At 74.2% G+C, this 54341-nt stretch carries 56 protein-coding genes (2 of these 56 cut by a window edge); 25 read left to right on the forward strand and 31 right to left on the reverse strand.

Features of this window, described 5'->3' with window-relative positions:
* Together IEZ05_RS17945 and IEZ05_RS17950 are read right to left on the reverse strand one after the other, a co-directional pair.
* Positions 1 to 645: the 5' portion of an undecaprenyl-diphosphate phosphatase gene (locus IEZ05_RS17945; RefSeq protein WP_189231144.1), read on the reverse strand. It extends 231 nt beyond the left edge of the window; only the first 645 of its 876 coding nucleotides appear in the window; the start codon lies at positions 643 to 645; its stop codon lies beyond the left edge, outside the window.
* Positions 646 to 826: 181 nt separating this feature from the next.
* Positions 827 to 1606 (reverse strand): TVP38/TMEM64 family protein, encoded by a 780-nt coding sequence (locus IEZ05_RS17950; protein WP_189231145.1) that lies wholly within the window; start codon positions 1604 to 1606, stop codon positions 827 to 829.
* A gap of 49 nt (positions 1607 to 1655) precedes the next feature.
* On the opposite strand from IEZ05_RS17950, the gene IEZ05_RS17955 reads away from it, so the two are divergent.
* From IEZ05_RS17955 to IEZ05_RS17965, 3 genes are all read left to right on the forward strand, one after another.
* Positions 1656 to 2378 carry a DNA alkylation repair protein gene (locus tag IEZ05_RS17955; protein ID WP_189231146.1) on the forward strand — a complete coding sequence of 241 codons (723 nt, stop codon included), beginning with the start codon at positions 1656 to 1658 and terminating at the stop codon, positions 2376 to 2378.
* Positions 2379 to 2658: 280 nt separating this feature from the next.
* Positions 2659 to 3828 carry an elongation factor Tu gene (gene tuf / locus IEZ05_RS17960; RefSeq protein ID WP_189231147.1) on the forward strand — a complete coding sequence of 390 codons (1170 nt, stop codon included), beginning with the start codon at positions 2659 to 2661 and terminating at the stop codon, positions 3826 to 3828.
* A 161-nt stretch (positions 3829 to 3989) separates the two neighbouring features.
* Entirely contained in the window at positions 3990 to 4835 is an 846-nt protein-coding gene (locus IEZ05_RS17965; RefSeq protein WP_189231436.1) for a spermidine synthase, read from the forward strand.
* A gap of 28 nt (positions 4836 to 4863) precedes the next feature.
* Here IEZ05_RS17965 and IEZ05_RS17970 read toward each other — a convergent pair whose 3' ends face one another.
* Positions 4864 to 5898: a hypothetical protein gene (locus IEZ05_RS17970; protein ID WP_189231148.1), complete on the reverse strand. Its 1035-nt coding sequence runs from the start codon at positions 5896 to 5898 to the stop codon at positions 4864 to 4866.
* A gap of 88 nt (positions 5899 to 5986) precedes the next feature.
* Positions 5987 to 6940 carry a hypothetical protein gene (locus tag IEZ05_RS17975; RefSeq protein ID WP_189231149.1) on the reverse strand — a complete coding sequence of 318 codons (954 nt, stop codon included), beginning with the start codon at positions 6938 to 6940 and terminating at the stop codon, positions 5987 to 5989.
* Between the two features lie 91 nt (positions 6941 to 7031).
* Between IEZ05_RS17975 and IEZ05_RS17980 the strand changes: the two genes are divergently transcribed.
* A complete protein-coding gene (locus tag IEZ05_RS17980; protein WP_189231437.1) occupies positions 7032 to 7469 on the forward strand; it encodes a DUF4442 domain-containing protein in 438 nt (145 codons plus the stop codon).
* 141 nt (positions 7470 to 7610) lie between these two features.
* Positions 7611 to 8249 (forward strand): DedA family protein, encoded by a 639-nt coding sequence (locus IEZ05_RS17985; protein WP_189231150.1) that lies wholly within the window; start codon positions 7611 to 7613, stop codon positions 8247 to 8249.
* A 21-nt stretch (positions 8250 to 8270) separates the two neighbouring features.
* Here the strand turns inward: IEZ05_RS17985 and IEZ05_RS17990 are convergent, their stop codons facing one another.
* On the reverse strand, positions 8271 to 8798 hold the full coding sequence (locus IEZ05_RS17990) for a gamma carbonic anhydrase family protein (RefSeq protein WP_189231438.1): 528 nt from the start codon (positions 8796 to 8798) through the stop codon (positions 8271 to 8273).
* Positions 8799 to 8905: 107 nt separating this feature from the next.
* Between IEZ05_RS17990 and IEZ05_RS17995 the strand changes: the two genes are divergently transcribed.
* Positions 8906 to 9703 carry an acyltransferase gene (locus IEZ05_RS17995; protein ID WP_189231151.1) on the forward strand — a complete coding sequence of 266 codons (798 nt, stop codon included), beginning with the start codon at positions 8906 to 8908 and terminating at the stop codon, positions 9701 to 9703.
* A 220-nt stretch (positions 9704 to 9923) separates the two neighbouring features.
* Here IEZ05_RS17995 and IEZ05_RS18000 read toward each other — a convergent pair whose 3' ends face one another.
* Positions 9924 to 10781: a DMT family transporter gene (locus IEZ05_RS18000; RefSeq protein ID WP_189231152.1), complete on the reverse strand. Its 858-nt coding sequence runs from the start codon at positions 10779 to 10781 to the stop codon at positions 9924 to 9926.
* A 97-nt stretch (positions 10782 to 10878) separates the two neighbouring features.
* Here IEZ05_RS18000 and IEZ05_RS18005 point away from each other — a divergent pair, with 97 nt between their 5' ends.
* Together IEZ05_RS18005 and IEZ05_RS18010 are read left to right on the forward strand one after the other, a co-directional pair.
* Positions 10879 to 11451 carry a helix-turn-helix domain-containing protein gene (locus tag IEZ05_RS18005; protein ID WP_189231153.1) on the forward strand — a complete coding sequence of 191 codons (573 nt, stop codon included), beginning with the start codon at positions 10879 to 10881 and terminating at the stop codon, positions 11449 to 11451.
* Between the two features lie 43 nt (positions 11452 to 11494).
* Positions 11495 to 12052 (forward strand): YbaK/EbsC family protein, encoded by a 558-nt coding sequence (locus IEZ05_RS18010; protein ID WP_189231154.1) that lies wholly within the window; start codon positions 11495 to 11497, stop codon positions 12050 to 12052.
* A gap of 13 nt (positions 12053 to 12065) precedes the next feature.
* Here IEZ05_RS18010 and IEZ05_RS18015 read toward each other — a convergent pair whose 3' ends face one another.
* Complete coding sequence (locus IEZ05_RS18015) at positions 12066 to 13094, reverse strand: cation diffusion facilitator family transporter (protein WP_189231155.1); 1029 nt, start codon at positions 13092 to 13094, stop codon at positions 12066 to 12068.
* A gap of 71 nt (positions 13095 to 13165) precedes the next feature.
* On the opposite strand from IEZ05_RS18015, the gene IEZ05_RS18020 reads away from it, so the two are divergent.
* Entirely contained in the window at positions 13166 to 13525 is a 360-nt protein-coding gene (locus IEZ05_RS18020) for an ArsR/SmtB family transcription factor (protein WP_189231156.1), read from the forward strand.
* Between the two features lie 9 nt (positions 13526 to 13534).
* On the opposite strand, the gene IEZ05_RS18025 is transcribed toward IEZ05_RS18020, so the two are convergent.
* Both IEZ05_RS18025 and IEZ05_RS18030 read right to left on the reverse strand, forming a co-directional pair.
* Complete coding sequence (locus IEZ05_RS18025) at positions 13535 to 14758, reverse strand: 4-hydroxybenzoate 3-monooxygenase (RefSeq protein WP_189231157.1); 1224 nt, start codon at positions 14756 to 14758, stop codon at positions 13535 to 13537.
* A gap of 59 nt (positions 14759 to 14817) precedes the next feature.
* Positions 14818 to 15225, reverse strand: coding sequence for a CoA-binding protein (locus IEZ05_RS18030; protein ID WP_189231439.1), 408 nt, complete (start codon positions 15223 to 15225; stop codon positions 14818 to 14820).
* A 128-nt stretch (positions 15226 to 15353) separates the two neighbouring features.
* Between IEZ05_RS18030 and IEZ05_RS18035 the strand changes: the two genes are divergently transcribed.
* The 4 genes from IEZ05_RS18035 (at position 15354) to IEZ05_RS18050 (ending at position 21124) form a co-directional block, all read left to right on the forward strand.
* Positions 15354 to 16079, forward strand: coding sequence for a hypothetical protein (locus tag IEZ05_RS18035; protein WP_189231158.1), 726 nt, complete (start codon positions 15354 to 15356; stop codon positions 16077 to 16079).
* 53 nt (positions 16080 to 16132) lie between these two features.
* Positions 16133 to 16759 carry a YigZ family protein gene (locus IEZ05_RS18040; RefSeq protein ID WP_189231159.1) on the forward strand — a complete coding sequence of 209 codons (627 nt, stop codon included), beginning with the start codon at positions 16133 to 16135 and terminating at the stop codon, positions 16757 to 16759.
* Between the two features lie 211 nt (positions 16760 to 16970).
* Positions 16971 to 18134 carry an exonuclease SbcCD subunit D gene (locus IEZ05_RS18045; RefSeq protein ID WP_189231160.1) on the forward strand — a complete coding sequence of 388 codons (1164 nt, stop codon included), beginning with the start codon at positions 16971 to 16973 and terminating at the stop codon, positions 18132 to 18134.
* The gene (locus IEZ05_RS18050; RefSeq protein WP_189231161.1) at positions 18131 to 21124 is read left to right on the forward strand and encodes an AAA family ATPase; all 2994 of its coding nucleotides are present in this window, start codon (positions 18131 to 18133) and stop codon (positions 21122 to 21124) included. The genes IEZ05_RS18045 and IEZ05_RS18050 overlap by 4 nt, the downstream gene beginning before the upstream one ends.
* A 7-nt stretch (positions 21125 to 21131) precedes the next feature.
* Here the strand turns inward: IEZ05_RS18050 and IEZ05_RS18055 are convergent, their stop codons facing one another.
* The gene (locus IEZ05_RS18055) at positions 21132 to 21578 is read right to left on the reverse strand and encodes an Lrp/AsnC family transcriptional regulator (protein ID WP_189231162.1); all 447 of its coding nucleotides are present in this window, start codon (positions 21576 to 21578) and stop codon (positions 21132 to 21134) included.
* Between the two features lie 122 nt (positions 21579 to 21700).
* On the opposite strand from IEZ05_RS18055, the gene IEZ05_RS18060 reads away from it, so the two are divergent.
* Genes IEZ05_RS18060 through IEZ05_RS18070 form a run of 3 tightly spaced genes read left to right on the forward strand, consistent with a single transcriptional unit; the run spans position 21701 to position 23619 of the window.
* Positions 21701 to 22180 carry a rhodanese-like domain-containing protein gene (locus IEZ05_RS18060; RefSeq protein ID WP_189231163.1) on the forward strand — a complete coding sequence of 160 codons (480 nt, stop codon included), beginning with the start codon at positions 21701 to 21703 and terminating at the stop codon, positions 22178 to 22180.
* Positions 22181 to 22201: 21 nt separating this feature from the next.
* On the forward strand, positions 22202 to 22720 hold the full coding sequence (locus IEZ05_RS18065) for an immunity 21 family protein (protein ID WP_189231164.1): 519 nt from the start codon (positions 22202 to 22204) through the stop codon (positions 22718 to 22720).
* Positions 22721 to 22773: 53 nt separating this feature from the next.
* Positions 22774 to 23619, forward strand: coding sequence for an SDR family oxidoreductase (locus tag IEZ05_RS18070; protein WP_189231165.1), 846 nt, complete (start codon positions 22774 to 22776; stop codon positions 23617 to 23619).
* 7 nt (positions 23620 to 23626) lie between these two features.
* Here IEZ05_RS18070 and IEZ05_RS18075 read toward each other — a convergent pair whose 3' ends face one another.
* Positions 23627 to 25315: a DUF885 domain-containing protein gene (locus IEZ05_RS18075; protein WP_189231166.1), complete on the reverse strand. Its 1689-nt coding sequence runs from the start codon at positions 25313 to 25315 to the stop codon at positions 23627 to 23629.
* Positions 25316 to 25392: 77 nt separating this feature from the next.
* The gene (locus tag IEZ05_RS18080) at positions 25393 to 25884 is read right to left on the reverse strand and encodes an Lrp/AsnC family transcriptional regulator (protein WP_189231167.1); all 492 of its coding nucleotides are present in this window, start codon (positions 25882 to 25884) and stop codon (positions 25393 to 25395) included.
* A 60-nt stretch (positions 25885 to 25944) separates the two neighbouring features.
* Here IEZ05_RS18080 and IEZ05_RS18085 point away from each other — a divergent pair, with 60 nt between their 5' ends.
* Positions 25945 to 27165, forward strand: a complete 1221-nt coding sequence (locus IEZ05_RS18085; protein ID WP_189231168.1) for a trans-sulfuration enzyme family protein — start codon at positions 25945 to 25947, stop codon at positions 27163 to 27165.
* A gap of 45 nt (positions 27166 to 27210) precedes the next feature.
* On the opposite strand, the gene IEZ05_RS18090 is transcribed toward IEZ05_RS18085, so the two are convergent.
* The 4 genes from IEZ05_RS18090 to IEZ05_RS18105 form a co-directional block, all read right to left on the reverse strand.
* On the reverse strand, positions 27211 to 28554 hold the full coding sequence (locus IEZ05_RS18090; protein ID WP_189231169.1) for a GNAT family N-acetyltransferase: 1344 nt from the start codon (positions 28552 to 28554) through the stop codon (positions 27211 to 27213).
* 207 nt (positions 28555 to 28761) lie between these two features.
* On the reverse strand, positions 28762 to 30348 hold the full coding sequence (locus IEZ05_RS18095; RefSeq protein ID WP_189231170.1) for an alkaline phosphatase D family protein: 1587 nt from the start codon (positions 30346 to 30348) through the stop codon (positions 28762 to 28764).
* Between the two features lie 125 nt (positions 30349 to 30473).
* Positions 30474 to 31931 (reverse strand): MocR-like pyridoxine biosynthesis transcription factor PdxR, encoded by a 1458-nt coding sequence (pdxR, locus tag IEZ05_RS18100; RefSeq protein ID WP_189231171.1) that lies wholly within the window; start codon positions 31929 to 31931, stop codon positions 30474 to 30476.
* 120 nt (positions 31932 to 32051) lie between these two features.
* Positions 32052 to 32930 (reverse strand): alpha/beta fold hydrolase, encoded by an 879-nt coding sequence (locus IEZ05_RS18105; RefSeq protein WP_189231172.1) that lies wholly within the window; start codon positions 32928 to 32930, stop codon positions 32052 to 32054.
* Positions 32931 to 33109: 179 nt separating this feature from the next.
* On the opposite strand from IEZ05_RS18105, the gene IEZ05_RS18110 reads away from it, so the two are divergent.
* On the forward strand, positions 33110 to 33994 hold the full coding sequence (locus IEZ05_RS18110; RefSeq protein WP_189231173.1) for an RNA polymerase sigma-70 factor: 885 nt from the start codon (positions 33110 to 33112) through the stop codon (positions 33992 to 33994).
* Positions 33995 to 34248: 254 nt separating this feature from the next.
* Positions 34249 to 35010 carry a GntR family transcriptional regulator gene (locus IEZ05_RS18115; protein WP_189231174.1) on the forward strand — a complete coding sequence of 254 codons (762 nt, stop codon included), beginning with the start codon at positions 34249 to 34251 and terminating at the stop codon, positions 35008 to 35010.
* Positions 35011 to 35593: 583 nt separating this feature from the next.
* Here the strand turns inward: IEZ05_RS18115 and IEZ05_RS18120 are convergent.
* From IEZ05_RS18120 to IEZ05_RS18130, 3 genes are all read right to left on the reverse strand, one after another.
* Complete coding sequence (locus tag IEZ05_RS18120; RefSeq protein ID WP_189231175.1) at positions 35594 to 36748, reverse strand: ROK family transcriptional regulator; 1155 nt, start codon at positions 36746 to 36748, stop codon at positions 35594 to 35596.
* Positions 36749 to 36849: 101 nt separating this feature from the next.
* Positions 36850 to 37512, reverse strand: a complete 663-nt coding sequence (locus IEZ05_RS18125) for a response regulator transcription factor (RefSeq protein WP_189231176.1) — start codon at positions 37510 to 37512, stop codon at positions 36850 to 36852.
* 14 nt (positions 37513 to 37526) lie between these two features.
* Entirely contained in the window at positions 37527 to 38684 is a 1158-nt protein-coding gene (locus tag IEZ05_RS18130; protein WP_189231177.1) for a sensor histidine kinase, read from the reverse strand.
* A gap of 107 nt (positions 38685 to 38791) precedes the next feature.
* Here IEZ05_RS18130 and IEZ05_RS18135 point away from each other — a divergent pair, with 107 nt between their 5' ends.
* The 3 genes from IEZ05_RS18135 to IEZ05_RS18145 are packed head-to-tail and all read left to right on the forward strand — an operon-like array spanning position 38792 to position 40964.
* The gene (locus IEZ05_RS18135; protein WP_189231178.1) at positions 38792 to 39739 is read left to right on the forward strand and encodes an ABC transporter ATP-binding protein; all 948 of its coding nucleotides are present in this window, start codon (positions 38792 to 38794) and stop codon (positions 39737 to 39739) included.
* Between the two features lie 2 nt (positions 39740 to 39741).
* On the forward strand, positions 39742 to 40467 hold the full coding sequence (locus IEZ05_RS18140) for an ABC transporter permease (protein WP_189231179.1): 726 nt from the start codon (positions 39742 to 39744) through the stop codon (positions 40465 to 40467).
* A gap of 56 nt (positions 40468 to 40523) precedes the next feature.
* A complete protein-coding gene (locus IEZ05_RS18145; protein ID WP_189231180.1) occupies positions 40524 to 40964 on the forward strand; it encodes a hypothetical protein in 441 nt (146 codons plus the stop codon).
* A gap of 7 nt (positions 40965 to 40971) precedes the next feature.
* Here the strand turns inward: IEZ05_RS18145 and mug are convergent, their stop codons facing one another.
* The 7 genes from mug to IEZ05_RS18180 all read right to left on the reverse strand — a co-directional run bounded on the left by mug (position 40972) and on the right by IEZ05_RS18180 (position 47736).
* Positions 40972 to 41523 carry a G/U mismatch-specific DNA glycosylase gene (gene mug, locus IEZ05_RS18150; RefSeq protein ID WP_189231440.1) on the reverse strand — a complete coding sequence of 184 codons (552 nt, stop codon included), beginning with the start codon at positions 41521 to 41523 and terminating at the stop codon, positions 40972 to 40974.
* Complete coding sequence (gene purB / locus IEZ05_RS18155; RefSeq protein WP_189231181.1) at positions 41520 to 42962, reverse strand: adenylosuccinate lyase; 1443 nt, start codon at positions 42960 to 42962, stop codon at positions 41520 to 41522. The genes mug and purB overlap by 4 nt, the downstream gene beginning before the upstream one ends.
* A gap of 88 nt (positions 42963 to 43050) precedes the next feature.
* Positions 43051 to 43830, reverse strand: coding sequence for an SGNH/GDSL hydrolase family protein (locus IEZ05_RS18160; protein WP_189231182.1), 780 nt, complete (start codon positions 43828 to 43830; stop codon positions 43051 to 43053).
* A 64-nt stretch (positions 43831 to 43894) separates the two neighbouring features.
* Positions 43895 to 44908 carry a hemolysin family protein gene (locus IEZ05_RS18165; RefSeq protein ID WP_189231183.1) on the reverse strand — a complete coding sequence of 338 codons (1014 nt, stop codon included), beginning with the start codon at positions 44906 to 44908 and terminating at the stop codon, positions 43895 to 43897.
* Positions 44905 to 46254 (reverse strand): hemolysin family protein, encoded by a 1350-nt coding sequence (locus tag IEZ05_RS18170; RefSeq protein WP_189231184.1) that lies wholly within the window; start codon positions 46252 to 46254, stop codon positions 44905 to 44907. The genes IEZ05_RS18165 and IEZ05_RS18170 overlap by 4 nt, the downstream gene beginning before the upstream one ends.
* A 94-nt stretch (positions 46255 to 46348) precedes the next feature.
* Positions 46349 to 46774, reverse strand: a complete 426-nt coding sequence (locus IEZ05_RS18175) for a GNAT family N-acetyltransferase (RefSeq protein WP_189231185.1) — start codon at positions 46772 to 46774, stop codon at positions 46349 to 46351.
* Between the two features lie 68 nt (positions 46775 to 46842).
* Complete coding sequence (locus tag IEZ05_RS18180) at positions 46843 to 47736, reverse strand: LLM class F420-dependent oxidoreductase (RefSeq protein ID WP_189231186.1); 894 nt, start codon at positions 47734 to 47736, stop codon at positions 46843 to 46845.
* A gap of 132 nt (positions 47737 to 47868) precedes the next feature.
* Between IEZ05_RS18180 and IEZ05_RS18185 the strand changes: the two genes are divergently transcribed.
* Together IEZ05_RS18185 and IEZ05_RS18190 are read left to right on the forward strand one after the other, a co-directional pair.
* Positions 47869 to 48096 (forward strand): toxin-antitoxin system HicB family antitoxin, encoded by a 228-nt coding sequence (locus IEZ05_RS18185; protein ID WP_189231187.1) that lies wholly within the window; start codon positions 47869 to 47871, stop codon positions 48094 to 48096.
* A 4-nt stretch (positions 48097 to 48100) separates the two neighbouring features.
* Positions 48101 to 48475, forward strand: coding sequence for a fic family toxin-antitoxin system, toxin component (locus IEZ05_RS18190; RefSeq protein ID WP_189231188.1), 375 nt, complete (start codon positions 48101 to 48103; stop codon positions 48473 to 48475).
* A gap of 16 nt (positions 48476 to 48491) precedes the next feature.
* On the opposite strand, the gene IEZ05_RS18195 is transcribed toward IEZ05_RS18190, so the two are convergent.
* The 4 genes from IEZ05_RS18195 to bioB form a co-directional block, all read right to left on the reverse strand.
* On the reverse strand, positions 48492 to 49184 hold the full coding sequence (locus tag IEZ05_RS18195; protein WP_189231189.1) for a class I SAM-dependent methyltransferase: 693 nt from the start codon (positions 49182 to 49184) through the stop codon (positions 48492 to 48494).
* 472 nt (positions 49185 to 49656) lie between these two features.
* Entirely contained in the window at positions 49657 to 50373 is a 717-nt protein-coding gene (gene bioD / locus IEZ05_RS18200; RefSeq protein ID WP_189231190.1) for a dethiobiotin synthase, read from the reverse strand.
* Between the two features lies 1 nt (position 50374).
* Positions 50375 to 51661, reverse strand: coding sequence for an adenosylmethionine--8-amino-7-oxononanoate transaminase (locus IEZ05_RS18205; RefSeq protein WP_189231191.1), 1287 nt, complete (start codon positions 51659 to 51661; stop codon positions 50375 to 50377).
* A complete protein-coding gene (bioB, locus tag IEZ05_RS18210) occupies positions 51654 to 52835 on the reverse strand; it encodes a biotin synthase BioB (protein ID WP_189231192.1) in 1182 nt (393 codons plus the stop codon). Before bioB ends, IEZ05_RS18205 begins: the two co-directional genes overlap by 8 nt.
* 151 nt (positions 52836 to 52986) lie before the next feature.
* Between bioB and IEZ05_RS18215 the strand changes: the two genes are divergently transcribed.
* Positions 52987 to 54114: an 8-amino-7-oxononanoate synthase gene (locus IEZ05_RS18215; RefSeq protein WP_189231193.1), complete on the forward strand. Its 1128-nt coding sequence runs from the start codon at positions 52987 to 52989 to the stop codon at positions 54112 to 54114.
* Between the two features lie 42 nt (positions 54115 to 54156).
* Here the strand turns inward: IEZ05_RS18215 and IEZ05_RS18220 are convergent, their stop codons facing one another.
* Positions 54157 to 54341, reverse strand: partial view of a DUF397 domain-containing protein gene (locus IEZ05_RS18220; protein ID WP_189231194.1) — the 3' portion only. It continues 55 nt past the right edge of the window; only the last 185 of its 240 coding nucleotides appear in the window; its start codon lies beyond the right edge, outside the window — the gene reads right to left on this strand; the stop codon is at positions 54157 to 54159.

Here is a 54341-nt window from a genome sequence, read left to right on the forward strand (position 1 = left end):
CAGGCCGGAGGCGAGCACCGCGGGGATCGCGAGCAGGAACGAGTACCGGGCCGCGGCCTCGCGCCGGTAGCCCATGAAGAGGCCGCCGCTGATGGTCGCGCCGGAGCGGGAGACGCCGGGGATGAGGGCCATGGCCTGGCAGAGCCCGTAGACCAGGCCGTCCCGGACGCCCAGGTCCTCCAGCTCCTTGCGCCGCTTCGGCGCTCGGTGCCGGCCGCCCTTCTCGTCGCGTGCCGCCAGCCGGTCCGCGATGCCGATGATCACGCCGACGACGATCAGCATGGTCGCGGTGATGCGCAGATCGCGGAACGGCCCCTCGATCTGGTCCTTCAGCGTCAGGCCGAGCACGCCGATCGGGATCGAGCCGATGATCACCAGCCAGCCCATGCGGGCGTCCGGGTCGCGGCGCATCTCCTTGTTCGTGAGCGAGCGGGTCCACGCCGAGATGATCCGCCCGATGTCCTTGCGGAAGTAGATGAGGACGGCGGCCTCCGTGCCGATCTGGGTGATCGCCGTGAAGGCCGCACCCGGGTCGTGCCAGCCGGAGAACGCCGCGGTCAGGCGCAGGTGCGCGCTGGAGGACACGGGGAGGAACTCGGTCAGCCCCTGGACGAGTCCGAGGATGAGGGATTCAAACCAAGACATGAAGTTACGGAGTCCAAGTGCCGATCGAGGAACGGTCGATGGACACACCGAGCCACCGTCCGCGGTGATCAGGATCAGGCGTGTCGAGGGGCAGCGTAGCGCCCCGAAATGAAGGCCGGACGACAGGGGCCCGGGGCCAGGGCGGGGCCCGGCCGGACCCCGTACCCCCGGGCGGGCTCGGTCAGCGCCCGCGCAGCTGGTGACGCTTGCGCCAGGCCACCACCGCGCCCGCCAGCCCCGGCAGGGCGATGCAGGCCAGGGCGATCAGGAAGGCCGGTGAGGTCGGTGTCGAGGCGCGGGCCCCGGCGACGGCGTAGGCGGCGGTGTTCGGGATCGACCCGAGGCCCGTCGCCAGCAGGAACGGCAGCAGGCCCATGCGGGAGACGGCCGCGCAGTAGTTGGCGGCGGCGAACGGCACCCCCGGGAACAGCCGTGCCGCCAGCATCGAGCGGAAGCCGTGCCGGCTGAGCTGCCCGTCCGCCGCCTTCAGCCACTTGCCCCGCAGCAGCGGACGCAGCGCCTCCTGGCCGAGCACCCGGCCCAGGCAGAAGGCGACCCCGGCGCCCAGGACCGTTCCCGCCAGGGCGGAGGCGAGGCCGAGCTGCGAGCCGAACAGGGCACCCGCGGCCAGGTTCAGCAGCGGGCGCGGTACGAAGGCGACGGTGCACAGTCCGTACGCCACCGCGTAGGCGAGCGCCGCGGCGGCGCCCCCGAGCTGTGGCGGCCAGCCGTTCGTCAGCAACTGCTGCGGCTGGAACAGCACCACCGCCGTCCCGGCCGACGCGAGCAGGGCGACGAGCAGGGAGAAACGGGACCACGGCGAGAGCAGAACTCTCGTCACGCGGGCGGTGAGACCGGTCGGTGCGACGGGCCCGGCGGCCGTGGCGACGGAGAGCTCCGTCGCCGCGGCCCGGGGAGAGGCCGTGATGGTGCCCCCAGAGCGGGTGGTGGCATCGAGCATCCGGTGACACTAACCGACATATGTGTGTGATCGCCGTAGGGTGCGTCTCATGAGCGTCACAGACACGGGAATTCCGGACGTGCCGCACAGCCCGCTCGCCGACACCGTGATGGAGCGGCTGACCGTCGTGTACGCCGCCGCGGCCGATCCCGGGCGGGCCGTGGCGATGCGGACGTACATGAAGGACGTGGCCCCCTTCCTGGGCCTGACCACGCCTGTTCGCCGTGACCTGTCCCGAACGGTCCTGGCAGGGCTGCCCCGTCCCGGCGAGGCGGACTGCACCGCGATCGCGCTGCGCTGCTGGCGGTTGCCCGAGCGCGAGTACCACTACTTCGCCGTCGATCTCCTGCGCCGTCATGTGACGTATTGCTCCTCCGGTTTCCTGCCGGTGGTCCGGCATCTGCTCACCACCGTCCCCTGGTGGGACACCGTCGACCTGCTCGCCGCACATGTCGTCGGAGGGCTGGTCGCGGCCGACCGCGGCCTCACGGCCGCCATGGACGCCTGGATCGCGGACGACGACCTCTGGCTGGTCCGTACCGCCCTGCTCCACCAACTGCGCTACCGGGAACGCACCGACACCGACCGCCTCTTCGGCTACTGCCTGCGCCGGTCCGGCCACCCCGACTTCTTCGTCCGCAAGGCCATCGGCTGGTGCCTGCGCGAGTACGCGAAGACCGACCCCGACGCCGTGCGCGCCTTCGTGGCCGCGCACGGGCAGGACCTCGCCCCGCTGTCCGTGCGGGAGGCGCTGCGGAACATCGGTCCGTAGCACCGGGGGTGACAGGCACGCCGATCGAACTCCCGTGCCATAAAAAAGCATTCGACGTGGGACAAAGCGTCGGCGATGATCGGCGTCATGTTCCGGTACGCCTTCCACCTCGCAGCATCCGCGGTCGCGGATGCCCCGAAGGCTGCCGTCCCCTTCTTCCCGGCCGCCGCCGACGGCGCCCGAAGCTGACCCTCCCCGGATCGTCCGGCGGACCCCGCAGGGGGAGGGTCGGCCGGCCCCAGGGGTCCCCACCACCGCCACGAGGCTTCGAGGTACCGCCATGTCCAAGACGGCGTACGTCCGCACCAAACCGCATCTGAACATCGGCACGATGGGCCATGTCGACCACGGCAAGACCACCCTGACCGCCGCCATCACCAAGGTCCTCGCCGAGCGCGGCGGCGGCACCTTCGTGCCGTTCGACCGCATCGACCGCGCCCCGGAGGAGGCGGCGCGCGGCATCACCATCAACATCGCGCACGTCGAGTACGAGACGGACACCCGGCACTACGCGCACGTCGACATGCCGGGCCACGCCGACTACGTCAAGAACATGGTCACCGGCGCCGCCCAGCTCGACGGGGCGATCCTCGTCGTCTCCGCGCTGGACGGGATCATGCCGCAGACCGCCGAACACGTGCTGCTCGCCCGGCAGGTGGGCGTCGACCACATCGTGGTCGCCCTCAACAAGGCCGACGCGGGTGACGAGGAGCTGACCGACCTGGTCGAGCTGGAGGTCCGCGAACTGCTCACCGCGCACGGCTACGGCGGTGACGCCGTGCCCGTCGTACGGGTCTCGGGGCTGAAGGCCCTGGAGGGCGACCCGCGCTGGACGGCCTCGGTCGAGGCGCTGCTCGACGCGGTGGACACCTATGTGCCCATGCCCGAGCGGTACCTGGACGCGCCGTTCCTGCTGTCCGTGGAGAACGTGCTCACCATCACGGGCCGCGGCACGGTCGTCACCGGCGCCGTCGAGCGGGGCACCGTCCGCGTCGGCGACCGGGTCGAAGTACTCGGGGCGTCCGTCGAGACGGTCGTGACCGGCCTGGAGACCTTCGGCAAGCCGATGGAGGAGGCGCAGGCCGGGGACAACGTGGCGCTGCTGCTGCGCGGTGTCGCCCGCGACACGGTGCGCCGCGGCCACGTGGTCGCCGCGCCCGGCAGTGTCGTGCCCGCCCGGCGCTTCTCGGCGCGGGTGTACGTGCTGTCGGCGCGCGAGGGCGGGCGCTCGACGCCGCTCACCACCGGGTACCGGCCGCAGTTCTACATCCGCACCGCGGACGTGGTCGGCGACGTGGACCTCGGGGAGACCGCTGTCGCCCGGCCCGGGGACACCGTCACGATGACGGTGGAGCTGGGGCGGGACGTGCCGTTGGAGACCGGCCTCGGGTTCGCCGTCCGCGAAGGCGGGCGGACGGTGGGGGCGGGCACGGTGACGGCTGTCGGGTGAGCCGCCGTGCCCCCGGCCGCGGCCGGGGGCACGGCCGTGAGTGGGGGTGCGGGGAGCCGTCGTGGCTGGTCGCGCCCGCGCGGCGGAGCCGTACCTCGACGCGGCCCCGCGCCCCCGGCGGCACCGCCCGGCCGCACAATGGAGGGGTGAACCACGAGGGAGTGCACGAAGCCGTACCCGTCAGCCGCGTCACCGACCACGGCACCGTGAAGCTGATGCCTGACGTCGACCGGCGGCGGGCCTGGCTGCTCACCGTCGACGGGGCGCCGCAGTCGTACGTCGACCTGGACGAGCCGGCGCACCTGGAGTTCGAGTACGCGCGGCGGCTCGGCCACGCCCTGGACACCGTGGCGGAGCCGGGCCGTCCGCTGGACGTGCTGCACCTCGGTGGGGGCGCGTTCACCCTGCCCCGGTACGTCGCCGCGACCCGGCCCGGCTCGCGGCAGCACGTCGTGGAGGCCGACCTCGGCCTGCTGGAACTGGTCGCCGAGCACCTGCCGCTGCCGGGCGGCGCCGGCATCACCGCCCACGGCGCGGACGCCCGCGCCTGGCTGGAGGCGGCGCCCGCGGACTCGGTCGACGTCGTCGTCGCCGACGTCTTCGGCGGCTCCCGCGTACCCGCGCACCTGACGACCCTCGCCTGGGCCCGCGAGGCCGAGCGGGTCCTGCGGGGCGACGGCGTCTACCTGGCCAACCTCGCCGACGCGGCGCCGTTCGCGTTCCTGCGCACGCAACTCGCGGCCTTCGCCGCGCTCTTCGAGGAGCTGGCGCTCGTCGCCGAACCGGGGGTGCTGCGCGGACGCCGCTTCGGCAACGCCGTACTCGTCGCCGCGCACCGGCCCCTCGACACGGCGGCGCTGGCGCGGCGCACCGCCGCCGACGCCTTCCCGGCCCGCGTCGAACACGGGCCCGCCCTGCGGGACTTCATCGGCGACGCGCGGCCGGTGCGGGACGAGGACGCCGTGCCGTCGCCCGAGCCTCCGGCCGGGGCGTTCGGCATCGGCTGAGCGGCGGGCACGGCACGCCGAGCGGGGCTCAGGCCTCCGTCGGCGGGTCCTCGGTCAGGCGCACGGTGCTCAGGATCTTCTGGATCGTCGCCTCGGGGATCTCGTCCTTGACGCCCTTGGCGCCGTAGAGGTTCCAGGTGACGAAGTCGCCGGCGCCGTTCTTGAACGCGAAGGTGATCGCCTTGCCCTCGCTGTCGCACTTCCCCTTCTGCGGGGTGCCCTCCGAGTGGGCCGTGGCGACGCTGCCCTTGATACCGGAGGCCGTGGTGTAGTCCTTCGGCTTGTCGTACTTGACGCTCTTCCTGTCCGGCTCCGTGTAGCCGCCGTAGATCCACCACGGCACCCGGGTCTCGGCCGCCATGGCGGCGTCCTTGGCGCCGTCCTCGCCGCGGGTACCGGCGGTGGCGAGGGCGGTGCTCTCCTTGCGTCCGTCCTTGTTCGAGTCCTCGGTGCACCACTCGGACTTGAGGTAGGCCGGGGCGGTGACGGTGGTGCGGTCCGTCTTCCCGTCCTCCTCCCACTCGAAGCCGACGCTCGTGTCGGTGCTGTCGATCTCCCAGTCGGCCGGCACGTCGAACATGGTGCCGAAGCGCGGGTTGGCGACGACCTTCCAGCCCTCGACGGTCGGCTTCAGCTCGCCGCCGCCGCGCGGGTCGTCCCCGCCACCGGACGCGCTCGGATCGGCCGTCGGGGACGCGGACTTGTCCGCGGACGCGCTCGCGGTCGGCTTCTTGTCCTTGCCGTCGTCCGCCGTGTCGTCCTTGTCACCGCCCAGCACCAGGAATCCGGTCACGCCGGCGGCCACCACCACGGCGAGCGCGGCGACGATCGCGACCAGCTTCGTCCGGTTCCCGCCACCGCCACCACCGCCGCCGACGACGGTCGGCGGCTCCGGCCTGCCGGGAGGCTGGTTGGCGCCCCACTGCGGCTGCTGCCCGTACGGACCGGGCTGCTGCTGGTAGCCGGGCTGCTGGTACGGATTCGGCTGCTGGTACCCCGGCTGCTGGTACGGGTTGTTCTGCGGATTCTGCTCGCCCCCGGGCGGCTGCTGTCCTGGCCACATGTGCAGTCACCCTAGTGCGGCGCCGGACACGATTCGGTCACTGCCCCTTGTCAGGGACGTACCGAAGCCGGCGCCGGGCCGCGATTCCTCAGGAGTCCGAGGGCGTGAACTCCCGGACAGTGCCCGCGATCTTCCGCACGGTGGCGTCCGCCACCTCGTCACCGACCCGCGCGGGACCGACGAACGACCAGGACACGAGGTCGCCGTCGGCCGCCTTGAAGGCGAACGTCGTGGCCTTGCCGTCCACGTCGCACTTGCCCCTCTTCGCCACCCCGGCCGACCGGGAGGTGGCGAGGCTGCCGGTGATGCCGGAGGTGGTGGTGAAGGAGACCACCGGCTCCGTCGTGATCTTCTTCCGGTCGGGCTGGGCGAACGCCCCGTACACCCACTCCGCCGAGTCGGACCGGGCGATCTCCTCGGTGCTCCGCGCACCGTTGTTGCCCCGGGTGCCGGCGGAGGCGAGGGGTGTGTGGTCCACCGAGCCGTCCTTGTCGTCGTCCGAGGCGCACCACTCCTCCTCCAGCACGGCAGGGGCCCTCATGGCGATCAGCGGTGTGTCGTCGGGATCCTCGTCGTCCGTGACGAAGCTGACCCAGTCGGCCGACTGTCGCTCCCAGGAGGCCGGTACGTCGAAGGCGACACCGAGCTCCGGGTTCACCACGGTGTTCCAGCCGGGGACGGCCGGCCGCGGGGCGCCGTCCGCGTTCCGTGGGTCGCCCGAGGGCGAGGGAGGGGACGCGGACGCCGACGACGCGACCGGGTCCGGCTCGGCCCGGTCGTCCTCGCCGCCGCCCAGGAGGACGGCCCCGGTCACGGCGGCGGCCACCACGACGGCCGTGGCGGCGACGACCGCCACCACCTTCGTGCGGCGTCCGCCCGGCCCGCCGCCGGGCGGCGGGCCCGCCGTGACCGTGGGGGCGTTCCACGGAGCGGGCGGCTGCTGTCCGGGGTGCGCGGCGTGCTGCTGGTAGCCCGGCTGCCGGTACGGGTTCGGCTGCCCGGAGTGCGGACCCCCGGCGGATGACTGCTCTCCTGGCCACATGGGCGGCAAGCATACGGCGGTCACCGAAAGCGTCCGGCCCTGGCCCTGGAATGCTACTCGTGGGTAACCTGCTGCCATGAGCGCAGATCAGATGTCGATCGGCGAGTTGCTCGCCGCCACGGTGCCGATGGTCAGGACCCTGAACCTCGAGTACCTGGAGACCACCCCCGAGAAGGCGGTCCTGGCCCTGCCGGACCAGAGCGAGTACCGCAACCACGTCGGCGGGCCGCACGCCGGAGCCATGTTCACGCTGGGCGAGTCGGCCAGTGGGGCGATCGTCCTGGCCGCCTTCGGCGACCAGCTCTCCCGCGCCGTGCCGCTGCCGGTCACCGCCGAGATCGCGTTCAAGAAGATCGCCCTGGGCCCGGTCACCGCCACCGCGACCCTCGGCCGGCCGATCAGCGAGGTCGTCGCGGAACTGGACGAGGGCAAGCGCCCCGAGTTTCCGGTGAGCGTCGCCATCCGGCGCGAGGACGGGGCGGTGACCGGGGAGATGACGGTGGTGTGGACCCTGCGGCCCAACGGCTGAGCCGGGGGCCGGCGGCCGGGGCCGGGACGGGAACGGCCGCGCGGACCGGTAGGCTTCCCGGGTGCGCCTCCGTCGAGGCGCACCCGGGAAGCGGCGGGGCACCCCCGCACACGGCAGGGACGCGAATCGGAGGATGTGGCGTTGCACGTCCAGGAGTGGCTCGACACGGTGCCCGCGGCGGCCGTCTACGCCGTCGTCGGACTGGTCATCGGTCTGGAGAGCCTCGGCATCCCGTTGCCCGGCGAGATCATCCTGGTCTCGGCGGCCCTGCTCTCCTCCCAGCACGCCGGCGTCGACCCGGTGATCCTCGGCGCCTGCGCCAGCGCGGGCGCGGTGATCGGTGACTCCATCGGGTACGCCATCGGCCGCAGGGGCGGCCGGCCCCTGCTGGCCTGGCTGGGCAGGAAGTTCCCCAAGCACTTCAGCGAGGGACACATCGCCACCGCCGAGCGGTCCTTCCAGAAGTGGGGCATGTGGGCGGTGTTCTTCGGCCGCTTCGTCGCCCTGCTGCGCATCTTCGCCGGCCCGCTGGCGGGCGTGCTGCGGATGCCGTACTGGAAGTTCCTGGTCGCCAACGTCCTGGGCGGGATCGTCTGGGCGGGCGGCACCACCGCCGTCATCTACTACGTCGGTGTTGTCGCCGAGTCCTGGCTCAAGCGCTTCTCGTGGCTGGGTCTGGTGATCGCGGTCCTGATCGGCGTCGCCTCCATGCTCGTCGTCAAGCGCAAGGCGGCGAAGGCGGCCCGGCCGGAGCCGGACCCCGTCCCCGCGGGCGACTGACGCGCCCGAGCGCTTTCCCGCTCAGTCGTGGATCTCGCCGTGGGCCTTCGCCAGGTCCGCGTACATCGTCCCGTTCAGCGTGACGCCCTGACGCTCCTCCTCCGTCAGCTCCCGCCTCACCTTCGCCGGCACACCCGCGACCAGCGATCCCGGCGGCACCCGCATGCCCTGCGGGACGAGAGCCTGGGCGGCCACCAGTGAACCGGCGCCGATCACCGCGCCGTTGAGGACGGTGGCGCCCATGCCGATCAGGCAGTCGTCCTCGACGGTCGCCCCGTGCACGACCGCGTTGTGCCCGATGGAGACGCGCTCGCCGACCGTGACGGGGAAGCCGGGGTCGGCGTGGAGCGTGCAGTTGTCCTGGACGTTGCTGCTCGCCCCGACGGTGATCCGCTCGACGTCGCCGCGCAGCACCGCGCCGTACCAGACGCTCGCGCCCGCGTGCAGCGTCACGTCCCCGATGACCGAGGACGTCGGCGCCACGAAGGCCTCCGCGTCCACCTTCGGGTCCTTGCCGCCGATGCCCTTGATCAGCGCCTTGTGCGTCATCATCGCCTCCTGGTCCGGTGCTGGAGTGCACCGTACGCCACCCGGTGGGGTGAAGATCACAGGCCTCCGGCTCCTTCCCCGCGCCGCGTGCTGAGTACCGTGAGCGGGTGCCGAAGCGCAAGAACACGTTCTCGTCCTGGTCCACCCGCCTCGGGCAGCGCGCCGTCCACGCGGGGTGGGCCTGGGTGCAGCGCACCGGCTCCGTCACCGCCGCGCACCCCGGGCGCTTCCGCTTCGGCGGGCTGGGCACGGGCACCCGGCTCGCCTTCCCGCTCGGCACGGTCTTCGGCGAGCCCTGGATCCACGTCGGCGCCCACTGCATCATCGGCGAGCAGGTCACCCTGACCGCCGGGCTCATGCCCGACCTCGACCTCGGTCCCGAGCCGATCCTGCGCATCGGCGACGGAGTCGTCCTCGGCCGCGGCAGCCACGTCATCGCGGACACCACCGTGACCATCGGCAGCGACTGCTACTTCGGCCCGTACGTCTACGTCACCTCCACCAACCACTCCTACGACGATCCGCACCAGCCCATCGGCAAGCAGTGGCCCCGCATGGAGCCGGTGGAGGTCGGCTCCGGCTGCTGGATCGGCACCGGCGCGGTGATCCTGCCCGGCGCCCGGATCGGACGGAACGTGGTGGTGGCCGCCGGTGCCGTGGTCCGGGGCACGGTCCCCGACCACGCCGTGGTGGCGGGCGCACCCGCCCGCGTCGTACGGCGCTGGACGCCCGCGGAGGGCTGGCAGCCGCCACTGCGGACCCCGGCCCCCGTGCCGGTGCCCGACGGCGTCACCCCGGAGCAACTGCGGGCGCTGGCACAGCTGGACGAGGAGGCGGTGGCCCGGCTGGCCGAGCTGGACGACCGCACCGGGGGCAAGCTCGCGGAGCCGGCCGCGGAGGGCTGAGCCGGGGGTGAGGCAGCCTCCGGCATGGGTGAGGCGCGCCGGTCCGCGGGCGCCGGCGTCGGTCCCGGGCTGCACCGCCGGCTGGTGTCGACGCGGGGCCTGGTCCGGATCGTCGGCCGGTGTCGACGCGGAGGCGGGCCGGATCGCCGGCCGGTGTCGACGCGGGGCGGGCCTCCTCGGCGCCGCTGAGCCCGGCCCTCGGGGTGATGCCCCGTCCGTCTCAGCCCGCCGCCAGCAGCAGCGTGCCCACCAGGGCGAGGCCCGCGCCCGCCGCCTGGACGCCGCGCAGCCGTTCGCTCAGGAAGCCGCGTGCCGCCAGTGCCGTCACCACCGGGTAGAGCGAGGCGAGCACCGCGGCCACCGTGACGGGGCCGTGCTGGGCGGCGATCGAGTAGGTGCCGTTCGCCGCGACGTCGGCGAGCCCGACGAAGGCCAGCGCCGGCAGCGCACCCCAGGCGAAGCCGTCCGACGGCAGCGCGGGGGCGCCGCGCCGGACGGACGCCCACAGCGCGAGGCCGCCCGCCGCGACATTGGTGACGCGCTGCACGAACAGGGCGAGGAAGAGACCGGTGAGCGTGGTCGACGCCTCGGCGATCAGGGCCATCACCGTGCCGAAACCGAAGGCCGCGACCAGCGTGAGGAGGACCGCCCGGCGCTGCACCGGGGCGCCCCGCAGGTGAGGCCCGCCGGCGAGGACGACCCCCGCGACGGCGATCAGGATGCCGGCGAACTGCGGCAGCCCCGGGCGTTCGCCCAGGACCAGGCCGACGGTGACCGGGACGGCCACGCCGATCGAGCCGAGCGGCGAGACGACGCCCATCGGGCCGAGGGCCAGGGCCTTGTAGAAGGCGAGCATCGCCACCGGTCCGACCAGTCCGGCGGCGACGGCGAACCACAGGTGCGGTGAGGCCTCGCTCCAGGCGCCGGTGAGGGCCACGATCGTGCCGAGCACGGCGACGGCGATCGACTGCGACACGACGACCACCGTGAGCGCGGGCGTGCGCCGGGTCAGCGTGCCGCCGCCGAAGTCGGCCAGGCCCCACAGGAGGCTGGTGGCCAGGGCGAAGAGCGCTGTCATGATCCGGTCGCCTCGCAGTACAGTTCAGTGAACGATCAGGTGCAGTCCACCGTAGTCCAATCGACTGCACTACGTCATCCAAAATAATGGACGGAATGTGTCGGACCTCGACCTGCTGACCCAGTCCCTGGCGCGGAACGTCAAACGCTGGCGCACCGAGCGCGGCTTCACGCTGGACGCGCTGGCCGCGCGGGCCGGTGTCAGCCGCGGCATGCTCATCCAGATCGAGCAGGCGCGCACCAATCCCAGCCTCGGTACGGTCGTCAAGATCGGTGACGCGCTCGGCGTCAGCATCACCACCCTGCTGGACTACGAACAGGGCCCGGCGGTCCGCATCGTCCCCGCCGAGCAGGCCGTACGGCTCTGGCACACCGACGCGGGCAGCTACAACCGGCTGCTCGCCGGCGCCGAGGCCCCCGGCCCCCTGGAGATGTGGGACTGGCGGCTGATGCCGGGCGAGAGCAGCCCCTCCGACCCCCACCCCGCCGGCACGGTCGAGCTCGTGCACGTCACGGCCGGGGAACTGACGCTCACCGTCGACGGCGTCGCCCACCGCGTACCGACGGGCGCGAGCGCCTCCTTCGAGGCCGCCACCCCGCACACGTACGCCAACGAGGGCGCGGAACCCATGGAGATGATCATGGCGGTGTCGGTGCCGCCCGTCCGCTGAGACGACCGGCCGCGCGGCGGCCCGGAGTTGTTAGCGTGCGGCCATGCACGCACCCATCGGACACTTCGACAGCGCCACTCCCGCTCCGGACCGCCTCGACGAGCTGACCGCCCCGGTCGCCGACGCCGTGCGTCACTGGCGCGGCAGCGTCCCCGCCGAGCAGATCGTCTACGTCGACACCGACCCGCAGTGGGCCGACACCGCCGTCTTCGTCGAGCACTACGGCCGCGAACTGCTGGAGCGGTCCGCGAACTGCGTGGTGGTCGCCGGCAAGCGGGGCGGCGGAAGCACGCTCGCCGCGTGCGTCGTGCTCTCCACGACCCGGGTCGACGTCAACGGAGTCGTGCGCCGTCATCTCGGCGCCCGCAAGGCGTCGTTCGCCTCGATGGACACGGCGACGGGTGAGACCGGCATGGAGTACGGCGGGATCACCCCGGTCGGCCTGCCCGCCGACTGGCCGGTGCTGGTGGACTCGGCCGTCGTCGACCTGCCCTACGTCCTCGTCGGCAGCGGACGCCGCCGCGGCAAGCTGCTGGTTCCGGGCAAGGCCCTCGCGGAGCTGCCCGGGGCCGTGGTGCTGGAAGGGCTGGGCGTCGCCTGACCTCCTTGCCCGGTCACGCGGTGGCGTGGTGGGCCAAGGCCAGATGGGGGTCCCTCTCGCCCGGGGCGGGTGCCGGGTCCGCGTGGACCAGGGCGGCGGTGAGCCTCGGCACGGCGTGCAGCAGGGCGTGCTCGGCCTCGACGGCGATGCGATGGGCCTCGCGGACCGTCGCCTCGCCGTCCACGACCACCGCCACCTCGGCGCGCAGTCGGTGCCCGATCCAGCGCAGCCGCAGCTCACCCACCGCACGCACGCCGGGGACCTCGGTCAATGCCCGCTCGGCCCGGTCCACCAGCGCCGGATCGACGGCGTCCATCAGCCGCCGGAACACCTCGCGTGCCGCGTTCCGCAGGACGAGCGCGATCGCGGCCGTGATCGCCAGTCCCACGACCGGGTCGGCGAGCCGCCACCCCAGTGCCGCGCCCCCGGCGCCCAGCAGTACGGCCAGGGACGTGAACCCGTCCGTGCGGGCGTGCAGCCCGTCGGCCACCAGCGCGGCGGAGCCGATCGCCCGGCCGACGCGGATCCGGTAGCGGGCCACCCACTCGTTGCCGGCGAAACCGACCAGGGCGGCCACGGCCACCGCCGGGACGTGCGCGACCGGGCGCGGGTCGAACAGCCGGTCGACCGCCGTCCACGCCGCGAAGACGGCGGACGCGGCGATCGTCAGCACGATCACGACGCCCGCCAGGTCCTCCGCCCGCCCGTAGCCGTACGTGAAGCGGCGGGTGGCCGCACGCCGGCCCAGGACGAAGGCGATGCCCAGGGGGACGGCGGTCAGGGCGTCCGCCGTGTTGTGCACCGTGTCCCCGAGCAGGGCCACCGACCCGGAGACGGCCACCACGACCGCCTGCGCCAGCGCCGTCGCGCCGAGCACCGCCAACGACACCCACAGCGCGCGCAGGCCGCGGGCCGAGGACTCCAGGGCGGGGTCGATCCGGTCGCCACTCTCGTGGGAGTGCGGGGCGAGGAGGTGCGCGAGCCGGTGACGCCGGGAGGCTTCGGCATGGTGGCGGTGGTGGTGCCGGTGCGGGTCGCTCACGAGGTTCCCCTTCCGGTGGGTCCGGTGCGGTCGGGTGGACGTGTGACGGCCCACGGCGCCATTATGTGCGTATGAGCGCACGCATGCACCTCTCACCTGCGCACGATGCGCATCCACACCCCCCGGACGAGGAGCGGTTCGCGCTCGCCGCCGACCTTCTCGCCCTGCTCGGCGATCGCACCCGCCTCACCCTGCTGCACGCCCTGTCCGACGGCGAGGCCGATGTCGGCACGCTCACCGAGGTGTGCGGTGCGGCCCGGCCCGCGGTCAGCCAGCACCTGGCCCGGCTGAGGCTGGCCGGTCTGGTGAACACCCGCAAGGACGGCCGCCGCGTCGTCTACTCGCTCCGGGACGGACATCTGCGCCGCCTGGTCGGCGAGGCGTTGAACGTGGCCCACCACCGGCTCGGGGACCGGCCGCCCCACGACTGAGGGGACGGTTCAGCCGGTGGTCTCCGCACCGAGGTACTGCTCGGCGAACGCCGTCGCCGCGACGCGCGAGGCGAACAGCCGGCGGAGCCGGGCGTGTGTGAGGGCCGCTCGGTACGGGTCGCCCGACGCCGTGCCGTGGTACAGCTCCGAGAGCCACTGCGAGAACTCCTGGTAGTCCCACACCCGGGACAGGCAGGCGGCCGAGTAGCCGGACAGCCCGCGCCCGTCGCCCTCGGTGAGCCGGGCGACCAGCGCGTCGCCGAGCAGGAAGGCGTCGTGCAGGGCGAGGTTCATGCCCTTGGCGGCGATGGGGACGGTCAGATGGGCGGCGTCGCCGGCGAGGTGGAGCCGCCCGAACACCATGGGTTCGACCACGTAGCCGTGCATGTCGAGGACGCGCTTCTCGATCAGCCGCCCCTCCTTCAGCGGCGGGGCGCCGGCCGCGCCGAGGCGTTCCCGCAGCTCGGCCCAGACCCGGTCGTGCGGCCAGTTCTCCGGGTCGTCGCCCGGCGGACACTGCAGGTAGTAACGGGTCACCTCGGGGCTGCGCTGCATGTGGCCCGCGAAGCCGCGCGGATGCATGCCGAAGACGACGCAGTCGCAGGACGGGGGCGCCTCGGCGAGGAGCGCCAGCCAGCCGACGCCGTAGTCGTACCGCGCGACACCGGCCCGCCCCGGCGGCAGCGCCGTACGCGTCACGCCGCGCGCGCCGTCGCAGCCGGCGACGAAGTCGCAGTCCGCGAACCGGCGTTCACCCGACTCCGGGCAGAGGTACGACACCGAGGGCCGGTCGGACTCGAGGTCGTGCAGGCGAACGTCCCGCACCCCGAACCGGACCGCCCCGCCCCGCACGTCCGCGTACTCGCGCACCAGGTCCGTCACCAGGAACTGCTGCGGATAGACGTAGTGGTGACGTCCCGTCAGCTCCGTGTACCGCAACCGGTACCGCTCCCCGGCGAAGCGGAACTCGCACTCCTCGTGCACCTGCCCCTGCTCCAGCAGGTTCCGCGCCAGCCCGCGCCGTTCCAGCCCGCGCACGGCCCACTCCTCGACGACCCCGGCCCGGGGCCGCCGCTCGATGAACTCACGGCTCTCGGTCTCCAGGACCAGGCAGTCGACACCGGCGGCGCGCAGCACGTTGCCGACGGTGAGCCCGGCGGGGCCGGCGCCCACGACGACGACCGAAAAACGTTGCCGGGTACCGGAGTCGACGGGGAGGGAGGCGTCAGTCACGCGTGCATTATGTCGGCGGCCCACGCCGACGGGAACGCCCGCGACGACCGTGCGTCGCCCTAGCCGAGCCGCGGGATCTCGATCGCCGGGCAGCGGTCCATCACCATCTCCAGGCCCGCCGCCCGGGTCCGCTCGTAGGCGGCCTCGTCGACCACGCCGAGCTGGAACCAGACCGCCCCGGCCCCCTTGGCGACCGCCTCGTCGGCCACCGCCCCGGCGAGGTCGCTGTTGACGAACACGTCGACCACGTCCACGTCGAACGGGATGTCCTCCAGGGAGGCGTACCCCCGCTCGCCCTGCACCGTCTCCGCCTTGGGATGCACCGGCACCACCCGCTTGCCGAAGCGCCGGAGCACCTCGGCGACGCCGTACGCTGCGCGCTGCCGGTTCGACGACAGCCCCACCACCGCCCAGGTGTCGCCCAGCTCGGTGAGAATCTTGCGGACGGTTGCCTCGTCGCCGTACACCGGCGGCCTCCTCGGACTCATGGACGGACGGTCGTCAGCGACAACCGAGGACGGCGGGCGGTGATTCCCCGCCACCCCCGGCGCGTGCCCACGGTGCGCCGGAGGCGCGGCCCGCCTACGCTCACCCCGTGCTGCGCATCATCGACGCCCGGACCGGCGAACCGGTCCCCGCCGCCCCCGTCCGGCGGGGCTTCACCCGTGTCGAGGCGCACGTGCCGGGCCGGGACGCCACCGGCCTGCGCGTGCTGCTCGTCGCCGACGTCCTCGTCCGTGCCCTGGAGGTCGGCGGCACGCCCGTGTGGGCGCTGCTGACGGGGGCGGGGGAGCGGGACGGACTGCGGGCGGACGCCGCCGCCCTCGGCATCCCTCCCTTCGAGGACGGCCCGGGCGGCTCGGACGGCCCGGGTGCCTCCCAGGCCCTCCATGTCGTGCGGGAGGGTGCCGCGGCTCCCGACGGCGCGACGGTCGCCGTCGCCCCCGTCGACCCGGCGCGGCCGGACCCCGTGGCCGACGCCGACCCCTACGCCCTGCGCCTGGCCCTGCTGGAACGGCACCGGAGCGCGCCCGTGCGGCTCGACGCGACCGCGCTCGGCGACGCCGGCGCCACCCTCGCCCGCCTGCGCCGCGCGGTCGCCGCCTGGGCACGGCAGCCCTCCCTCCCCGTTCCCGACGACGTGCGCGACCGGCTCCGGGCCGCCTGGGAGGACGACCTCGACATCCCCGCTCTCCTCCGGGTGCTTCGCCGGGTGGAGACCGACCCGGCTGTCGCGGACGGCGCCCGCTTCGAGACCTTCGCCTACGCGGACCGGCTTCTCGGGCTCGCCCTCACCCGCGACGTGGGATCCCCGGCCTGACCTCGCGCCGGGCGGCACCCGGCACGCTCCCGGCCACGGACTAGGCTGGCCGGATGCAGGACGAGTACCGCACGGTGCCCCGCGCGGGCGTGCACGAGACCGAGATCAACCGCTCGCGCTTCCTGTGCGCCCTCGCCCCGGCGGCCACCGAGGAGGAGGCCCAGGCGTTCATCGCGTCCGTGCGCAAGCGGCACGCCGACGCCAACCACAACTGCTGGGCGTACGTCATCGGTGCCGACGCCGCCGTGCAGAAGGCCAGTGACGACGGGGAGCCCGGCGGCACCGCGGGCGTCCCGATGCTCCAGATGCTGCTGCGCCGCGACATGCGGTACGTCGTCGCCGTCGTCACCCGCTACTTCGGCGGCGTCAAGCTCGGCGCGGGCGGCCTCATCCGTGCCTACGGGGGAGCGGTCGGCGAGGCCCTGGACCACCTCGGCACGCTCACCCGCCGCAGGTTCCGCCTGGCCACGGTGACCGTCGACCACCAGCGGGCCGGCAAGCTCCAGAACGAGCTGCGCGCGACCGGGCGGGAGGTGCGCGACGTGCGCTACGCCGAGGCCGTCACCATCGAGATCGGCCTGCCGGACGCCGACGTCGACGCCTTCCGGGGCTGGCTGGCGGACGCGACGGCGGGGACGGCCGGGTTCGAGCTCGGGGGAGAGGCGTACGGGGACGCCTGAGTCGGACACCCCACACTCTGCCGGACCCGCACGGTACGCGTAAGCCCCTCTTCCCGGACAATCCGGGCGTCGATTCGCGGGATGGGCGGACATTCGTGGGAGGAGTGGTGCGCGGACGTACTAGCGTGGTCGGGGCCGACCACGATCGGGTGGTCGTTCGTGCGGGCTGTGAGGGTGCGGTGGGAGTGGGCGTGCGGGGCGGAGCTGACTCGTGAGATTGCTGCACACGTCCGACTGGCATCTCGGCCGGGCGTTCCACCGGGTGAACATGCTCGGCGCCCAGTCCGCGTTCATCGGCCACCTCGTCGAGACGGTGCGCGAGCACCGCGTCGACGCAGTGGTCGTGTCGGGGGACGTGTACGACCGGGCGGTGCCGCCGCTCGCCGCGGTCGAGCTGTTCGACGACGCCCTGCACCGCCTCGCCCGCCTCGGGGTGCCGACGGTGATGATCTCCGGCAACCACGACTCGGCCCGCCGCCTCGGCGTCGGTGCCGGACTCATCGACCGCGCCGGCATCCACCTGCGCACCGACCCGGCGGGCTGCGGCACCCCGGTCGTGCTGGCCGACGGCCACGGGGACGTGGCCTTCTACGGGCTGCCCTATCTGGAACCCGCCCTGGTGAAAACCGAGTTCGCGGTGGAGAAGGCCGGGCACGAGAGCGTGCTCGCCGCCGCCATGGACCGGGTCCGCGCCGACCTCGCCGGTCGCGCGCCGGGCACCCGCTCCGTCGTCCTCGCGCACGCCTTCGTCACCGGCGGCGAGCAGAGCGACAGCGAGCGGGACATCACCGTCGGCGGAGTCGCCGCCGTGCCCTCCGGCGTCTTCGACGGCGTGGACTACGTGGCGCTGGGCCACCTGCACGGCTGCCAGACCATCACCGAGCGCGTCCGTTACTCCGGCTCCCCGCTGCCGTACTCCTTCTCGGAGGCCGCCCACCGCAAGAGCATGTGGCTCGTCGACCTCGACGCCGACGGCTCGGTCACCGCCGAGCGCGTCGACTGCCCGGTGCCGCGCCCGCTGGCCCGGCTGCGAGGCACCCTGGACGAGCTGCTCGCCGACCCGGAGCTGACCCGGCACGAGGACGCGTGGGTCGAGGCGACCCTCACCGACCCCGTCCGGCCGGCCGACCCCATGGCCCGGCTCACCGAGCGCTTCCCGCACACCCTCAGCCTCGTCTTCGCCCCCGACCGCGCCCCGGACGACCCCGCGGTGTCCTACGCCCGCCGCCTCGCGGGCCGCAGCGACCAGCAGATCGCGGAGGACTTCGTGGCGCACGTGCGCGGCGTGGGACCCGACGGCCGTGAGCAGACCGTGCTGCGGGACGCCTTCGACGCGGTGCGCGCGGACGAGACCGTGCGGGAGGTGGCCCGGTGAGGCTGCACCGGCTCGACATCACGGCCTTCGGGCCCTTCGGCGGATCGCAGAGCGTCGACTTCGACGACCTGTCGGCGGCCGGACTGTTCCTGCTGCACGGACCTACGGGCGCCGGCAAGACGTCCGTCCTCGACGCCGTCTGCTACGCGCTGTACGGCTCCGTCCCCGGCGCCCGGCAGAGCGGCCAGGGCATGACCCTGCGCAGCGACCACGCCGCCGTCGGCACCCGCACCGAGGTGCGCCTCGAACTCACCGTCGCCGGACGACGGCTGGAGGTCACCCGCCAGCCGCCGTGGGAACGCCCCAAGCTGCGCGGCAAGGGCACCACCGTGGACAAGGCCCAGACCTGGCTGCGCGAGTACGACGCGACGGCCGGGGCCTGGAAGGACCTCAGCCGCTCCCACCAGGAGATCGGCGAGGAGGTCACCCAGCTGCTCGGCATGAGCCGCGAGCAGTTCTGCCAGGTCGTCCTGCTGCCCCAGGGCGACTTCGCCCGCTTCCTGCGCGCCGACGCCGAGGCACGCGGCAAGCTGCTCGGCCGGCTCTTCGACACCCGCCGCTTCGCCGAGGTCGAGAAGCGTCTCGCCGAGCGGCGCCGCACGACCGAGACCCAGGTGCGGGAAGGGGACGCCGTACTACTCGCGGACGCCCACCGGATGCAGCAGGCCGCCGGCGACGCCATGGTCCTGCCGGAGCTGGCACCGGGCGACCCGGGCCTCGCCGAGGCCGTGCTGAGCGCGGCCGCCGTCGCCCGCAGCACCGCCCGGGAACTGCTGGCCGTGGCCGACTGCCGGCTCACCGCCGCCGAGGCCGCCCAGGCCGCCGCCGAACGCGACCTCGCCGACACGCGCGAACGGGACCGGCTGCAACGCCGGTACACCGAGGCACGGCAGCGGGCCGAGCGGCTGGCGGAAGGGGCCGACGCCCACCGTGCCGCGCAGCGGCGCATGGAGCGGGCCCGCAAGGCCGAAGCGGTCGCCCCCGCCCTGGAGCTGCGGGACGCCGCCGACGCCGAACACCGGCGGGCGGCCGACACGGAGGCACGCGCGCGCGCCCTGCTGCCCGACGCCCTCACCGACGCCGGTGCCGCCGGACTGGCCGCCGCGGCACGCCGGACGGCCGAGGAACTGGGCTCGCTGGAGTCGGCCCGGCGGGCGGAAGGGCGCCTCGCCGAACTCGCCGCGGAACGCGCCGGCCTGGACCGGCAGGAACGGGCCGACGAGGACGTCCTGCACGAGGCGGAGACCTGGCTGGCCGACTGGGAGATCCACCGCGCCGGTCTCCAGGCCCGGGTCGACTCCGCGCAGGAGGCCGCGACCCAGGCCGAACAGCTCGCCGTGCAGCGCGACCCGGCGCAGCGGCGGCTGGACGCGGCCCGGGAACGGGACCGGCTCGCCGTCGCGGCGGACACGGCCGAGCGGCAGGCACTGGCCTCGGCACAGGACGCCGTCGAGGCCCGCGCCCACTGGCTCGACCTCAAGGAACAGCGGCTGAACGGCATCGCCGCCGAACTCGCCGCACACCTCACCGACGGCGCACCCTGCGCCGTGTGCGGCGCCACCGAACACCCCGCCCCCGCACGCCGGGTCGCCGGGCACGTCGACCGGGACGCCGAGGAGCGGGCGCTCGCCGCCCACCAGGAGGCGGAGGAGCGGCGCGCGGACGCCGAGCGGCGCCTCGGCTCCGTACGGGAGGCACTCGCCGCCGTCACGGCGGAGGCCGGGGACGCCCCCACCGGGCAACTGGCCGAAGAGGCCGAGGAACTGGAGCGCCGGTACGCGCGGGCGCGGGCCCTCGCCTCGGGACTGCACGCCGCGCAGGAGGAGCTGCGCCGGGCGGAGCGGGAGCGGGAACAGCGCATCGCGGCCCAGCAGGAGGCCGCCGTCCGGGCCGCCTCCCGCGTGGCCCACCGGGAACGGCTGCAGCGCGAACACGCCTCGCTGGAGGAGGAGTTGGCCCAGGCCCGCGGCACGGCCGACAGCGTCGCCGCGCGGGCCGCCCAGCTGGAGCGGCGGGCCGCCCTGCTCACCGAGGCCGCCGACGCCGCGCGCGTCGCCGAGGACACCGCCCAGCGGCTCAAGGACGCCGACGCCCGCCTCGCCGACGCCGCCTTCCGGGCCGGGTTCGACACGCCGCGGGAGGCGGCCGACGCCCTCCTCGACGACGCCGCCCACCGCGACCTCCAGCGACGACTGGACGCCTGGGGGACCGAGGAGGCCGCCGTCCGCGCGGTCCTCGCCGAGGCCGACACCGCCGACGCCGCCCAGCAGCCGCCCGCCGACCTCGCCGCCGCGGAACGCGACGCGGCCGACGCGGGCCGGCGGCTGCGGGACGCCGCCTCCGCACGCGACGCCGCCGCCCGGCGCTGCGCCGAACTCGGCCGGCTGTCCGAGCACGCCACCGCCTCGGTGCGCCGGCTCGCCCCCCTGCGCGAGGAGTACGACCGCGTCGCCCGCCTCGCGTCCCTCGCCGCGGGCACCTCGGCGGACAACGAACGCCGGATGCGCCTGGAGTCGTACGTGCTGGCGGCCCGACTGGAACAGGTCGCCGCCGCGGCGACCGCACGGTTGCAGCGGATGTCCTCGGGCCGCTACACCCTCGTCCACTCCGACGACCGCACCGGTCGCGGACGCAGCGGCCTCGGACTGCACGTCGTCGATGCCTGGACCGGCCGGGAGCGGGACACGTCGACCCTGTCCGGCGGCGAGACGTTCTTCGCCTCCCTCGCCCTGGCGCTGGGCCTCGCCGACGTCGTCACCGACGAGGCGGGCGGGGTCCGCCTGGACACCCTCTTCATCGACGAGGGGTTCGGCAGCCTCGACGACCAGACCCTCGACGAGGTCCTCGACGTCCTGGACTCGCTGCGCGAGCGGGACCGCAGCGTCGGCATCGTCAGCCACGTCGCCGACCTGCGGCGCCGTGTCCACGCCCAACTGGAGGTCGTCAAGGGCAGGTCGGGCTCCGTGCTGCGGCAGCGGGGCGTGGGCTGAGCCGGTCTCAGCGTCCCAGGGGACGACGGGGCAGCGGTGAGGAGTACACGACGCTCGTGGTCACCGAGCCCAGCGCGCCGATCCGGCCCGCCACCTCCTCCAGGTGCCGCATCGAACGGGCCGCGACCTTGATCACGAAGCAGTCGTCGCCCGTGACGTGGTGCGCCTCGAGGATCTCGGGCGTGACGGCCACCAGGTCGTGGAAGGGCTTGTAGTTCCCGGTCGGGTAGCGCAGTCGCACGAACGCCAGGATCGGCATCCCCAGCCGGTCCGGGTCCACGACGGCCGCGTACCCCTGGATGATCCCGGCCTCCTCCATGCGGCGCACCCGCTCGGTCACCGCGCTCGCCGACATGGAGACGGTCCGGGCCAGCTCGGCGAAACCGGTCCGCCCGTCCCGCTGGAGGACGTCCAGGATGAGCCAGTCGGTCGCGTCCGGGGAATACGTGGTCATCCCGGAGGAATACCAGGGGAATCCCCGGCAGATCAAGAGGAAGGCCGGGGATCGTCCCTTCTGAGGAGGGTGCTCCGCCCGTAGATTTCCTGGCCAGGAGATCCACCGAGGAAGGCCGGACCATGACTGCCACCACCACCGCCAACCCCGTGCTGCGCGTCCCGCCCGCGGCCCCCGCCGACGCCGCCGCGTACTTCCGGGCGAGCCTCGCCTTCCACGCGGACGCCTCCGACGTCGCCGCCGCGCTGGCGGCCGGCGGCGACCCCGGATTCGTCGTCGTGGACTCCCGCTCCACCGAGTCCTGGGACCAGGGCCACGTCCCCGGCGCGGTCCACCTGCCGACCGCGCTCATTCCCGGACAGGCCGGGCAGCTCCTCGACAGGTCCGTGCCGGTCGTCACCTACTGCTGGGGCCCCGGCTGCAACGGCGCCACCCGCGCCGCGCTCGCCCTCGCCGAACTCGGCTACCAGGTCAAGGAGATGCTCGGCGGCTTCGAGTACTGGGTGCGCGAGGGCTTCGCGTACGAGACCTGGCAGGGGATCGAGAACCGCCCCGCCGATCCGCTGACCGCCCCGGTGGACGCGGCCGACTGCGGCTGCTGACGGACGTGTAGGTTCTGCCGCATGGTGCGATACGCGGAGCCGGGCGCGGTGGAGTGGGTGGAGTCGGGCGGCGGTCCGCTCATAGCGGTGCCGGAGACGGTCCTGCCGTTCTGGACCGGCGCCGACGGCGAGGAGACGGCCTCCGACTACGACCGGGCCTGCGAGGTCGACGGCCAGGTCGGTCTCCTCCCGGTCGGCGACTCGGCGGCCCTGGTCCTCGGCGACGAACCCGCCTCCACCGCCTACCTGCCGGGCCACGGCGCCTTCGTCCGCTGGTGCGCGGCCGACTCCGAGGACGAGGTGCTGGCCGGCGTGCCCGGCGCCCTCGGCACGGCCGACTGGGAGCCTGAGGTGACCTGGCAGGTGCCCGGCCCGGTGCTCCTGTTCGACGCGGCCTGGCCCGGCACCGCCTGCGAGCGGGCCGACCACGTCCGGGTGGCCCTGGAACCCGGCCGGTACGCGGTGCGCGCGGCCGACGTCCGGCCCGGCCCCGAGACATGGCTGAACGTCGTACAACTGCGGCGGCTCACCGACCGGTAGGTCCCGCGATAACGGTGTGCGCCAGGCCGGCGGACCGCCCATCATGGGTGCCCATGCCCCGACTCGATCACCCCGCACCCGAAGACCTGCGCCGCGACCCCCTGCCCCTGCGCGGCCGGACCGCCCTCGTCACCGGCGCCAGCAGGCGCGCCGGCATCGGCCACGCCGTCGCCCGGCGGCTCGCCGCCTACGGCGCCGGCGTCTACCTGCACCACCACGTCCCGCACGACGCCGCCATGCCCTGGGGCGCCGACCGGATCGACGACGTGGTCGCCTCGGTGCGCGCGGCACTCGGCGACCCCGACGCCACCGTGCAGGCCGGGCCCGGCGATCTGGCCGACCCCGCCGTACCCGGCGAACTCCTCGCCAGGGCCGCGGACGCCCTCGGCGGACGGCTGGACATCCTGGTCGCCAACCACGCCCTCAGCGGCTCCGACGGCACCCTCGACACGATCGACGCCGCGATGCTCGACGCGCACTGGGCCGTCGACACCCGCTCGGTGCTGCTGCTCGTCCAGGCCTACGCCCGGCTGCGTGCCGCGCTGCCGCCCCGCACCCCGGGCGGACGCGTCGTACTGATGACCTCCGGGCAGGACATCGCCGGCGGCATGCCCGGCGAGATCGCCTACGCGCTGCAGAAGGGCGCGCTCGCCTCCATCACCCGCTCCCTGTCCACGACCCTTGCCGAGTGCGCGATCACCGTGAACGCGGTCAACCCGGGCCCCGTGGACACCGGTTACCTGACCGGCGCGGACCACGAGGCCATCGCCGCGCTCTTCCCCGCCGGGCGGTGGGGCACGCCCGACGACCCGGCCCGCCTCATCGCGTGGCTCGCCACGGACGAGGCGGAGTGGGTCACCGGTCAGGTCGTCGACTCCGAGGGAGGCTTCCGGCGCTGACCGGCTGTCAGAGCCGCGACAGCTCGTCCACCAGGTCGTCCAGGCCCAGCGAGCCCTGGGAGAGCGCCGCCATGTGCCACGCCTTCGCGTCGAAGGCGTCGCCGTGCCGCTTGCGGGCGTTCTCGCGGCCCAGCAGCCACGCGCGCTCGCCGAGCTTGTAGCCGATCGCCTGGCCCGGAATCGTCAGGTACCGGGTCAGCTCGCTCTCCACGAAGTCCGCCGGGCGGCTGCTGTGCGCGCCGAAGAACTCCTGCGCCAGCTCCGGCGTCCACCGCTCACCCGGGTGGAACGGCGAGTCCGCCGGGATCTCCAGCTCCAGGTGCATGCCGATGTCCACGATGACCCGGGCGGCCCGCATCATCTGCGCGTCCAGATAGCCGAGCCGCTGCTCCGCGTCCGTCAGGAAGCCCAGCTCGTCCATCAGCCGCTCCGCGTACAGCGCCCAGCCCTCGGCGTTGGCGCTGACCATGCCGACCGAGGCCTGGTAGCGGGAGAGGTTCTCGGCGACGTGCGCCCACTGCGCGAGCTGCAGGTGGTGGCCCGGGACGCCCTCGTGGTACCAGGTGGAGACCAGGTCGTAGACCGGGAAGCGGGTCAGGCCCATCGTCGGCAGCCAGGTCCGGCCGGGGCGCGAGAAGTCCTCCGAGGGGGGCGTGTAGTACGGGGCCGCAGCACTGCCGGGCGGGGCGATGCGCGACTCCACCTTCCGGACCCGCTCGGCGAGTTCGAAGTGGGTGCCGTCCAGCGCCTCGATCGCCTGGTCCATCAGGCCCTGGAGCCAGTCGCGGACCTCGTCCACGCCCTCGATGTGCTTGCCGTGCTCGTCCAGGTGCGCCAGCGCCTCCCAGGGCGTCCCGGCGCCCGGCAGGATCTTCTCCGCCTCCTGCTTCATCTCGGCGAGCAGCCGGTGGTACTCGGCCCAGCCGTACGCGTACGCCTCGTCCAGGTCGAGGTCGGTGCCGTTGTAGTAGCGCGACCAGCGGGCGTAGCGCTCGCGGCCCACCGTGTTCGGGGCGCCCTCGATCGCCGGCGCGTACACGTCGCGCATCCAGTCCCCCAGCTCCACCACGGCCGCGGTCGCACCCCGCGCCGCCTCGTCCAGCTCGGTGCGCAGCGCCTCGGGGCCGGCGGCGGCGAAGTCCTCGAACCAGCCGCGTCCCTCACCCGTGTCCGCCCACTCGCCGAGCTGCTCGACGAAGGTCGCGGTCGGGCGCGGAGCGGCGTACAGCTTGCGCTCGAGGCCCAGGGCGAGGGACTCGCGGTAGCCCGCCAGCGCGGCCGGCACCGCGCGCAGCCGCTCGGCGATCCGCGTCCAGTCCTCGTCCGTCCCGGTCGGCGTGACCGTGAAGACCTCACGCACCGAGTGCGCGGCCGTCCCCATGTTGCCGACCGAGCGCAGGCCCTCCTCGGCCTCGTGCACCGCGAGTTCCGCCGTGAGGCGCTCCCGCAGCAGCCGGGCGCAGCGCCGCTCCACGTCGCTGTCGCCGCCGGGCCGACGCTCCGCCTCGTCCAGCCGGGCGAGGGTGGCCCGCGCCAGCTCCGCGAGGGCCTCCTGCCCCGCCGGGGAGAAGTCGGGCAGGCGGCTGGAACTCTCGGCCACACCGAGATACGTACCGGTGACCGGGTCGAGGGCGATGAGCTCGTCGACGTAGGCGTCGGCGACCTCGCGGGGCAGCGGGCTCTTGGTCTCTGACATGCGGACATCCTCATACGGATACCGGTGCCGCGTCAGCCCGCTCGCCCGGCCCGCTGCCGCGGGCGGCTGGATTTCGCTCAGGGCGTGGCCCCGGGTGAGGCGGGCGGCAGCAGGGGGCCGCACTCCCACTGCTGGAAGATCAGCCGGGTCTCGACGCGGGCCACCTCCTTGCGGGACGTGAACTCGTCCAGGACCAGCCGCTGCAGGTCCGCCATGTCCGCGACCGCGACATGCACGAGGTAGTCGTCCGGGCCGGTCAGATGGAAGACGGTGCGCGACTCGGGCAGCGCCCGGATCCGCTCCACGAACGGCCCGACCAGCTCCCGCCGGTGCGGGCGCACCTGCACCGACAGCAGCGCCTGGAGTCCTCGCCCCAGCTTCGCCGGGTCCAGCTCCAGCCGGTGGCCGAGGATCACCCCGGCCCGCCGCAGCCGGGTCACCCGGTCCAGGCAGGTCGACGGCGCGACCCCGACCTGGGCGGCGAGGTCGCGGTAGGTGGTCCGGGCGTCGTTCTGCAGCAGCCGCAGCAGGTGGAGATCCACCGGATCCAGTACGACAGATTCGGCCATACGCCGAACGTAACACGGGAACTGGCCCCGATAGCCCGTTCACTGTTCACTCTTCCGCCCATGGACTCTGCGCGCATGCCCACGTCACCATCCGACGACGTACGCACCCCCGCACCCAGTCGCAGGGCACTGGCCACCGAGGCCGTGCACGCGGGCCGCGACGACCTCGCCCGCCAGGGACTGCACGCCCCGCCCATCGACCTGTCCACGACCTACCCGTCGTACGACAGCCGCGGCGAGGCCGCCCGCATCGACGCCTTCGCCGCCACCGGCGCCGACCCGGACGGCCCGCCGGTCTACGGCCGTCTCGGCAACCCGACCGTCGCCCGCTTCGAGACCGCGCTGGCCCGCCTGGAGGGCACCGAGGCCGCGGTCGCCTTCGCCAGCGGCATGGCCGCCCTGAGCGCCGTGCTGCTGGTGCGCGCCTCGATGGGGCTGCGGCACGTCGTCGCCGTGCGGCCCCTGTACGGGTGCAGCGACCATCTGCTGACCGCCGGCCTGCTCGGCTCGGAGGTCACCTGGACCGACCCCGCCGGCATCGCGGACGCGCTGCGCCCGGACACCGGCCTGGTGATCGTGGAGTCCCCGGCCAACCCCACGCTGGCCGAGGTGGATCTGCGGGCCGTCGCCCACGCCTGCGGGTCCGTGCCGCTGCTCGTGGACAACACCTTCGCCACGCCCGTGCTCCAGCGGCCCGCCGAGCACGGCGCCCGCCTGGTGCTGCACAGCGCCACCAAGTACCTCGGCGGGCACGGGGACGTGCTGGCCGGCGTGGTGGCCTGCGACGAGGAGTTCGCGGGGCGGCTGCGGCAGGTCCGCTTCGCCACCGGCGGCGTCCTGCACCCGCTGGCCGGCTATCTGCTGCTGCGCGGACTGTCCACCCTGCCGGTGCGCGTGCGCGCCGCCTCCGCGAACGCCGCGGAACTCGTCGCGCGCCTCGCCGACGACCCGCGCGTGGCCCGCGTCCACTACCCGCGCATCGGCGGCGCGATGGTCTCCTTCGAGGTGCACGGCGACCCGCACGACGTCATCGCCCGCGTCCGCCTGATCACCCCGGCCGTGAGCCTCGGCAGCGTCGACACGCTCATCCAGCACCCCGCGTCCATCAGCCACCGCATCGTGGACGCCGACGACCGCCGCGACGCCGGCGTGAGCGACCGGCTGCTGCGGCTGTCGGTCGGCCTGGAGGACGTCGAGGACCTGTGGGCCGACCTGGACGCGGCGCTCGGGGAGCGGGTGGCGGCGATCCCGCTGCGGGAGGCGCTGTCACGGGCCGAGTGACGGCGCCCCCTCACGGTCGGGTCGGCACGGTCCGGACGACGGGTCCTAGTCCCTGCCGATCCGCTCCCCGTGCGGCAGCCGCGCCGCCGCACGGGCCGCCGTGTCGAGCCGGGCGGTGATGACCAGGGTCCCCTCCTCGATCTGGTAGTCGAGGGGGAGGCCCAGGCCGCGCATCGCGGCGACCATGCCGGTGTTCGACGCCTGCGTGACGGCGTACACGCTCGCGCAGCCCGTCTCCGCCGCCATCGCCACGAGCCGCCCGAGCAGTTCGCCGCCGATGCCCCGGCGCTGCCAGGAGTCCTCGACGAGCAGGGCGACCTCCGTCTCGTCCCCGTCCCACAGCAGATGGCCGAGCCCGACGATCCGGCCCGAAGCGGTCTGCACCGCGAGGGTCCGGCCGTAGCGCGGGCTGAGCAGGTGGTTCAGATACCGGTCGGTGTCACCGACCGGGCCGTGGTAGCGCATCCCGAGGGTCCGGTCCGAGCACCGTTCGTGCATCGCCTTCGCCGCCCGCAGGTCACGGGTGTCGGCGCGGCGGACCGTGATGTCGTGGCCCTCGGGCAGCGTCAGCACGTCCCGGCCGCGTGGAAGGCGCGGACCGAGCCGGGCGTCCAGTTCGACCAGCGCCCGCGCCCGGGCGAACTCGGCGGGGGTGAACGGCAGATACGGCCGCTCCACGCTGATCACTCCGCCCTCCGGGGCGCGCAGCCGCAGCACGGTGCCCTCGAGAGCGCCTTCCGCGGGGACCCCGGCGTCCGCGCGTGCTCCGGCGGGCAGCGACCGGATCGTGCACCGGCCCAGCAACTGACGCAGCGCCAAGGGCAGTTCCGCGGCGTCCAGCGCCGTACGGGCGGCCAGCCCCAGGACCCGGGTCGGCGCGTCGACCAGGTCGTGGGCGTCGGCCCGCTCGGTCCAGGTGTCGGCGCCGCCCGCCGCCGTCACCACCGCGGCCAGCTCGGACCCGCTCAGCCCGCCCGGGGCGCGGAGCAGGAACTCGTCCACCGTGCCGTCGGCCAGCGGATGCGTCTGGAGACTCAGGATGTCCACCCGCCGGTCGGCGAGCGCCGCGCACAGGACGGCCAGCGACCCCGGCGCGTCCCGCACCGTCGTGCGCATCCGCCACAGCGCGCTGTCCCCGGAGCCGGCCTCCGCCGCCTGGTCCGGCCCGGTCTCCGCCGTGACCTGGTCGGACGGCCCGGCCCGCAGCCCGGCGGACGGCGGCCGGGCGCCGGTATCCTCCGCCGGCGGGGCGTGCCCGTGACGCCGTGCCCACCAGGTGTGGAAGCCCGCCGTGGCGAGCAGGGCGGCCATCGAGGCCACGACCATGAGGCCCGGTGTTCCGAGGTCGTGCTCGATCGCCTGCGCCAGGGCTCCGGTCACTTCAGACATGTCTCGACTCATGCGACCACTGTGGAGGAACCGTGTTGCGTGATCACGAACGCCCTGTGACCGATGGGTAAAGAGCGCTTCCGGGACATTCGGGTCCCGGCGGGCGGGGTGCCGCGGATTCCCGCAGGGCGGCGCCCCGCGGCCCAACACCGGGCCGCGCACCGGGGGATGACGCCGGTGCGCGGCACATCGCACAGGGTACGTGAGCTACTGGCCGACCAGCCCCGGCCGGAGCACCTTGGTGAACAGCACCGTGCCGTCCTGCTCGCGCAGCCGCACCGTCAGCTCGGCGCTGTCACCGTCGATGTCGACCTCGCCGAAGAACTGGTAGCCGCCGGCGGGCGAGACGTTCGAGGTGGTCGGCGCCTTCACGAACACCCGCTCCGGGCCGAAGGTGCCGTCGAGGGAGCTGGCCGGGAACGCGCCCGCGTTGAGCGGCCCGGACACGAACTCCCAGAACGGCTCGAAGTCGGTGAACGCGGCCCGCGCCGGCTGGTAGTGCTGGGCCGAGGTGTGGTGCACGTCGGCCGTCAGCCACACCGTGCCGGTGATGCGCCGGTGCTTGACGAAGCGCAGCAGCTCGGCGATCTGCAGTTCGCGGCCCAGCGGCGCGCCGGGATCGCCCTGCGCCACCGCCTCGATGTTCGCCTTCCCCTCGGTGGCGTCGGGCACGACCAGGCCGATCGGCATGTCGGCGGCGATCACCTTCCACACCGCACGCGAGCGCGACAGCTCCCGCTTGAGCCACTCCAGCTGTTCGCGGCCCAGGATGCCCTGCGGGTCCACGGTCTGGTCGTCGGGCGAGTTGGCGTTGCGGTACGTGCGCATGTCCAGCACGAACACGTCCAGCAGCGGGCCCTGGCGCAGCACCCGGTGCACACGTCCCTCGCGTGCGCCGGGCCGCAGGGTGGAGACCGGGACGTACTCGCCGAAGGCGCGCCGGGCCCGGGCGGCGAGCACGTCCACACTCTTCTCGGTGTAGCGGCTGTCCGTGTCGGCGATCACCTGCCCCGGGTACCAGTTGTTGCGCACCTCGTGGTCGTCCCACTGGACGATGGACGGGACCTGAGCGTTGAAGCGCCGCAGGTTCTCGTCGAGCAGGTTGTAGCGGAAGTTGCCGCGGAACTCGGCGAGGGTCTCGGCGACCTTGGACTTCTCCTCGGTGGTGATGTTCCGCCAGGTGCCGCCGTCGGGCAGGGCGGCCGTCGACGGGATGGGGCCGTCGGCGTAGATGTTGTCGCCGCTGCACAGGAAGAAGTCCGGGTCCAGGGCGCCCATCGCGTCGTAGATCCGGTAGCCGCCGAGGTCCGGGTTGATGCCCCAGCCCTGGCCCGCCAGGTCGCCGGACCACACGAAGCGGACGCCGTCGCGGCGGCGGACCGGCACCGTGCGGAAGGTGCCGGTGACCGGTTCGCCGGTGCGGCGCGGGTCGTCCGGGTCGGCGAGCAGCACGCGGTAGTGGATCTGCTCGCCCGGCGGCAGTCCGCGCAGCCGGGTGGTGCCGGTGAAGTCCGTGTCCCGGCCGAGCAGCGGTCCGTGCCACCGGTGCGGGTTGCGGAACGACTCGGTCGCGGACGTCTCGACGATCATCCGGGCCGGCCGGTCGGAGCGCACCCACACCAGACCGGAGTGCGCCGTCACATCGCCCGTCTGCACGCCCCAGCCCGCGGCCGGCCGGCCGGAGCGGGCGAACGCCGGTGCCGCCCCGAGGGCCGTGGGCAGGGTCAGGGCCGCCGACGCGGCGAGGGAGCGGCGCAGCACGCTGCGGCGCCCGGGGAACGGACGGTGGGACATGGATGCGCCTCCAGGGACGGGATCCGGCCGGTGTGCGCAGCAAGACCTACTGGGGCGGCACGGCGCGCACGCAAACCCCGGGTGAACAACCGGCCGTGCGGGCCCCGGTGGAGATGCCCGCGGCCTCACCGGTTGCCGGACCGCACCGCCCCGGCCATCAGCCGCACCCCCTCGCGGATCCGGGCCGGCGGCAGATGCGCGTAGCCGAGCACCAGCCGCACCCCCGGCCCCGCCCCGCCTCCGCCGTCCGCGTGCCCGTACGCCGTCAGGGGCCGCACCGCGACACCGGCCTCGGCCACGGCCGCCAGGAAGCGCTCCTCGGGCCCGTGCCGGCCGGGCAGCGCGGCGATGGCGTGGAGTCCGGCGGCGATCCCGGAGACCCGGGCGCCGGGGAAGTACTCCGCCAGCGCGGCCACCAGCGCGTCGCGGCGCTCACGGTAGGCGCGCTGGCACAGGCGCAGCTGACGGTCGTAGTCGCCGCGCTCCAGGAACCGGGCGAACACCGCCTGGTCGAGGGCGGGATGCCCGAGGTCCGTGGTCCGCTTGCGCTCGACCACCTCGTCCATGAGCGACCCGGGTACCAGCAGCCAGCCCAGCCGCAGGCCCGGGGCGAGGGACTTGCTCACCGAGCCCGTGTAGGCGACGTGTTCCGCGTCGAGGCCCTGGAGCGCGCCCACGGGGGCGCGGTCGTAGCGGAAGTCGCCGTCGTAGTCGTCCTCCAGGACGAGCCCGTCCACGGACCGCGCCCAGTCCAGCAGTTCGGCGCGCCGTCGTGCCGAGTAGGCGATGCCGGTGGGGAACTGGTGGGCCGGTGTCGTCACGACCGCGCGGACACCCGAGGCACGTAGTGCACGGATGGCGAGCCCTTCCTCGTCCAGCGGCAGCGGCAGGGTGCCCACCCCCGCCGACGCGTACAGGGCGCAGTGCTGCGGGCTGCCGGGATCCTCCATGCCGACCGTACGCGTCCCGCGCGCGTGGAGGACGCCGCCGAGCAGCGCCGACGCCTGCGCCACCCCGGAGACCACCACGATCCGCTCGGGGTCCGCCACCACGCCCCGGCGCCGCGTGAGGAGTTCGGCCAGCGCGGTCCGCAGCCGGGGGAGACCGCGCGGGTCCGGATAGCCGAGGCCCTCGTGCGGCAGCTCCGTCAGCACGCTCCGCTGCGCCGCCGCCCACGCCGAGCGCGGGAAGAGCGACAGGTCCGGTGTCCCCGGCACGAAGTCGACGCGGACGCCGGGGGAGCGCGGGGCGAGATCACGGGCGCGCGGGCGGGCGGCCCGCACGGCGTCCCCCACCCAGGTCCCCGCACCCCGCCCGCTGCGCAGATAGCCCTCGGCGGTCAGCTGCTCGTACGCCTCCGTCACCAGCCCTCGCGACACCCCGAGGTCGGCCGCGAGGTCCCGGCTCGACGGCAGACGGGTGCCCTGGGCGAGCCGGCCCGAGCGGACCGCGTCCCGCAGCGCCGCCTGGAGGGCGCGGCCCCGCGTGCGGGCCGGTGCCGAGGCGGCGGGCAGCAGCAGCTCCCAGGCGGCGCTGCGGTCGGCGGAACCCGGCCGGCCGTCCGGACCGGTCGACGGCGTCATGAAAGCAGCCCCCCGAACATCGCGTCCTCCCGATCGCCCCCACTTTACGAGGGGTCGGACCGGCGATCCGGCGGACCGTGCGCTGCCGGACCGCCGCCTCGGCCCGGGCCGTTCACGCCTCTACGACCCGACCGTGCCGACCGAGGTCCTCGGGGCGTCGGCCTCCTGAGCGCGGCTGCCGTCCAGGATCACCCGCGCGACCATCGCCGGGTCGTCGTTCATCGGGACGTGACCGCAGCCGCGCAGCCGCACCAGCCGGGCCCGCGGAATGGCGTGCTTGGCGCGTACGCCCTGCCGGGGCAGGAGCAGCCGGTCCCGGTCGCCCCACGCCACGGTCACGGGGATGCCGGGGACGTCGTCGGTGAACCGGACGGTCCGGCCTGCCCGGAGGGTCTCGGCGAACCCCTCCGCGTGGGCGAGTGCCAGCGTCTCGGCGACCACGGCCTCGGGGGAGCGGCGGGCGGGACGGGCGTAGATCGTACTGGTCAGAGCGGTGCGTCCGGCCGCCGTGCGGGACAGTCGCTCGACCAGGGGGAGCGGCAGGCTCCGGGCGGTCCGGCGCATCCCCGCGAGCACGGTGAACGCGTAGCGCCGCTCGGCCTGCGACCAGAACCCGGCCGGGGACAGGGCCGTGACCGACCGCACCAGATTCTCCCGCCCGAGTTCCAGGGCCAGCAGACCGCCCAGGGAGTTGCCCGCCACGTGCGGCCGGTCCAGCCCCAGGGCGGCGCAGAAGGCGGCGAGCACCGCGTTCGTCGTCGGCAGGTCGTGCGGCAGCCCGTGCGGCAGCGCCGGTGACTGCCCGAACCCCGGCAGATCCACGGCTGTCACCTCCCGCTCCGTCGCGAGGATGTCGACCACCGGGTCCCAGGCCTGCCGGTGGTGACCGATGCCGTGCAGCAGGAGCAGCGGCTCGCCGGCGCCCACGCGCGCGTAGGCGAGGGTGATGTCCTGCGGACCGTGCTCGGTGGGGGCTGTGAAGGAGAGCGTTGCGGGCATGGGGCTCCTTGTCGGGAACACGTGGTGCCGGAACGCGCGAACGCTGCCGGCGTTGCCTAGACAGACTGTCAGTAAGAGCTACCGACGGGTAGCCCCCGGTCGCCGCCGGTCCCGGGGCGGCCCCGTGGCGTCGGCGGTTCCGCCTGGACACGGCCGGGCGCGTCCGCTGGGATGGGGTGGTGACCACCGACATCTCGACCGACGTCTTCGAAGAGCACCGTCCCCTCCTCCTGGGCGTCGCCTACCGCATGCTGGGCCGCCTCGCCGATGCGGAGGACGTGGTCCAGGAGGCCTGGTTGCGCTGGTCCCGGGCCGACCGGACCGACGTCCGCGAGCCGCGCGGCTACCTGGTGCGCGTCACCACCCGCCTCGCCGTCGACCGGCTGCGCCAGATCAAGTCGCGGGGCGAGACGTACGTCGGCCCCTGGCTGCCCGAGCCCTACGTCACCGACTTCGGCGACGTGGTACCGGACAGCGCCGAGCGGGCCGTGCTCGCCGACTCCGTCTCGCTGGCCGTCCTCGTCGTCCTGGAGTCGCTGTCACCGCTGGAACGGGCGGTGTTCGTGCTGCGCGAGGCGTTCGGCTACCCGTACGCCGACATCGCGGCCGTGCTGGAGCGCGAGGAGCCCGCCGTGCGCCAGCTCGCCGCACGGGCCCGCAAGCACGTCGACGAACGCCGGCCCCGCTACGACGTCGACCCCGCGCAGCGCCGCGATCTCACCGAGCGGTTCCTCGCCGCGGCGGCCGAGGGCGACCTCGAAGGGCTGATGGCGATGCTCGCCCCCGGCGTCCGGCTGGTCGGCGACAGCGGCGGCAAGTCGAGGGCACCGCTGCGCGTGCTGGAGACCGCGGACAAGGTGGGGCGCTTCCTCATCGGCGCCGCCCGCAAGAACGCCCCGGACGCCACCTTGCGCTTCCTGGAGGTCAACGGCGGCCCGGCCGCCCTGATGCTGGCGGGGGGCAAGCCCGACTTCGTCCTCCAGCTGGACATCGCCGACGGGCGCGTCCAGGCGGTGTACATCGTCCGCAACCCCGACAAGCTGCGGTCGCTGGCCACCGACTGACGGTCGTCCCCACCGGCTGCCCCGGCAGAAGCCCCCGTCCGTGCGACGGGGGCTTCGCCGTCGTGTCATGTGCGCGACCCCGTACGAACACCCCGTGAACACCGTCCCGCTCCGCGCCCCGGCCGCGCGCAGGGGATCGAGGATTGGTCTTGACCAAGGGGGTGGGCCGTCCTATCGTCGCAGAGAACTTCAACAACCTTTAATAAACAAGGGCGCCAAAACGCCGCCGGACCACGGCGATTGCGGAGGACAGGGTGGGGACCACGCAGTTGGAATCGGTACCGGAGCCGAAGTACTGGCACCTCAGGACCATGCTCAGCGAGGCCCTGGACTCGGAATTCTCGGTGGGTGAGGTCCTGCCCAACGAGCGCGACCTCGCCGCACGCTTCGGCGTCGCCCGCGCGACGCTCCGCCAGGCCCTGGAGCAGCTCGAACTGGAAGGCAGGCTCCAGCGCCGCCGCGGCGTCGGCACCACCGTCGCGCCGCCCCGCGTGGGCGTGGCCGTCGGCCCCCGGCAGCACGCCTGGCCCGGCACCGCCGACGACGCCTGGCAGCCGGCCGACTGCGTCGCCGCGGCACCCCCCGCGGCCGTCGCCGACGCCCTGGGGACCGGCCGCGACGAGCCCGTGCACACCGTCCGCCGCTCCCGCGTGAGCCATGGCCGGCCCGTCGCGGCGGAGCTGCTGTACATCCCCTCGGCCTCGGTGCCCGACCTCACCGCCATCGACGCCCCCTCCGGTGCCGCACGCGCGCGTGCCGTCCTGCGTGAGCTGCAGCGGCTGGAGCTGGAGCGCCGGGAGAACGCCGTCGAGCTGGGCTCGGCCGGCGCCGAGGACGCCAAGGAGCTCGACCGCCTCCCGGGGGCGCCGGTTCTGGTGGTCACCACCCGCTACCTCGCCGGGGGCCGCACCGCGGCGCTCTCCGTCGCCACCTACCGTGCGGACACCTGCCGGCTGACCTTCGGCGACTCGGGCGACATGGAGATCCACCACGGCCCGCAGACCCGGGCCTCCTGACCGGCGGTCCACGACGCGGCGGGCCCGGCCTTCGGCGCGTGCCCGCGGCCCGGGGACCCAGGGCTCCTGACCGGGTCCGTGATGCGGTGACCCGGCCTCGATCGCGTGCCCGCACGAAGAGCCGGCCGCGTGGCGGGCCGTACAACCGGGCCGTACAACCGGGCCGTGCCCGGGTCGGGGGCGGTCTCCGGGTCGTCCCCCATCGGCTCCGCCTCGAGGTCCGGCTGTTCCGCACCGGGCCCGCGCCGAGTTCCGGTCGCCGCGCGTCGGGCCACGCCCAGCCCTGGTTGCCGGGCATCGGGTCCGCTTCGAGCTCCGGTTGCCGCGAATCCGGCCCGCGCCCAGCTTCGGTTGTCACGGGCATCGGGCCCGAATCCAGCTCCGGCTGGCTCGCACCCGGCCCCGCCGCCCTCCGGCTCGTCCCGCACGGGGCTCCGCCGCCCTCCGGCTCGTCCCGCGCCGTCGCTGCGCACGGCAGTCACCGGCGACCGCCGGAGCCGGAGACGGACGGGTCACCGGGCCGCCGTACCGGCGAACGGGACCGGCCCGGCGGAGCGACATGTGCGGCCCCGCGGCGAGCGGTTCAGCGGCGGGCAGTCGCGCCCTCCACCGCGAACAGCTGCTCCTCCACGTGGTCGAGGGCCAGCCGCAGCGCGCCGGTCGCCACGGCGGCCTCGCCGAGCAGCGACAGGGCCACCCTCGGCGGCCGCAGGCAGTAGCGGGCCAGTTCCCGCCGCAGCGGCTCCAGGACGCCGTCCAGTCCGGCCGCCCAGCCGCCGATGACGACCAGCTCCGGATCCAGGGCCAGCACCAGCGCCGCCACGTCGTGCACCAGCCGCTGGAGGAAACGCTCGACGGCGGCACGGGCCCGCTGGTCGCCGTCCCGCGCCTCGGCGAAGACCTTGGCGACCGCCTGCTCGTCCAGCGGATGCAGCGGCTGGTCGGTGGTGGACAGCAGCGTCTCCGGCGTCACGTCCCGGCCCAGCAGGTGCAGTGCGCCGATCTCGCCCGCCGCCCCGCCGTACCCCCGGTGCAGCCGCCCGCCGATCAGCGCACCGGCCCCGGGACTCAGCCCGGCCAGCACGAACACCACGTCGTCGGACTCGGTGGCGGCACCCTTCCAGTGCTCGGCGACCGCCGCCGCGTTCGCGTCGTTCTCCACCAGCACCGGGCACTTGAAGGAACGGCGCAGCCGCTCGCCCAGCCGCAGCCCCGTCCACTCGGGCAGCGCGGTGCCCAGCCGCACCGTGCCGTCCGCCTCGACGATCCCGGGCGTGGCCGCCCCCACGGCCCGCAGGGAACCGCGTGCGACACCGGCCCGGCGCAGCAGCTCGGCGACCGCGGTGCGCAGCCGCTCCAGCCGCTCGTCGGCCGGGGCGGTCTCCTCGACGTCCTTCGCCTGGGCGCCGATCACCCGCCCGTCCAGATCGGCGAGGAGCGCGGCGACCCGGTGCGGCCCGATCTCGAGCCCCAGCAGGTGCCCCGCCTCCGCCCGGAACCGGAACCGCCGCGCGGGCCGCCCCTGCCGCCGGGCCATGCCGTCGTCGGCGGCCGTCTCGACGACCAGACCGGCCTCGATGAGCCCCTCGACGACGCCCTCGACGGTCGGCCGGGACAGCCCCGTCACCCGGGTGATCTCGGTCAGCGTCGCGCAGTCCGTGGCACGCAGCGCGTGCAGCACCACCGCGGAGTTGATCCTCCGCAACAGCGACGGATCCCCGCCGGTCAGCCCGCCCAACGTCCGTCCTCCCAGCTCGTGCGCGTGTTGGCCGGATCGTACTCGGCCCGCTCCCGGCGGGCGAGCGCCGGTCCGCCCGTCCCCGGCCCCGCCGGAGTGCCTCAACCCGGGGCCACGAACCCGGACTCGTACGCCGTGATCACCGCCTGCGTGCGGTCCCGCGCCCCCAGCTTCGCCAGCACCGCGCTCACGTGCGACTTGACCGTCTCCGTGCCGACGACCAGCCGGGCGGCGATCTCCGCGTTCGACAGCCCGCGCGCCATCAGCCGCAGCACCTCGCCCTCCCGCTCGGTCAGCCGCGCCCGCTCCAGCTCCGCGCGGGCCGCACGGTTCCCGCCGCCGTCGCCGTACTCGGCGGCCAGCTGCCGCACCGAGGCGGGGAACAGCAGGGAATCGCCCTCGGCGATCAGCCGCACCGCGTGCACGATCTCGGCCGGCCGGGCCCGCTTCAGCAGGAACCCGTCGGCGCCCGCGCGCAGCGCCTCGTACACGTACTCGTCGTTCTCGAAGGTTGTCACCACGAGGATCTTCGGGGGCTCGGGCACCGTCCGCAGCAGCGCGCGCGTCGCCTCGATGCCGTCCAGCAACGGCATGCGGACGTCCATGGCGACCACGTCCGGCCGCAGCTGCCGCACCAGCGGAATGACCGCCGCCCCGTCGGCCGCCTCCCCGGCCACCTCGATGTCGGGCTGCGCCTCCAACACGGCACGCAGGCCCGCGCGTACGAGGGGCTCGTCGTCGACGAGGAGAACTCTGACCGGCATCCGCCCAGCGTAGATCAGCCGATCGGCAGCTCGACGTGGACCTGCCAGTCACCGGCGTCGTCGGGCCCCGTGTGCGCACGCCCGCCCAGCAGCGCGGCCCGCTCGCGTATGCCGCGCAGGCCGCTGCCGCGCCCCGGCCCCGCTCTCCCGTCCGGCAGCGGATTGCGCACCTCCAGCCCTAGGCTGCCGTCCGCCACACGGACCCGGACCCGCACGGGGACCGACCCCGCGTGCCGCAGCACATTGGTCAGCGCCTCCTGAAGGATGCGGTAGCCCTCCCGCGAGACCGGACCCGGCAGCGTCTCCAGCGGGCCCGTCACCTCGGCGTCGACCTTCGCCCCGGAAGCACGGGCGGACTCCAGCAGCCGGTCGGCGTCCACGAGCGTCGGCCGGCTGCTCGCGGGCCGCTCGGCCTCCCGCAGTACCCCGAGCACCCGCTCCAGGTCCTCCAGAGCCGCCCGGCCGGTCTCCTCGATCGCGGTCAGGGCGCGGTCGGTGAAGGCGGGGTCGCCCGCCGCCCGCGCGGCGCCCGCCTGGACGACGGCGACCGTCAGCGCGTGGCCGATGGAATCGTGCAGCTCGCGGGCGATGCGGTTGCGCTCCAGGAGTTGCTCGGTGCGTTCCTCGAGGGCACTGAGCCGTTCCGCGGCGGACGGGCCGAGGAGCGCGCGGGCTCCCGCCGTCGCCAGCACGCCGAGACCGACCAAGGCGCCGTACAGCGCGAGGACGGGAACCGGCGCGAGAAGGGCGTACGCCCAGTGCGGAGCGGCATCCCGCAGCAGCGGAATGCCGTCGATCCGGTGTCCGAGGGCGAGCCGGACCAGCTCGACGGTGAGGATCGGCAGCCAGACGCACGCGGCCGTGGCCAAGCCGCCCAGCACCATGCGCAGTTCCAGCCACACCACCGTGCGCAGCCGGTCCCGCAGGCTCGCCGAGGGGGCGACCGAGAAGGCGGTGTCCTCGTGACCGGGCGTGAGCAGCAGGCGGGCCTGCACGCCCTCGCCGGTCCGCACCGCCGGGACGAACCCGAGGGGGACCAGCAGCGCGGCGGGCACCCACAGGCTCCCGTCGTCGATGAGTGCCCACACACTCACCACGAGCATGGGCACCCACAGGTGCAGCAGCCGTGTGTACGTCGTGCCCCGGGCCAAGGGGCGCAGCAGGCGGACCATTTCGTCATCGTGCCAGCCGCCACCGCGACCGGCCTCCCCCGCCCGGGGGAGACGATCTCCACCGGCGGGGGAGGACCCGCCCCCGTACGAGCGGCCACGCTGCTGTCATGACCAGCATCGACGTCCAGAACCTCACCAAGGAGTACGGCACCCGACGAGCCGTCGACGACCTCACCTTCACCGTGCGCCCCGGCCGCGTCACCGGATTCCTCGGTCCCAACGGTGCCGGGAAGTCCACCACCATGCGGCTGGTGCTCGGCCTGGACCGGCCCACCTCCGGGACCGCCACCGTCGGCGGGCGCCCCTACGACACGCTCCCCGAGCCGCTGCGGCACGTCGGCGCCCTGCTCGACGCGCACGCCGCGCACGGCTCGCGCACCGCCCGTGACCACCTGCGCGTCCTGGCGGCGAGCAACCGTGTCCCGGTCCGCCGGGTCGACGAGGTGCTGGAGGAGACGGGTATCGCGTCGGCGGCCCGCCGCCGGGTGAGGACGTACTCCCTGGGCATGCGCCAGCGGCTGGGCATCGCCGCCGCGCTCCTTGGCGACCCCGAGGTGATCATGCTGGACGAGCCCTCCAACGGGCTGGACCCCGAAGGCATCATCTGGATCCGTGAGCTGCTGCGGCGGCTCGCGGCCGAGGGCCGCACGGTTCTGGTCTCCAGTCACCTGATGAACGAGACCGCGTCCTTCGCCGACCACCTGGTGGTCCTCGGCCGGGGCCGGCTGCTGGCCGACACCCCGATGCGGGAGTTCATCGACGCGCGCGTGCGGCCGCGTGTCCGCATCCGCACCTCGGACGCCGGCGCCCTGAAGTCCGTCCTCGCCCGGCACGGCCACGACGCGGTGGAACACGCCGACGGGCACTGGACCGTGCACCACGCGCGCGTGGACGACATCGGCCGCGTCGTCTCCGGGGCGGGCGTCCCGATCCTCGAACTGGCCCCGGACGAGGGGACCTTGGAGCAGGCCTACCTGGACCTGACGGCCGCCGAGGCCGAGTTCACGGCGCAGCCCGCTCAGCCCGTGCAGCCCGCACAGTCCCAGGAGGCCTGACCATGCACGTCACACCCGTACTCCGCTCCGAGGCGCTCAAGATCCGCACCGTGCGCTCGCTGTGCGGCACACTGCTGGCCGTCTTCGCGGTCACCACGGCGTTCTCCGCGCTGGCCGGTTCCTCCGGCACCTCCGACCCGGGCTTCGACCCCCTGTTCACGGCCCTGTCCGGCGTCTGGCCGGGGCAGATCGCCGCGATCGCCTTCGGGGCCATGGCCGTGTCGTCGGAGTACCAAGGGAACGGCATCCGGCTCTCTCTGGCCGCGGTCCCGCAGCGCGGCCGGTGGTTCGCGGCGAAGCTCGTGGTCGTCGCGGTACCGGTCCTGACCGTGGGGCTGCTGACCGCCGGCGCCGCCCTCGTCGCGGCCCGGGCGGGCCTCGGCCCGGCGGCGGACGGACTCACCGCCGGCGAGCAGGTGCGCGGGGTGGTGGGCTGCGGGATCTACCTGATGCTGATGGCCCTGCTCGCCGCCGGTCTCACCGCTCTGTTCCGCAGCGGCATGGCCACGCTGTCCACCGTCATCCCCTTCATCCTCGTCGTCTCGTTCGTGATCGGGGACGCGGCGGGCGGCGCCACCGACTTCCTGCCGGACAAGGCGGGTCAAGTCGTCCTGTACCAGGCGCACGACGGGTCCCTGGGCCCGTGGACGGGACTCGCGGTGACCGCACTGTGGGCGGCCGCCGCCGTCCTCGCGGGGGCCTGGCGGCTGCGCCACCGGGACGCCTGAGCCGGGCGCGGCTGACGCACCGCCAATTGTCAGTGGCGGCCGGTTTACTGGATCGCATGAACATCGCGCAGCACATCGCGCTCATCGACGAGCTGTGCTTCCGGCCCTTCCCGGCGGAGCACGGCCCGTCGGGCGACGGCGCAGGGGGTCCGGGCCGGGTCGTCGTGGTGCTGGAGAGCAGCCACGGCCTGCGCGGCGGCGACCGGGCGGAGCGGGCGGTGACGGTCGAGCAGTACGAGAAGTGCAGGGACGCTCTCCACGAGCGCCTCGCCACGCGCTGGGGGGAGACGGACCCCTGGAACCTGCAGACGGTCCTGCTGCGGACCGAGGCGGAGGAGATACCCGAGCCGTGGGCCACCCTCAGCGCCCGTGCCCGCGTGGCCTACCTCTGGGACGCGGAGGGGACGGGCCGATGGATCGCGGTGGCCGTCGCCGACCGGGACGAGACGGACGAGGTGCAGTTGCTGGCCGTGGTCACGGAGCAGGCCCCGCCGTGACCGCCGCCTACGCCTCCGGTTCCGCCGCGATCCGCAGCCGCGCGAACTCCTCCGCCATCGTCTGCGCGGTCCAGTGCGCGTTCAGCCCGCTGGGGTTGGGCAGGACCCACACCCGGGTGCCCCCGATCGTCCGCTCCTGCGGGCCCACCTGGGCCTTGCGGTCGTCGAACGCCGCCCGGTACGCGGTGACACCGACGACGGCCAGCCAACGGGGCCGCAGCCGCGCCACCTTCAGCGCCAGCAGCCGGCCGCCCTCCCGGTACTCCTCGGCGGTCAGCTCGTCCGCCCGCGCGCTCGCCCGGGCCACGACGTTGGTGATGCCGAGTCCGTACGACAGCAGCTCCTGCTGCTCCGACGGCTTCAGCTGCCGCGGAGTGAAGCCGGACAGATGCAGCACCGGCCAGAACCGGTTGCCCGGGCGGGCGAAGTGGTGCCCCGTCGCCGCCGACAGCAGGCCGGGGTTGATGCCGCAGAACAGCACGTGGAGGCCGTCCGCGACGACGTCCGGTACGAGACGGTCGCGGGCGGCCTCCAGTTCGGCCCGGGTGAAGCGGGTCAGAGGATCGCTCCGGGGGTGTAGCCCGCGGCGGCCGGGTGCTGCTTGACGATCTCCTCGATCCGGCCGACGACGACGCCGACCTGGTCGGCCGCGGCGCCGGTGAAGGAGAGCTTGTCGGCCATCAGGGCGTCCAGCCCGGCACGGTCCAGCGGGATGCGCTCGTCGGCGGCCAGCTTGTCGAGGAGCTCGTTGCGCTCGGCGCCCTGCTCGCGCATCGCCAGCGCGGAGGCGACGGCGTTCTCCTTGATCGCCTCGTGCGCGACCTCCCGGCCGACCCCGGCCCGCACCGCACCCATCAGCACCTTGGTGGTGGCGAGGAACGGCAGGTAGCGGTCCAGCTCGCGGGCCACGACGGCGGGGAAGGCGCCGAACTCGTCGAGCACGGTCAGGAACGTCTCCAGCAGCCCGTCCAGCGCGAAGAACGCGTCCGGCAGCGCGACCCGGCGCACCACCGAGCAGGACACGTCGCCCTCGTTCCACTGGTCGCCCGCCAGCTCGCCGGTCATCGAGGCGTAGCCGCGCAGGATCACCATCAGGCCGTTCACGCGCTCGCAGGAGCGGGTGTTCATCTTGTGCGGCATCGCCGAGGAGCCGACCTGGCCGGGCTTGAAGCCCTCGGTGACCAGCTCGTGCCCGGCCATCAGCCGGATCGTCTTCGCCAGCGAGGACGGCGCCGCCGCCAGCTGCACCAGCGCGGTGACGACCTCGTAGTCCAGCGAGCGCGGGTAGACCTGGCCGACGGAGGTGAACGCCTGCGAGAAGCCGAGGTGCCCGGCGATCCGCTGCTCCAGCTCCGCGAGCTTGCCGGCGTCCCCGCCGAGCAGGTCCAGCATGTCCTGGGCGGTGCCGACGGGGCCCTTGATGCCGCGCAGCGGGTAGCGGCCGAGCAGTTCCTCCACCCGGCCGTGGGCCACGAGCAGCTCGTCGGCGGCGGTGGCGAACCGCTTGCCCAGCGTCGTCGCCTGCGCGGCCACGTTGTGCGAGCGGCCGGCCATGACCAGCTCGGCGTACTCGCCGGCCAGCTTGCCGAGGCGGGCCAGGACGGCCACCGAACGGTCGCGGATCAGCTCCAGCGACAGCCGGATCTGCAGCTGCTCGACGTTCTCCGTCAGGTCGCGGGAGGTCATGCCCTTGTGCACGTGCTCGTGCCCGGCGAGGTCGTTGAACTCCTCGATCCGCGCCTTCACGTCGTGCCGCGTGACCTTCTCGCGCTCGGCGATGGAGGCCAGGTCGACCTGGTCGAGGACGCGCTCGTAGTCGGCGATCGCGGCGTCGGGCACCTCGATGCCCAGGTCCTTCTGGGCACGCAGCACGGCGAGCCAGAGCTGCCGCTCGAGCTTCACCTTCTGCTCGGGCGACCAGAGCGTGGCGAGCTCGGCGGAGGCGTAGCGTCCGGCGAGGACGTTCGGGATGCGGGGCTTGGCGGGAGCGGAAGTCACGTAAACGGATTCTACTGGCGATTCGTGCAGGCCAGCGCCGCGGGGTTGTTCGTCGGAAGCTACGAACACCGTGCTGGCCCGCGAAGGATCACGCCGGATCCTCGTACGGCAGCAGCTCCGGGCGCTTGGGCGGCAGGCCGTCGCCGGACGAGCGGCCCGTCAGCCTGCGGCCTATCCAGGGCAGCAGGTGCTGCCGGGCGAACCGGACGTCCGCGGTGCGGCGCATGATCCAGCCCGGCGGCGGCGACGCCGGGATCGGGGCGTGCCACTGGGGGTCCTCGGGCTCGTAGCCGAGCGCCTGCCACACGGCCTCCGCGACCCGGCGGTGACCGTCGGCCGTCAGGTGCAGCCGGTCCACGTCCCACAGGCGCGGGTCGGCCAGCGACTGCGCCCCGTACAGGTCCACGACCACGGCCCCGTGCTGCCCGGCGAGGTCGTCGATGATCGCGAACAGCGCCTCCATGCGCGGCCGGAACCGCTCCAGCACCGGGCCCTGCCGGCCGGGGCTGCGCATCAGCACCAGCTGCTTGCAGTTCGGGGCCAGCCGCTCCGCGGCCTGCGTCAGCAGATCCCGTACCCGGGCCATGTCGCACTTGGGCCGCAGGGTGTCGTTGAGCCCGCCGACCAGCGTGATCACATCGGCTCCCATGGCCGCCGCGACGTCCACCTGCTCGTCGACGATCTGCCCGATCAGCTTCCCGCGCACGGCGAGGTTCGCGTACCGGAAACCGGGGGAGCGGGCGGCCATCCGCGCCGCGAGGACGTCGGCCCAGCCCCGGTAGGAACCGTCGGGCAGCAGGTCGGACATGCCCTCGGTGAAGGAGTCGCCGACGGCGACGAGGCTGGTGTGGGTGGGGTTCGTCTGCATGGCGACGAAGATGGTAACCCGACTCCATACCCGCCGGTCGGTCGCCCTCCGCGGGGGCGGCCGGTCAGGTGCGCCGGCCGAACAGCTCCCGCAGCACGTCCTCCATGGTCACCAGTCCCGCCAGCCGCCCGTCGGAGCCCAGGACCGCCGCCAGGTGCGTACGGCTGCCGCGCATCGCCGTGAGCACGTCGTCCAGCGGCGTGGCCTCCCGCACCCGGGCGATGGGCCGCATGTCCCGCAACCGGAACGGCAGGTCCCGGGGGGAGGCGTCCAGGGCGTCCTTGACGTGCAGGTAGCCGACGATCCGCCGCCCGTCGTCCACCACCGGGAAGCGCGAGAACCCGGACTCGGCCGACAACCGCTCCAACTGCTCCGGCGTGATGCCCACGCGCGCGTGCACGACGCGTTCCAGCGGCAGCACCACGTCCCGCACCGGCCGGCGGCCCAGTTCCAGGGCGTCGTGCAGCCGCTCCTGGGCGCGGTCGTCGATCAGCCCGGCCTCGCTGGCGTCCTTGACGATCTCGGCCAGCTCCCGGTCCGTGAAGGTCGCCGAGACCTCGTTCTTCGCCTCCACCCGGAGCAGCTTGAGCAGCGCGTTCGCGAAGGCGTTCACCGTGAAGATCACCGGGCGCAGCGCGCGGGACAGCCCCACCAGTGGCGGCCCGAGCAGCAGCGCGCTGCGCACCGGCTCGGCCAGCGCGATGTTCTTCGGGACCATCTCGCCGAGCAGCATGTGCAGGTACGTCGCCAGGGCCAGGGCGATCACGAAGGACACCGCGTGCCCCGCTCCCGACGGCACGCCCACCGCGTGGAACACCGGCTCCAGCAGATGCGCGATCGCCGGTTCCGCGACGATGCCGAGGACCAGCGTGCACAGCGTGATGCCCAGCTGGGCCGCCGCCAGCAGCGCGGACACGTGCTCCAGACCCCACAGCACGCTCTTCGCCCGCCGGTCGCCCTCCTCGGCGTACGGCTCCACCTGGCTGCGGCGCACGGAGATCAGCGCGAACTCGGCGCCCACGAAGAAGGCGTTGACGACGAGCGTCGCCAGACCGATCAGCAGCTGTACGGCGGTCACCGTCCGGCCTCCCCGTCCTCGCCGTCACGGGACCGTTCGTCGTCGAGCGGCGCGTGCAGCAGCACCCTGGCCGCCCGGCGCCCCGTCGCGTCCACGACGTCCAGCCGCCAGCCCTCGAGGTCGACGGTGTCGCCGACGGCGGGGATGTGGCCCAGCCGGGCCGCGACCAGTCCGGCGACCGTCTCGTACGGACCCTCCGGCACCCGCAGGCCGAGGCGGACGAGCCGGTCCACCCGGGCCGCGCCGTCGGCCCAGAACAGCGCGTGGCCCTGCTCGTCGGTGCCGGCCGCGTCCAGCTCGGGGATCTCGTGCGGATCGTGCTCGTCGCGCACCTCGCCGACGACCTCCTCGACGATGTCCTCCAGCGTGGCCACGCCCGCCGTCCCGCCGTACTCGTCGATGACGACGGCCATCGTGCGCCGCCCGGACAGCCGGTCCAGGAGCCGGTCGACGGTCAGGGTCTCGGGCACGAGCAGCGGCTCGCGCATCAGCTCGGCGACCGGCACCCGGGGCCGGCGCTCGGCGGGCACCGCCAGCACGTCCTTCACGTGGGCCGTCCCCACCACCGCGTCGAGGGTGTCCCGGAAGACAGGGAACCGGGACAGCCCGGTCGCCCGCGTCGCGTTCGCCACGTCCTCGCAGGTCGCCCGCCAGTCCAGGGCGATGACCTGGACGCGCGGGGTCATCACGTTCTCCGCCGTCAGGTCGGCGAGGTTCAGGGTCCGCACGAACAGTTCGGCGGTGTCGGGCTCCAGGGCGCCCTCCTTGGCGGAGTGCCGGGCGAGCGCCGCCAGCTCCTGCGGCCCGCGCGCGGACGCGAGTTCCTCCGCGGGCTCCACGCCGAGGCGGCGCACGACGCGGTTGGCCGAGTTGTTCAGATGGGTGATGAAGGGCCGGAAGGCCATGCTGAACCAGCGCTGCGGACCGCCCACCCGTTTGGCGACGGCCAGCGGCGAGGAGATCGCCCAGTTCTTCGGCACCAGCTCGCCGACGATCATCAGGAAGACCGTGGACAGGGCGGTGCCCAGCACCAGCGCCAGCGAGGAGGCCGCCGAGCGGGACACCCCGGCGTCCTCCAGCGGGCCCGCGATGAGCGCCGCGACCGACGGTTCGGCCAGCATGCCGACCACCAGGTTGGTGACCGTGATGCCGAGCTGCGCCCCGGACAGCTGGAACGTCAGATTCCGTACGCCCTTCAACGCGCTCGCCGCGCCCCGTTCGCCGCGCGCGGCGGCGCGCTCCAGTTCGCCGCGCTCGACGGTGGTCAGCGAGAACTCGGCCGCGACGAAGGCGCCGCACGCGAGCGAGAGCAGGATCGCCACCAGCAGCAGGAGCACTTCGGTCATCGGGTCACCTCGGTTCCATGATCGGACAGGACGTGGAGGTTCGCGCGATGTCGTGCGCCGGGACACTCGCTCATGTGCCGGTGCTCACTGCCTTTCAGTCGGTGAGGGGCTTGGCCCAGCGTCGCCACTGCTCCTGGGGCGCGTACCCGGAGGCCCGCCACGCATGCTGCGCCCGTTCGTTGCGCACCAGCACCATCGCGTCCGCGCGCCGCCCGCCGAGCCGTACGAACCGCGCCTCCGCGGCGTCCAGCAGGGCCGAGCCGATCCCCCGGCGACGATGGTCGGGGTGCACCGCCAGCCGGTAGAGATGGCAGCGCCAGCCGTCGAAGCCGGCGATCACCGTGCCCACCAGCGTGCCGCCCTGCTCGGCGAGGATCAGCGCGTCGGGATCGCGGGCGACCAGACGCTCCACGCCGTCCCGGTCGTCGCTGATGCTCGTCCCCTCCGCGGCCACCTTCCAGAAGGCCAGCACGGCGTCCAGGTCCTCGGGCCCGGCGGCCCGTATCCGAAGATCGTTCATCCGGTGATCCCACCACGCGCCGCGGAAGGCCGAAGGCGAATTCCGGCATGCGGACGGCAGGCGGGCCGTCAGGCGTCGCGCAGCGCCCGCATCACCGGGGCGAACGCCTCCATGGACGGCTCCAGGACGGTCAGGTACGTGAATCCGTACCGCTCGCGCTGTGCGCGCACCTGCGCGGTGATCTCCTCGAGGGTGCCCATCAGGAAGAGGGGCAGCTCCAGCGCCTGGTCAGCGGTCAGGTGCGGCACGCGTTCCAGCAGGGGGCGGACGGCGGCCTCGCGGTCGCCGGTGACGGCCACCAGTTGGATGAGCAGGTTCAGCTCCGCCGGCTCCTCGCGGCCCGCCGCCAGCTCGCGGTACCGCGCCACGCGTTCGTCGAGCTCCTCGGCGGTGACGGGCGCCAGCTGCCCCGTCGTGCTCCCCGGCACCGTACGGCCGCCCGTGAACGCGGCGATGTCGGCGTGCCGCGCGGTCAGTTCCAGCATCCGGTCGCCGTTGGCGCCGATGAGCAGCGGCACCCGGGGCCGCTGCACCGGCCGCGGCAGGTACTCCTCGTCGCCGAGCAGCCGCTCCAGTTCCTCCACCGTCCGCCGCAGATGATCGACACGTTCGCCCGGTGAGCCGAAGGGCAGACCCGCCGCGTCGTGCTCCGCCCGTACGTAGCCGGTGCCGAGCCCCAGCTCCAGGCGCCCGCCCGTCAGGGCGTCCGTGGTCGCCACCTCCCGGGCCAGCAGCGCCGGGTTCCAGAATCCGGCGTTGAGCACGAACGTGCCCACCCGGGGCCGCTCGGTGGCCCGGGCCGCCGCGACCAGCGCCGGGAACGGAGCCACCATGCCGAGATGGTCCGGCACCAGGATCACGTCGTAGCCCAGCTCCTCGGCCCGCCGGCATTTCTCGCTCCACTGCGCGGCCGGGGCGGAAGCCATCAGATTGACGCCGAAACGGAACGGACGAGTGGACAAGACGGCCTCCTCGGGGGTCTGTGCCGGGGCGCCAGACTAGGGCGCCCCGGCGCACACCGGAATCCTCCCTCGGTACCGGTCCGCCCGTTGCCGCCCTTGCCCCTGCTAGCGTTCCGGCGCTAGCTTCGAGGTATGGCGAAGACCCAGAAGGCCCAGCTGAATGTGCGGGTGGACGAGGGCACCGCCCGGGCCGCCCGCGAACGGGCCATGGCCCGGGGGATGAGCGTCAACCGCTACATCGAGGAACTGGTCCGGCAGGACACCGGCGAGGCCGGCCGCACCTTCGTGGAGGCCGCCGCCGACTTCATGCAGCAGTACGAGAAGGTCTTCGCGGAGGAGGCCGGCGAGCGCCGCCGCTGAGCCGTTGAACGAACTCACCATCGACCTCGCCTGGCTGCTGATGCTCGCCGAGCAGCGCACCCCGGGAGACCCCGAGGTCACCGACTGGGGTGCTCTCGTCGCCGCCGTCGCCCGCCACCGCGCCGAGATATTCGACGTCCCCGTCTACGACGGCCCGTACGCCCGCGCCGCGGCGCTGCTCCAGCTCCTGATCCACGTCCCCGCGCTGGAGCGCTCCAACGCCCTGTTCGCCTCCGCGGTCGCCTACGCCTACCTGGTCGCCAGCGGCGTCAAGGTCGCCACCACGCCCGAGCAGGTACGGGACCTGGCCCTGCTGGTCAAGAGCGGCGAGGCGTCGGTCGACGACATCGCGCACGAACTGCGCCAGTGGAGCGTGTGACGGCCGCGCACCGCGCCTAGGGGACGTCGTCCCCGGGCGGTCGCCAGGCCGTGCCGAGGACGCAGTACGACATCGGCAGCGCCGGCCCGTTCTCCGGCATCAGCGTCCGCCGGTACGGGCCCAGGATGAACCCGGCGTCCCGCAGCGCGGCGACCGGGTCGCGGGACACGTGGCAGCCGCCCGCAAGCGACGGCCACACCGTCCGGTCCAGCGCGCGCTGGGTGAAGGTCATCATCCGTCCGCCGCCCCGCCCGTGCTCGAAGAAGCGCAGCTCGCCGCCGGGCCGCAGCACCCGCCGCAGCTCCCCGAGCGCCCGCGGCACGTCCCGCACGCTGCACAGCACCAGCGACACGACGGCCGCGTCGAACGCCTCGCTCTTGACCGGCAGCGCCTCCGCCGCACCCGGCGCCACGTCGACCGGCACCTGGGCGCGCAGTGCCGCGTCCACGGCCAGTTGCCGCAGGGTACGCTCCGGTTCGATGGCGACGACCTCCGAGACGGCGCCCGGATAGTGCGCGAAGTTCAGGCCGTTGCCCGCGCCGACCTCGATCACCCGCCCGGACAGTCCGGCGAGCAGCCGCTCACGCACCCGCGCCATGCCCATCCGGGTCTCGGCGCTCGTGCTGAACCGGGCGTAGTAGCGGGCGAAGAGCGGATGGTGCACGGCGTCCGGGGGCACGGAGCGGGAACGGGCGGATCGCAGCGGCATGGGACCTCCCTCACGAGGTGGTGCCTTACCGCGATTGTCCCCCGCACGCGCACGGCGCACCCACCCGCCGACACCCCACTTCCGCACGGCCGGCACCGCATCCGCCCCGACTGCCCCTGCGGCCCGAGTGACCGGCGCGAGTACGCCGATCCGGCGCGCCCGCCTTTGCCCCGGCCCGTGTCACTGGCAACGGTCGGGGCGGTCCGGTCGCGGGCCTACGGCGCCGCTGGGCCCGCCCACCGCCCGCTGGCCGCTACCCCGTCCGTGTGCGTACGGCGGCGGGTCCGCCACGCCCGACGGCCCCCCGCCGTCCGCGTCACCGGCGTGGCCTGCACCGGGTCGGCGCGGTGTACGGACGGCCCGGGGCGTGCCGGCATGCCCCGGGCATCCGTCGGGGCGGCCCGGCTGCCCCGCCGCCCGCGTAACCGGCGTGCCCCGGATCGCTCCGGAAGCCACCGCGTGCGCCCCTACGTCAGGGGGCCTCCCGGAGACGGAAGGCGTCCGCGTCCCAGGTGCCCTCCAGGCGGGGGGCCAGCCAGTGCGGTGCCGCCGACCGGAAGGCGGCCGGCGCGAGGGCGCCCGCGCCGGCGGGCAGGGCGCCGAGGAGGGGTGCCCCGGACACCTCCGGCAGGTCCGCGAGGTTGCAGCGCGAGGCGAGGTCCGGGTCCGCGGGCCAGCTGCCGATCACGACCCCCGGGAACTCGAGCCCGCGCGCAGCGAGTTCGCGCGCCGTCAGCTCGGTCGTGTTCAACGTGCCCAGCCCCGCCGACGCCACCACGAGCACCGGCGCGCCCAGCAGCGTCGCGACGTCCGCCAGGGTGCCGCCGGCCTCGTCGAACCGGACGAGCAGCCCGCCCGCCCCCTCGACCAGCACCAGGTCGTGCTCGGTGGCCAGCTTGGCCGCGGCCTGAGCCACCTCCCCGGGATGCACCGGCGCCCGCCCGGCCCGCCGCGCGGCCGTGCCCGGCGCCAACGGCTCGGGATAGCGGGCCACCTCGGCCGCCGTCACGGCGCCCGCGAGGCGCGCGACCTCCTGGGCGTCCCCGGGCTCGTCCGGCCGTACGCCCGTCTGGGCGGCCTTCAGCACGGCCACCGAACGGCCGGCCGCCAGCGCCGCCGCGGCCACGGCGGCGGTCGCGACCGTCTTGCCGACCTCCGTGCCCGTCCCCGTGATCACCAGTACCGGCATGTCATCCCTCCCGTGCCGCCGCGCACACGGCGCGGGCGATGCGTGCCACGTCCGCGTCGCCCGTGACGTACGGCGGCATCGTGTAGATCAGGTCGCGGAACGGCCGCAGCCACACGCCCTCGCGCACGGCCGCCTCGGTCGCCGCCCGCATGTCGACGGCGTGGTCGAGCTGCACCACGCCGATCGCGCCGAGCACCCGCACGTCGGTCACGCCCGGCAGCTCGGCGGCGGGCGCGAGCCCTTCGGTGAGGCCCGCCTCGATGCGCTTGACCTCCGCGCGCCAGTCCTGGCCGAGCAACAGCCCGATCGACGCGCACGCCACCGCCGCGGCGAGCGGATTGCCCATGAACGTCGGCCCGTGCGCGAGCACCGGCACCTCGCCCCGCGAGATGCCGTCCGCCACCCGCGAGGTGCACAGCGTCGCCGCCATCGTCAGATAGCCGCCGGTCAGCGCCTTGCCCACGCACATCACGTCCGGCGTCACCGCCGCGTGCTCCGCGGCGAACAGCGCGCCCGTACGCCCGAACCCGGTGGCGATCTCGTCGAACACCAGCAGCACGTCGTGCGCGTCGCACACCTCGCGCAGCACCCGCAGATAGGCGGGGGAGTGGAACCGCATCCCGCCCGCGCCCTGCACCACCGGCTCGACGATCACCGCGGCCAGCTCGTCGGCGTGCCGCTCGACCGTCGCGCGCAGATGGTCCGCGTACGACTCCTCGTACTCGGCGGGCGGGGCGTCCGCGAACACCTGACGCGGCAGCACCCCGTTCCACAGCTCGTGCATCCCGCCCTCGGGGTCGCACACCGACATGGGCTGCCAGGTGTCGCCGTGGTAGCCCCCGCGCCAGGTCAGCAGCCGCTGCTTCGCGGGGCGGCCCAGCGAACGCCAGTACTGGAGGCACATCTTGACCGCCACCTCGACCGACACCGAGCCGGAGTCGGCGAGGAACACGTGCTCCAGGCCCTCCGGCGACATGTCGACAAGGAGTTTCGCCAGCCGCACGGCGGGCTCGTGGGTGAGCCCGCCGAACATGACGTGACTCATCCGGTCCAGCTGCTCGCGCGCGGCCTCGTTCAGCACCGGGTGGTTGTAGCCGTGGATCGCCGACCACCAGGACGACATCCCGTCGACCAGCTCGCCCGAGCCGTCGGCCGGCCGCAGTCGCACCCCGCTCGCCGACTCCACGACGAGCGGGTCCTGCCGGCCGGGCATGGGACCGTACGGGTGCCAGACGTGCCGCCGGTCCAGGGCCAGCAGCTCGTCCACGGTCAGCGCGGGCTCAGGCATTGGGCGCGAGGTCCGTTCCGGCACCCCGGCGGCGCACGGCGACCAGGTCCGTACGCGCCTCGCCCGCCACCGGCGCCTCCGCGGCCGGGGCGGAGCCGCACCCGCCCTGCGCCGGGGCGGAACCGCAGCCCCCGCCGTCCTCGTGCGACCCGCAGCCGCCCCGGCCCGCCGCCCGGTGTTCGGGCAGGGTCACCTCGCCGGTGCCCTCCACCTCGAAACCGGCGTCCGCGATCATCTCCAGGTCGGCCTTGCCGGCCTGGCCCTCGCTGGTGAGGTAGTCGCCGAGGAAGATCGAGTTGGCCAGGTGCAGGGCGAGGGGCTGCATCGTGCGCAGATGCACCTCGCGACCGCCGGCGATGCGCACCTCGACGTCCGGGCAGACGAACCGCGTCATCGCCAGGATCCGCAGGCACCGCTGCGGGGTGAGGTTCCACTCCTTGGCCAGCGGCGTGCCCTCGAAGGGGATCAGGAAGTTGACCGGCACCGAGTCGGGGTCCAGCTCGCGCAGCGAGAAGACCACGTCGACCAGGTCCTCGTCGCTCTCGCCCATGCCCGCGATCAGCCCCGAGCAGGCGGACAACCCGGCCGCGTGCGCCTTGTTGACCGTGTCCACCCGGTCGGCGTACGTGTGCGTGGTCGTGATGTCCCCGTACGTCGACTCGGACGTGTTGAGGTTGTGGTTGTAGGCGTCGGCGCCCGCCTCGCGCAGCCGCTCCGCCTGACCGTCGGAGAGCAGCCCCAGGCAGGCGCAGACCTCGACGCCCTCGTTCTGCTCCTTGATGGCCTTGATGGTCTCGGAGACCCGGTCCACGTCCCGCTCGGTCGGACCGCGCCCGCTGGCCACCAGGCACACCCGCTTGGCGCCGCCGGCCACGCCCGCGGCGGCGGCCTCGGAGGCCTGGCCGGGCTTGAGCCAGGTGTACTTGAGGATCTCCGCCTTCGAGCCGAGCCGCTGCGAGCAGTAGGAGCAGTCCTCGGGACACAGGCCCGACTTGAGGTTGACGAGGTAGTTGAGTTTCACCCGTCGGCCGAACCAGTGACGGCGCACCTTGCCGGCCGCGGCCACCACATCGAGCAGGTCGTCGTCGGAAGTGGCGAGGACGGCCAGCGCTTCCTCGCGGGTCGGCGTCTCGCGCCGAAGCCCCTTGTCCACCAGCGTGTTCAGCAGGTCCATGAGAGCCGATCCTGTCCTACGGGGCCGCCCGGGGCCAAGGAGAGTTCGCACAACAGTGACAGATCACCGTGTGGGTATCGCCACACCTCGGGCAGCTCGTCGTGCCGCTAGTGTCTGTCCACTGCCTACAAAACCCCGGGAGGGCGAAGCCATGGCGTTCGGCTGGATCGACGAGCAGGCCGGGGCGCGCCGCCGGGCCCGACTCGTACGGACACTGCGGCCCCGCCCGGCCGACTCGCCCCTGCTGGACCTGGCGAGCAACGACTACCTCGGTCTGGCCCGGCACCCGGAGGTCGCCGAGGGCGCGGCCCGGGCCGCGCGGACCTGGGGCGGCGGTGCGACCGGTTCCCGGCTCGTCACCGGAACGACCGAGCTGCACGCCGAACTCGAGCGTGAACTGGCCGCGTTCTGCGGCTTCGAGGCCGCGCTCGTCTTCTCCTCCGGCTACGCGGCCAACCTCGCCGCGGTGACCGCGCTGGCGCCGCACGGCTCCCTCGTCGTCTCCGACGCGGGCAACCACGCCTCGCTGATCGACGGCTGCCGGCTGGCCCGGGGGACCACCCAGGTGGTGGCGCACGCCGACCCGGACGCGGTGCGCAAGGCGCTGGCGACGCATGACGGGCCCGCCGTCGCCGTCTCCGACACGGTGTTCTCGGTGGACGGCGACGCGGCACCGCTGGCCGCCCTGGCCGAGGCGTGCCGGGAGCACGGCGCCGGGCTGGTCGTCGACGACGCCCACGGCCTCGGCGTGCTGGGCGACGGCGGCCGGGGCGCCCCGCACGCCGCGGGCCTCGCGGGCGCCGGCGACGTCGTCGTGACGGTCACGCTGTCCAAGTCGCTCGGCAGTCAGGGCGGCGCCGTGCTCGGCCCCGCGCGGGTGATCGACCATCTGGTGAACGCGGCCCGGACGTTCATCTTCGACACCGGACTCGCCCCCGCCGCGACGGGCGCGGCCCTCGCGGCACTGCGGCTGCTGCGCCGTGAGCCCGGGCGGGCGGCACGGGCGCGCGAGGTGGCGGCCGAGCTGCACGCACGCCTGACCGCCGCGGGTCTGGAGGCGGTACGTCCGGACGCCGCGGTGGTCTCGGTGCGCGCTCCCTCCCCGGAGGGGGCCGTGCGGTGGGCGGCCGACTGTCGTGCGGCCGGCCTGTCCGTGGGCTGCTTCCGCCCTCCGTCGGTGCCCGATGGCATCTCACGGCTCAGGCTGACCGCTCGTGCGGACCTCTCCGGGGAACAGATCGAACGCGCTGTACGGGTGATCGGCGAAACGCGGCCATGAGTCGGCGTGGCACGGCCGTGCGTCGCGCGGCACCCGGTCGGATCAGCCGGTCCGGCCGACGTGGACCGCGGCCGTGAACGACGCCCAGCTGCCGGGGGAGAAGAGCAGCGCGGGCCCGGCCGGGTCTTTGGAGTCGCGCACGGCGAGGAGGCCGGCCCAGGGGCCGGCCGACGGCCGTGCCGTCTCCACGCAGTTGTTGGCTCCCGTGCTGTAGCTGCTGCGCAGCC

Origin of the sequence: Streptomyces flaveolus (genome assembly GCF_014648815.1) — a bacterium.
GTDB lineage: Bacteria > Actinomycetota > Actinomycetes > Streptomycetales > Streptomycetaceae > Streptomyces > Streptomyces flaveolus.

Excerpts from the sequence above, each read along its gene's own strand:
- IEZ05_RS18085 (WP_189231168.1), top strand. The coding sequence starts at position 25,945 with ATGGACTCTGCGCGCATGCCCACGTCACCATCCGACGACGTACGCACC.
- IEZ05_RS18055 (WP_189231162.1), bottom strand. The coding sequence starts at position 21,578 with ATGACCACGTATTCCCCGGACGCGACCGACTGGCTCATCCTGGACGTC.
- IEZ05_RS18125 (WP_189231176.1), bottom strand. The coding sequence starts at position 37,512 with ATGCCGGTCAGAGTTCTCCTCGTCGACGACGAGCCCCTCGTACGCGCG.
- IEZ05_RS18060 (WP_189231163.1), top strand. The coding sequence starts at position 21,701 with ATGACTGCCACCACCACCGCCAACCCCGTGCTGCGCGTCCCGCCCGCG.
- IEZ05_RS17970 (WP_189231148.1), bottom strand. The coding sequence starts at position 5,898 with ATGTGGCCAGGACAGCAGCCGCCCGGGGGCGAGCAGAATCCGCAGAAC.
- IEZ05_RS18020 (WP_189231156.1), top strand. The coding sequence starts at position 13,166 with ATGAGCGCACGCATGCACCTCTCACCTGCGCACGATGCGCATCCACAC.
- IEZ05_RS18000 (WP_189231152.1), bottom strand. The coding sequence starts at position 10,781 with ATGACAGCGCTCTTCGCCCTGGCCACCAGCCTCCTGTGGGGCCTGGCC.
- IEZ05_RS18175 (WP_189231185.1), bottom strand. The coding sequence starts at position 46,774 with ATGAACGATCTTCGGATACGGGCCGCCGGGCCCGAGGACCTGGACGCC.
- IEZ05_RS17975 (WP_189231149.1), bottom strand. The coding sequence starts at position 6,940 with ATGTGGCCAGGAGAGCAGTCATCCGCCGGGGGTCCGCACTCCGGGCAG.
- tuf (WP_189231147.1), top strand. The coding sequence starts at position 2,659 with ATGTCCAAGACGGCGTACGTCCGCACCAAACCGCATCTGAACATCGGC.
- IEZ05_RS18010 (WP_189231154.1), top strand. The coding sequence starts at position 11,495 with ATGCACGCACCCATCGGACACTTCGACAGCGCCACTCCCGCTCCGGAC.
- IEZ05_RS18215 (WP_189231193.1), top strand. The coding sequence starts at position 52,987 with ATGGCGTTCGGCTGGATCGACGAGCAGGCCGGGGCGCGCCGCCGGGCC.
- IEZ05_RS18195 (WP_189231189.1), bottom strand. The coding sequence starts at position 49,184 with ATGCCGCTGCGATCCGCCCGTTCCCGCTCCGTGCCCCCGGACGCCGTG.
- bioD (WP_189231190.1), bottom strand. The coding sequence starts at position 50,373 with ATGCCGGTACTGGTGATCACGGGGACGGGCACGGAGGTCGGCAAGACG.
- IEZ05_RS18185 (WP_189231187.1), top strand. The coding sequence starts at position 47,869 with ATGGCGAAGACCCAGAAGGCCCAGCTGAATGTGCGGGTGGACGAGGGC.
- bioB (WP_189231192.1), bottom strand. The coding sequence starts at position 52,835 with ATGGACCTGCTGAACACGCTGGTGGACAAGGGGCTTCGGCGCGAGACG.
- IEZ05_RS17990 (WP_189231438.1), bottom strand. The coding sequence starts at position 8,798 with ATGACGCACAAGGCGCTGATCAAGGGCATCGGCGGCAAGGACCCGAAG.
- IEZ05_RS17980 (WP_189231437.1), top strand. The coding sequence starts at position 7,032 with ATGTCGATCGGCGAGTTGCTCGCCGCCACGGTGCCGATGGTCAGGACC.
- IEZ05_RS18090 (WP_189231169.1), bottom strand. The coding sequence starts at position 28,554 with ATGTCTGAAGTGACCGGAGCCCTGGCGCAGGCGATCGAGCACGACCTC.
- IEZ05_RS18160 (WP_189231182.1), bottom strand. The coding sequence starts at position 43,830 with ATGCAGACGAACCCCACCCACACCAGCCTCGTCGCCGTCGGCGACTCC.
- IEZ05_RS17950 (WP_189231145.1), bottom strand. The coding sequence starts at position 1,606 with ATGCTCGATGCCACCACCCGCTCTGGGGGCACCATCACGGCCTCTCCC.
- IEZ05_RS18040 (WP_189231159.1), top strand. The coding sequence starts at position 16,133 with ATGCAGGACGAGTACCGCACGGTGCCCCGCGCGGGCGTGCACGAGACC.
- IEZ05_RS17955 (WP_189231146.1), top strand. The coding sequence starts at position 1,656 with ATGAGCGTCACAGACACGGGAATTCCGGACGTGCCGCACAGCCCGCTC.
- IEZ05_RS18080 (WP_189231167.1), bottom strand. The coding sequence starts at position 25,884 with ATGGCCGAATCTGTCGTACTGGATCCGGTGGATCTCCACCTGCTGCGG.
- IEZ05_RS18095 (WP_189231170.1), bottom strand. The coding sequence starts at position 30,348 with ATGTCCCACCGTCCGTTCCCCGGGCGCCGCAGCGTGCTGCGCCGCTCC.
- IEZ05_RS18145 (WP_189231180.1), top strand. The coding sequence starts at position 40,524 with ATGAACATCGCGCAGCACATCGCGCTCATCGACGAGCTGTGCTTCCGG.
- pdxR (WP_189231171.1), bottom strand. The coding sequence starts at position 31,931 with ATGACGCCGTCGACCGGTCCGGACGGCCGGCCGGGTTCCGCCGACCGC.
- IEZ05_RS18105 (WP_189231172.1), bottom strand. The coding sequence starts at position 32,930 with ATGCCCGCAACGCTCTCCTTCACAGCCCCCACCGAGCACGGTCCGCAG.
- IEZ05_RS18065 (WP_189231164.1), top strand. The coding sequence starts at position 22,202 with ATGGTGCGATACGCGGAGCCGGGCGCGGTGGAGTGGGTGGAGTCGGGC.
- IEZ05_RS18140 (WP_189231179.1), top strand. The coding sequence starts at position 39,742 with ATGCACGTCACACCCGTACTCCGCTCCGAGGCGCTCAAGATCCGCACC.
- IEZ05_RS18130 (WP_189231177.1), bottom strand. The coding sequence starts at position 38,684 with ATGGTCCGCCTGCTGCGCCCCTTGGCCCGGGGCACGACGTACACACGG.
- IEZ05_RS18075 (WP_189231166.1), bottom strand. The coding sequence starts at position 25,315 with ATGTCAGAGACCAAGAGCCCGCTGCCCCGCGAGGTCGCCGACGCCTAC.
- IEZ05_RS18135 (WP_189231178.1), top strand. The coding sequence starts at position 38,792 with ATGACCAGCATCGACGTCCAGAACCTCACCAAGGAGTACGGCACCCGA.
- IEZ05_RS18205 (WP_189231191.1), bottom strand. The coding sequence starts at position 51,661 with ATGCCTGAGCCCGCGCTGACCGTGGACGAGCTGCTGGCCCTGGACCGG.
- IEZ05_RS18070 (WP_189231165.1), top strand. The coding sequence starts at position 22,774 with ATGCCCCGACTCGATCACCCCGCACCCGAAGACCTGCGCCGCGACCCC.
- IEZ05_RS18170 (WP_189231184.1), bottom strand. The coding sequence starts at position 46,254 with ATGACCGAAGTGCTCCTGCTGCTGGTGGCGATCCTGCTCTCGCTCGCG.